Annotated in this window: 48 protein-coding genes and 1 tRNA gene (1 of these 49 running past the window's edge); 29 read left to right on the top strand and 20 right to left on the bottom strand. The window is 69.4% G+C overall.

Going from position 1 to position 56,573, the window contains the following annotated elements:
- The 6 genes from hrpA to ACFWZ3_RS13335 form a co-directional block, all read left to right on the top strand.
- Nucleotides 1–3,550, top strand: the 3' portion of a protein-coding gene (gene hrpA / locus ACFWZ3_RS13360) for an ATP-dependent RNA helicase HrpA (RefSeq protein WP_439708207.1). 563 nt of this gene lie to the left of the window's left edge; only the last 3,550 of its 4,113 coding nucleotides appear in the window; the start codon falls outside the window, past its left edge; its stop codon occupies nt 3,548–3,550.
- 255 nt (nt 3,551–3,805) lie between these two features.
- Nucleotides 3,806–5,920, top strand: coding sequence for a RelA/SpoT family protein (locus ACFWZ3_RS13355; protein WP_439708206.1), 2,115 nt, complete (start codon nt 3,806–3,808; stop codon nt 5,918–5,920).
- 75 nt (nt 5,921–5,995) lie between these two features.
- Nucleotides 5,996–7,750 carry a hypothetical protein gene (locus ACFWZ3_RS13350; protein ID WP_439708205.1) on the top strand — a complete coding sequence of 585 codons (1,755 nt, stop codon included), beginning with the start codon at nt 5,996–5,998 and terminating at the stop codon, nt 7,748–7,750.
- 11 nt (nt 7,751–7,761) lie between these two features.
- A complete protein-coding gene (locus tag ACFWZ3_RS13345) occupies nt 7,762–8,589 on the top strand; it encodes an NAD-dependent epimerase/dehydratase family protein (protein ID WP_439708204.1) in 828 nt (275 codons plus the stop codon).
- 523 nt (nt 8,590–9,112) lie between these two features.
- Nucleotides 9,113–11,416: a penicillin-binding protein 1B gene (gene mrcB, locus ACFWZ3_RS13340; protein WP_439708233.1), complete on the top strand. Its 2,304-nt coding sequence runs from the start codon at nt 9,113–9,115 to the stop codon at nt 11,414–11,416.
- A gap of 9 nt (nt 11,417–11,425) precedes the next feature.
- On the top strand, nt 11,426–11,947 hold the full coding sequence (locus tag ACFWZ3_RS13335; protein ID WP_439708203.1) for a tetratricopeptide repeat protein: 522 nt from the start codon (nt 11,426–11,428) through the stop codon (nt 11,945–11,947).
- Between the two features lie 68 nt (nt 11,948–12,015).
- Here the strand turns inward: ACFWZ3_RS13335 and ACFWZ3_RS13330 are convergent, their stop codons facing one another.
- Entirely contained in the window at nt 12,016–12,582 is a 567-nt protein-coding gene (locus ACFWZ3_RS13330) for a DUF4166 domain-containing protein (RefSeq protein WP_439708202.1), read from the bottom strand.
- Complete coding sequence (locus tag ACFWZ3_RS13325; RefSeq protein ID WP_439708201.1) at nt 12,579–12,971, bottom strand: MAPEG family protein; 393 nt, start codon at nt 12,969–12,971, stop codon at nt 12,579–12,581. Before ACFWZ3_RS13325 ends, ACFWZ3_RS13330 begins: the two co-directional genes overlap by 4 nt.
- A 92-nt stretch (nt 12,972–13,063) precedes the next feature.
- Between ACFWZ3_RS13325 and ACFWZ3_RS13320 the strand changes: the two genes are divergently transcribed.
- Nucleotides 13,064–14,989 carry an ATP-dependent DNA helicase gene (locus tag ACFWZ3_RS13320; protein ID WP_439708200.1) on the top strand — a complete coding sequence of 642 codons (1,926 nt, stop codon included), beginning with the start codon at nt 13,064–13,066 and terminating at the stop codon, nt 14,987–14,989.
- A gap of 120 nt (nt 14,990–15,109) precedes the next feature.
- Nucleotides 15,110–15,478, top strand: a complete 369-nt coding sequence (locus tag ACFWZ3_RS13315) for a VOC family protein (protein ID WP_209616806.1) — start codon at nt 15,110–15,112, stop codon at nt 15,476–15,478.
- Here the strand turns inward: ACFWZ3_RS13315 and ACFWZ3_RS13310 are convergent.
- Entirely contained in the window at nt 15,475–16,323 is an 849-nt protein-coding gene (locus ACFWZ3_RS13310; RefSeq protein WP_439708199.1) for a helix-turn-helix domain-containing protein, read from the bottom strand. The two genes, ACFWZ3_RS13315 and ACFWZ3_RS13310, sit on opposite strands and share 4 nt — an antisense overlap.
- Nucleotides 16,324–16,468: 145 nt before the next feature.
- On the opposite strand from ACFWZ3_RS13310, the gene ACFWZ3_RS13305 reads away from it, so the two are divergent.
- The 9 genes from ACFWZ3_RS13305 (at nt 16,469) to ACFWZ3_RS13265 (ending at nt 24,479) form a co-directional block, all read left to right on the top strand.
- Complete coding sequence (locus tag ACFWZ3_RS13305; protein WP_439708198.1) at nt 16,469–16,621, top strand: hypothetical protein; 153 nt, start codon at nt 16,469–16,471, stop codon at nt 16,619–16,621.
- A 47-nt stretch (nt 16,622–16,668) separates the two neighbouring features.
- A complete protein-coding gene (locus ACFWZ3_RS13300) occupies nt 16,669–17,295 on the top strand; it encodes an HAD hydrolase-like protein (protein WP_439708197.1) in 627 nt (208 codons plus the stop codon).
- A gap of 310 nt (nt 17,296–17,605) precedes the next feature.
- Nucleotides 17,606–18,733: a DmsE family decaheme c-type cytochrome gene (locus ACFWZ3_RS13295; protein ID WP_439708196.1), complete on the top strand. Its 1,128-nt coding sequence runs from the start codon at nt 17,606–17,608 to the stop codon at nt 18,731–18,733.
- Nucleotides 18,734–18,759: 26 nt separating this feature from the next.
- Nucleotides 18,760–21,351 (top strand): MtrB/PioB family outer membrane beta-barrel protein, encoded by a 2,592-nt coding sequence (locus tag ACFWZ3_RS13290; RefSeq protein ID WP_439708195.1) that lies wholly within the window; start codon nt 18,760–18,762, stop codon nt 21,349–21,351.
- A 10-nt stretch (nt 21,352–21,361) separates the two neighbouring features.
- Nucleotides 21,362–22,090: a c-type cytochrome gene (locus ACFWZ3_RS13285; protein WP_439708194.1), complete on the top strand. Its 729-nt coding sequence runs from the start codon at nt 21,362–21,364 to the stop codon at nt 22,088–22,090.
- Nucleotides 22,091–22,152: 62 nt separating this feature from the next.
- On the top strand, nt 22,153–22,326 hold the full coding sequence (locus tag ACFWZ3_RS13280) for a hypothetical protein (RefSeq protein ID WP_439708193.1): 174 nt from the start codon (nt 22,153–22,155) through the stop codon (nt 22,324–22,326).
- Nucleotides 22,327–22,445: 119 nt separating this feature from the next.
- A complete protein-coding gene (locus ACFWZ3_RS13275; RefSeq protein ID WP_439708192.1) occupies nt 22,446–23,276 on the top strand; it encodes a helix-turn-helix domain-containing protein in 831 nt (276 codons plus the stop codon).
- A 171-nt stretch (nt 23,277–23,447) separates the two neighbouring features.
- Nucleotides 23,448–23,603 (top strand): hypothetical protein, encoded by a 156-nt coding sequence (locus tag ACFWZ3_RS13270; RefSeq protein ID WP_231323874.1) that lies wholly within the window; start codon nt 23,448–23,450, stop codon nt 23,601–23,603.
- A gap of 108 nt (nt 23,604–23,711) precedes the next feature.
- Nucleotides 23,712–24,479 (top strand): isocitrate lyase/PEP mutase family protein, encoded by a 768-nt coding sequence (locus tag ACFWZ3_RS13265; RefSeq protein ID WP_439708191.1) that lies wholly within the window; start codon nt 23,712–23,714, stop codon nt 24,477–24,479.
- A gap of 63 nt (nt 24,480–24,542) precedes the next feature.
- Here ACFWZ3_RS13265 and ACFWZ3_RS13260 read toward each other — a convergent pair whose 3' ends face one another.
- The 4 genes from ACFWZ3_RS13260 to ACFWZ3_RS13245 all read right to left on the bottom strand — a co-directional run bounded on the left by ACFWZ3_RS13260 (nt 24,543) and on the right by ACFWZ3_RS13245 (nt 28,730).
- Entirely contained in the window at nt 24,543–25,955 is a 1,413-nt protein-coding gene (locus tag ACFWZ3_RS13260; RefSeq protein ID WP_439708190.1) for an FAD/NAD(P)-binding protein, read from the bottom strand.
- Between the two features lie 324 nt (nt 25,956–26,279).
- Nucleotides 26,280–27,077 (bottom strand): helix-turn-helix domain-containing protein, encoded by a 798-nt coding sequence (locus ACFWZ3_RS13255; protein ID WP_439708189.1) that lies wholly within the window; start codon nt 27,075–27,077, stop codon nt 26,280–26,282.
- Nucleotides 27,078–27,472: 395 nt separating this feature from the next.
- Nucleotides 27,473–28,309, bottom strand: a complete 837-nt coding sequence (locus tag ACFWZ3_RS13250) for an alpha/beta fold hydrolase (RefSeq protein ID WP_439708188.1) — start codon at nt 28,307–28,309, stop codon at nt 27,473–27,475.
- 52 nt (nt 28,310–28,361) lie between these two features.
- A complete protein-coding gene (locus ACFWZ3_RS13245; protein WP_439708187.1) occupies nt 28,362–28,730 on the bottom strand; it encodes a nuclear transport factor 2 family protein in 369 nt (122 codons plus the stop codon).
- A 148-nt stretch (nt 28,731–28,878) separates the two neighbouring features.
- On the opposite strand from ACFWZ3_RS13245, the gene ACFWZ3_RS13240 reads away from it, so the two are divergent.
- Both ACFWZ3_RS13240 and tsaB read left to right on the top strand, forming a co-directional pair.
- Nucleotides 28,879–29,196 carry a hypothetical protein gene (locus tag ACFWZ3_RS13240; RefSeq protein ID WP_439708186.1) on the top strand — a complete coding sequence of 106 codons (318 nt, stop codon included), beginning with the start codon at nt 28,879–28,881 and terminating at the stop codon, nt 29,194–29,196.
- 170 nt (nt 29,197–29,366) lie between these two features.
- On the top strand, nt 29,367–30,062 hold the full coding sequence (tsaB, locus tag ACFWZ3_RS13235; protein WP_439708185.1) for a tRNA (adenosine(37)-N6)-threonylcarbamoyltransferase complex dimerization subunit type 1 TsaB: 696 nt from the start codon (nt 29,367–29,369) through the stop codon (nt 30,060–30,062).
- A gap of 67 nt (nt 30,063–30,129) precedes the next feature.
- On the opposite strand, the gene ACFWZ3_RS13230 is transcribed toward tsaB, so the two are convergent.
- Nucleotides 30,130–31,149: a YeiH family protein gene (locus tag ACFWZ3_RS13230; protein ID WP_439708184.1), complete on the bottom strand. Its 1,020-nt coding sequence runs from the start codon at nt 31,147–31,149 to the stop codon at nt 30,130–30,132.
- A 92-nt stretch (nt 31,150–31,241) separates the two neighbouring features.
- Between ACFWZ3_RS13230 and ACFWZ3_RS13225 the strand changes: the two genes are divergently transcribed.
- Together ACFWZ3_RS13225 and ACFWZ3_RS13220 are read left to right on the top strand one after the other, a co-directional pair.
- The gene (locus ACFWZ3_RS13225) at nt 31,242–32,120 is read left to right on the top strand and encodes a LysR substrate-binding domain-containing protein (RefSeq protein WP_439708183.1); all 879 of its coding nucleotides are present in this window, start codon (nt 31,242–31,244) and stop codon (nt 32,118–32,120) included.
- 459 nt (nt 32,121–32,579) lie between these two features.
- The gene (locus tag ACFWZ3_RS13220) at nt 32,580–33,242 is read left to right on the top strand and encodes a UdgX family uracil-DNA binding protein (protein ID WP_439708182.1); all 663 of its coding nucleotides are present in this window, start codon (nt 32,580–32,582) and stop codon (nt 33,240–33,242) included.
- Nucleotides 33,243–33,434: 192 nt separating this feature from the next.
- Here ACFWZ3_RS13220 and ACFWZ3_RS13215 read toward each other — a convergent pair whose 3' ends face one another.
- The 4 genes from ACFWZ3_RS13215 to lexA all read right to left on the bottom strand — a co-directional run bounded on the left by ACFWZ3_RS13215 (nt 33,435) and on the right by lexA (nt 40,040).
- Entirely contained in the window at nt 33,435–36,524 is a 3,090-nt protein-coding gene (locus ACFWZ3_RS13215; RefSeq protein WP_439708181.1) for an error-prone DNA polymerase, read from the bottom strand.
- A 523-nt stretch (nt 36,525–37,047) separates the two neighbouring features.
- Nucleotides 37,048–38,451 (bottom strand): Y-family DNA polymerase, encoded by a 1,404-nt coding sequence (locus ACFWZ3_RS13210; protein WP_439708180.1) that lies wholly within the window; start codon nt 38,449–38,451, stop codon nt 37,048–37,050.
- A 10-nt stretch (nt 38,452–38,461) separates the two neighbouring features.
- Nucleotides 38,462–39,133 (bottom strand): translesion DNA synthesis-associated protein ImuA, encoded by a 672-nt coding sequence (gene imuA / locus ACFWZ3_RS13205; protein ID WP_439708179.1) that lies wholly within the window; start codon nt 39,131–39,133, stop codon nt 38,462–38,464.
- A 301-nt stretch (nt 39,134–39,434) separates the two neighbouring features.
- On the bottom strand, nt 39,435–40,040 hold the full coding sequence (gene lexA / locus ACFWZ3_RS13200; protein WP_439708178.1) for a transcriptional repressor LexA: 606 nt from the start codon (nt 40,038–40,040) through the stop codon (nt 39,435–39,437).
- 154 nt (nt 40,041–40,194) lie between these two features.
- On the opposite strand from lexA, the gene ACFWZ3_RS13195 reads away from it, so the two are divergent.
- Nucleotides 40,195–43,779, top strand: coding sequence for an ATP-binding protein (locus tag ACFWZ3_RS13195; RefSeq protein WP_439708177.1), 3,585 nt, complete (start codon nt 40,195–40,197; stop codon nt 43,777–43,779).
- Nucleotides 43,780–43,810: 31 nt separating this feature from the next.
- On the opposite strand, the gene ACFWZ3_RS13190 is transcribed toward ACFWZ3_RS13195, so the two are convergent.
- From ACFWZ3_RS13190 to ftsY, 8 genes are all read right to left on the bottom strand, one after another.
- A complete protein-coding gene (locus tag ACFWZ3_RS13190) occupies nt 43,811–44,059 on the bottom strand; it encodes a hypothetical protein (RefSeq protein ID WP_439708176.1) in 249 nt (82 codons plus the stop codon).
- Nucleotides 44,060–44,601: 542 nt separating this feature from the next.
- Complete coding sequence (locus ACFWZ3_RS13185) at nt 44,602–45,300, bottom strand: SGNH/GDSL hydrolase family protein (RefSeq protein ID WP_439708175.1); 699 nt, start codon at nt 45,298–45,300, stop codon at nt 44,602–44,604.
- Nucleotides 45,301–45,504: 204 nt separating this feature from the next.
- On the bottom strand, nt 45,505–45,882 hold the full coding sequence (locus ACFWZ3_RS13180) for a GIY-YIG nuclease family protein (RefSeq protein ID WP_439708174.1): 378 nt from the start codon (nt 45,880–45,882) through the stop codon (nt 45,505–45,507).
- Nucleotides 45,883–46,079: 197 nt separating this feature from the next.
- Nucleotides 46,080–46,155, bottom strand: a tRNA-Phe gene (locus ACFWZ3_RS13175).
- 69 nt (nt 46,156–46,224) lie between these two features.
- A complete protein-coding gene (locus ACFWZ3_RS13170) occupies nt 46,225–46,503 on the bottom strand; it encodes an oxidative damage protection protein (protein WP_439708173.1) in 279 nt (92 codons plus the stop codon).
- A 96-nt stretch (nt 46,504–46,599) separates the two neighbouring features.
- Nucleotides 46,600–47,691 carry an A/G-specific adenine glycosylase gene (gene mutY / locus ACFWZ3_RS13165; protein WP_439708172.1) on the bottom strand — a complete coding sequence of 364 codons (1,092 nt, stop codon included), beginning with the start codon at nt 47,689–47,691 and terminating at the stop codon, nt 46,600–46,602.
- Nucleotides 47,688–48,740: an AsmA family protein gene (locus ACFWZ3_RS13160; protein WP_439708171.1), complete on the bottom strand. Its 1,053-nt coding sequence runs from the start codon at nt 48,738–48,740 to the stop codon at nt 47,688–47,690. Before ACFWZ3_RS13160 ends, mutY begins: the two co-directional genes overlap by 4 nt.
- A gap of 6 nt (nt 48,741–48,746) precedes the next feature.
- Nucleotides 48,747–49,880, bottom strand: coding sequence for a signal recognition particle-docking protein FtsY (ftsY, locus tag ACFWZ3_RS13155; protein WP_439708170.1), 1,134 nt, complete (start codon nt 49,878–49,880; stop codon nt 48,747–48,749).
- Nucleotides 49,881–49,965: 85 nt separating this feature from the next.
- Between ftsY and rsmD the strand changes: the two genes are divergently transcribed.
- From rsmD to ACFWZ3_RS13120, 7 genes are all read left to right on the top strand, one after another.
- Nucleotides 49,966–50,604 (top strand): 16S rRNA (guanine(966)-N(2))-methyltransferase RsmD, encoded by a 639-nt coding sequence (gene rsmD / locus ACFWZ3_RS13150; RefSeq protein ID WP_439708169.1) that lies wholly within the window; start codon nt 49,966–49,968, stop codon nt 50,602–50,604.
- A gap of 27 nt (nt 50,605–50,631) precedes the next feature.
- Nucleotides 50,632–51,165, top strand: a complete 534-nt coding sequence (coaD, locus tag ACFWZ3_RS13145; protein ID WP_439708168.1) for a pantetheine-phosphate adenylyltransferase — start codon at nt 50,632–50,634, stop codon at nt 51,163–51,165.
- Complete coding sequence (locus tag ACFWZ3_RS13140) at nt 51,158–51,655, top strand: hypothetical protein (RefSeq protein ID WP_439708167.1); 498 nt, start codon at nt 51,158–51,160, stop codon at nt 51,653–51,655. Before coaD ends, ACFWZ3_RS13140 begins: the two co-directional genes overlap by 8 nt.
- Nucleotides 51,656–51,849: 194 nt before the next feature.
- Entirely contained in the window at nt 51,850–52,110 is a 261-nt protein-coding gene (locus ACFWZ3_RS13135) for a YfhL family 4Fe-4S dicluster ferredoxin (RefSeq protein ID WP_209615844.1), read from the top strand.
- Nucleotides 52,107–53,831: a gamma-glutamyltransferase gene (gene ggt / locus ACFWZ3_RS13130; protein WP_439708166.1), complete on the top strand. Its 1,725-nt coding sequence runs from the start codon at nt 52,107–52,109 to the stop codon at nt 53,829–53,831. The genes ACFWZ3_RS13135 and ggt overlap by 4 nt, the downstream gene beginning before the upstream one ends.
- Nucleotides 53,832–54,495: 664 nt before the next feature.
- A complete protein-coding gene (locus tag ACFWZ3_RS13125) occupies nt 54,496–55,359 on the top strand; it encodes an MBL fold metallo-hydrolase (RefSeq protein ID WP_439708165.1) in 864 nt (287 codons plus the stop codon).
- Nucleotides 55,356–56,405, top strand: a complete 1,050-nt coding sequence (locus ACFWZ3_RS13120; protein ID WP_439708164.1) for a TMEM43 family protein — start codon at nt 55,356–55,358, stop codon at nt 56,403–56,405. Before ACFWZ3_RS13125 ends, ACFWZ3_RS13120 begins: the two co-directional genes overlap by 4 nt.
- Nucleotides 56,406–56,573: the final 168 nt, after the last annotated feature.

The raw sequence follows: 56,573 nt of genomic DNA, 5'->3' as shown, positions 1-56,573 counted from the left end.
GTTGTCGAGCTACGACACGGTGATCATCGACGAGGCGCACGAGCGCAGCCTCAACATCGACTTCCTGCTCGGTTACCTCAAGCGGCTCGCCGCGAAGCGGCCGGAGCTGAAGATCATCGTTACCTCGGCGACAATCGACACGGCGCGTTTCGCCGAACACTTCAACGATGCGCCGGTGGTCTCGGTCGAAGGGCGCGCCTATCCGGTCGAGGTTCGCTGGCGTCCGGCGGACGCCGTCGGGACGCACTCCGCGCGCGACCGCGGCCCGCACGCCCGCGACACGTCCGACCGCGTCCAGCAGGGCAGTGCCGAACATCTCGGCCTGGTCCTCGACGAGATCATGGCCGATCGCAGCCTGGGCGGCGGCCCGGGTGACGTGCTGGTGTTCCTCCCCGGCGAGCGGGAGATCCGCGATGCGCACCTGCTGCTCTCGCGCCGCCAGTATCGCGAGACCGAGGTGCTGCCGCTGTACGCGCGGCTGTCGGCCGCGGACCAGGATCGCGTGTTCAAGCCCGGCCCGAAGCGGCGCATCGTGCTGGCCACCAACGTGGCCGAGACCTCGCTGACCGTGCCGCGCATCCGCTACGTGGTCGACAACGGCAGCGCGCGGGTGATGCGCTACAGCCAGCGCAGCCAGCTCGAACGCCTGCATGTGGAGCCCGTGTCGCAGGCCGCCGCGGACCAGCGCAAGGGCCGCTGCGGACGTATTGGCCCGGGCATCTGCTATCGGCTCTACGGCGAGGCGGATTTCGAAAGCCGGCCGCGTTACACCGATCCGGAACTGTTGCGCTCCTCGCTCGCCAACGTGATCCTGCGCATGCTCTCGCTGAAGCTGGGCGAGGTGGAGGACTTCCCGTTCCTCGAAGCGCCCGATCCGCGCATGGTCGCCGATGGTTACCGCCGGCTGGCGGAAATCTCCGCCATCGACGAGCGCCGCCACCTGACCGCGATCGGCCGCCAGCTGGCGCGGCTGCCGATCGACGTCCAGCTGGCGCGGATGCTGGTCGAGGCGCACGAACGCCATGCCCTGCGCGAGCTGCTGGTGGTGGTGGCGTTCCTGTCCATCCAGGACCCGCGCGAACGGCCGGCCGATGCGCGGCAGCAGGCCGATGCCGCGCATGCGGCGTTTGCCGATCCGAAGTCCGATTTCGTCGGCGTGCTCAATCTCTGGCGCGAGTACACCAAGGCGCACGAGGAACTCACGCAATCGAAGCTGCGCGACTGGTGTGGGCGGCATTTCCTGTCGTTCCTGCGCATGCGCGAGTGGCGCGAACTGCATCGGCAGTTGTTGCTGGTGGTGGCCGAGTTGGGCTGGAAGCTCGACGGATCTGCTCCCTCTCCCCCCCGGGGAGAGGGCCGGGGTGAGGGGACACCCTCGCGGAAGGTTTCGGGAGAGCGGGAGGAAGCACGTGCTTCGCGCAGCGAAGCGCAGGGCTTCCGTCGCTCAAGGAAAGCTCCGGGCGAGCCCCGGCCCCTCACCCCAGCCCTCTCCCCGGAGGGGAGAGGGAGCGAGGCTGAAGCGAGTCCCGAGCAATACGAAGCCATTCACCGTTCGCTGCTCGTCGGCCTGCCGACCCAGGTCGGCCACAGGGACGAAAAGGGCGTCTACCGCTCCACCCGCGAGCGCCGCTTCCAGGTGTTCCCCGGCTCGGCGCTGGCCAAGGCGCCGCCGGCATGGATTTTCGCCGCGCAGATCCTGGACGTCGGCGGCCGCGTGTGGGGCATGAGCTGCGCCCGCGTCGAGCCGGCCTGGATCGAGCAGCAGGCCGCGCACCTGGTCAAGGCCAGCTGCCGCGATGCGCACTGGTCGCGCAAGCGCGGCACGGTGGTCGCGTACGAGCAGGTCAGCCTGTTCGGGTTGACCCTCGTCGAGCGCCGCGCGGTCACCTTCCAGAAGCAGGACCCGGCGCTCGCCCACGCGATCTTCCTGCGCGAGGCGCTGGCGCGCGGCGACCTCGATGCGCGCGCCGATTTCGTGCGCGCCAACCAGCGCGTGCTGGCGCAGGCGCACGAGATCGAAGCCAAGCAACGGCGCGAAGGCCTGCTGCGCAGCGAGGAAGAGCTGGCGTGGTTCTTCGAGGGCAAGCTGCCCGAGGACATCGCCAGCACGCGCGCGCTCGACGCCTGGTACAGCCGGGCGCGTCCCGCCGAGCAGGCCGCATTGCGCTGGTCACTGGACGAGGTGATGGCCGGCGGCAGGGGGCTGGATCCGAAGGCCTTTCCCGCCACGCTCGACCTCGCGCCGCAGCGATACAAGCTCGAATACCGCTTCGTCCCCGGCGACGAGGCCGACGGCGTCACGCTCCAACTGCCGCTGGCGATGCTCAACGCGCTGCCCGCCGCCCGCTGCGAGTGGCTGGTGCCGGGCCTGCTCGCGGACAAGGTGGCCGAGCTGATCCGCGGCTTGCCCAAGGCGCTGCGGCGCAACTTCGTGCCCGCGCCGGACTTCGCGCGCGCCTTTGTCGAAGCCGAAGCGCCGCGCGACCAGCCGCTGGTCGACGCCCTGGCCGCGTTCCTCAAGCGCGCCACCGGCGCCGACGCACCCGCCGCCGAATTCGCGACAGTGGAGCTTCCGCCGCATCTGAACATGCGCTTCCGCCTGCACGACGAGCGCGGCAAGACACTCGCCACCGGCCGCGACCTCGCCGACTTGCGCGCGCAATGGGAAACGCAGGCGCGCGAAGCCTTCTCTCGCAAGACCGACGTGGAACTGACCCGCGAGGACGTCACCCGCTGGGATTTCGAGGAGATCCCCGCGCAGGTGCGCTCGGAGGGCGGCCTCACTGCGTTCCCGGCGCTGGTCGACCTGGGCGAGGCGGTCGCGCTGCGCGTGTTCGAACGCCGCGACGAGGCACGTGCCGCGCACCTCAAAGGCGTCGAGCGGCTGCTGCGCAACGCGCTGGCGAGCGAGATGAAGCAGGCTCGCCGGCGCCTGCCGATCGCCAATCCGCTGTCGCTGAAATACGCCCCGCTGGGCAGCGTCGACTCGCTGCGCGAGGACCTGGTTGAGGGCGGCTTCGCCGACCTGCTGGCGACGCATGATCTGGACGCGCGCACGGCCGGCGATTTCGAGGCCCTGCGTACCGCGCTCGCGCGCGAAGTTTTCGCCGCGGCGGTCGAGCGGCTGAAGCTGGTCGAACCGGTCATTGAAGCGCAGGCCGAGCTCAAACCCTGGCTGGAACCGCCGCTGATCGGCTTCGCCCGCGCCAGCTACGACGACCTGCGCGAACAACTCGACGCGTTGCTCGCGCCGGGCTTCTCGCGCGAACTGCCCAATGCTCGCCTGGCTCATTACCCGCGTTACCTGAAGGCCATGCGCCTGCGTGCCGAACGCCTGCGCCAGGACCCGGCCAAGGACCAGCAACGCATGCTGCAGGTGCTGCCGTACTGGCGCGAGTACCTCAGGCACCAGGCCGGCGGCAGGGCGGACCTCGACGAGCTGCGTTGGTTGATCGAGGAATGGCGCGTGTCGCTGTTCGCGCAGGAACTGAAGACCGCCGAACCGGTCTCGGCGAAGCGCCTGGCGCGGGCGCTGGAAGCCTTGGGGTGATTGGGCTGGGGTGATCGAGTTGGGGTGATCGGTTCGCGAGCGGGGTGAAGAGCGCGCTCCGTGCTTCCCCCATCCGCCCTCCGGGCACCTTCCCCCGCAAGCGGGGGAAGGAACAATGGCCGCCCATCTCACCCTTTGCCGGAATCCTTCCCCCGCCACGCGGGGGAAGGTGCCCGAACGGCGGATGGGGAAGTCTTGCGGAAGACCTCCCCTCCGCGACCCCGGCGCAGGCCTTCTTCTAGAATGCCCCTTCCCATGTCCCAGCCCGCCCAACCCGCCTCGACCCGCCTGGCCCAATGGCAGGCACGCGCGTCCGCGTCGCCCCTGCTGACGGCCGCGCTGGAAGTCTGCACGCCCTCGAGCGGGGCCGAATGCGCCGACGTGCTCGACTTGCTGGCGATGCTCGGCTGCGACGCGCAGACCCAGGCCGCGGCGGTGTGGTTCGAGCTGGCGCAGCGCGATCTGCCGGCGTGGCAGTCCCATGCCCCCGCGCTGCCGTTGGAAGTGCAGCGCCTGGTCGAGGGACAGCTCGCCGCGGAGAAGGTCTGGGCCCTGCACGCGCAGCGCGAGGCCACCACCTATGAAGGCCTGCGCCGGCTGCTGCTGGCGATCATCCGCGACCTGCGCGTGGTGTTCGTGCTGCTGGCGCGCCAGCTGGCCAAGATGCGCGGCGCGATGACGCTGCCCGAAGCCGAGCGCGTGGCGCTGGCGAAGCTCACCCGCGACATCCACGCGCCGCTCGCCAACCGGCTGGGTATCTGGCAACTCAAGTGGGAACTGGAGGACCTCGCCTTCCGTTACCTGCAGCCGGACACCTACAAGCGCATCGCGCGCCTGCTGGACGAGCGCCGCGCCGACCGCGAGGCGTTCATCGCCCAGGTATTGGCCGAGCTCGGTGCGGCGCTGCAGGCGGCCGAGATCAAGGCCGATCTCGCCGGCCGTCCGAAGCACATCTATTCCATCTGGAAGAAGATGCATCGCAAGGGGCTGGATTTTTCCGACCTGTACGACATCCGCGCCGTGCGCATCCTGGTCGACAGCGTGGCCGACTGCTATGCCGCGCTGGGCGTGGTGCACGCGCAGTGGCAGCACCTGCCGCGCGAGTTCGACGACTACCTGGCCCGCCCCAAGGGCAACGGCTACCGCTCGCTGCACACCGCGGTGATCGGGCCGCAGGGCAAGACGCTGGAAGTGCAGATCCGCACCCACGCCATGCACCGCGACAACGAGCTGGGCGTCGCCGCGCACTGGCGCTACAAGGAAGGTGGCGGCGCCGATGCCGAGTTCGAGGCGAAGATCGCCTGGATGCGCAAGCTGCTCGAACCGCGCGCGGACGAGGAAGTCGCCGCGGAGCTGCGCACCGAGCTGTTGGAAGACCGCGTCTACCTGCTGACGCCCAAGGGCGAGGTGTTCGACCTGCCGCACGGTGCCACCGTGCTCGACTTCGCCTACTACGTGCACACCGAGGTCGGCCACCGCTGCCGCGGCGCCAAGGTGAACGGGCGCATCGTGCCGCTCACCCACCAGCCGCGCAGTGGCGATCGTGTCGAGATCGTCACTGCGAAGAATGCCGAGCCGAGCCGCGACTGGCTCTCGCCGCACCATGGCTATCTCAACACCAGCCGTGCGCGCGAGAAGGCCCGCTCGTGGTTCCGCCGCATCGCCTTCGACGCCAACCTCGCCGCCGGCCGCACGCTGCTCGAGCGCGAGCTGAAGCGCCTCGCGCTGCCCAATGCCGATCTCTCGAAGCTGCCGGCGCAGTTCCACCTGAAGACTCACGAGGAACTGCTGGTCGCGCTCGCGCTGGGCGAGGTCAGCGGCGGCCAGATCGCCCGCGTGCTGCAGGAGGCCGCCCACCCGGTCGAGCCCGCGCCGCCGCCGGCGCCGCCGGTCGCGCGCCATGCCACACCGGACCACGGCGCGCTGCGCATCGAAGGCGTGGGCAACCTGCTTACGGTGCTTGCGCGCTGCTGCCAGCCGCTGCCGGGCGATCCGGTGCGTGGCTTCATCACCAAGGGGCGCGGCGTGTCCGTGCATCGCGCCGATTGCGCCAGCCTGGCGCGGCTGGCCCGGCGTGATCCGGATCGAGTGATCGATGTCGAATGGGGACGTGCAACTGCTCAGTCCTACCAGGTCGACATCGAACTGCACGGCTTCGACCGCAAGGGCCTGCAGAAGGACGTGCTGAACCTGATCAGCAACGTCGGCACGCCGATCGTTGCCTCCTCGAGCCGGCTGGAAGGCCGCACCGGCGAGGTGGAGATGCGCTTCACCCTGCGCGTAAAAGATTTCGAGCAGCTGTCCTCGCTGCTCGGCAAGCTGGTGGCGCTGCCCAACGTGGTCGAAGCGCGGCGCGTCAGTGCAAGCTGAATGCACGGACTTCACCGTCGGGCGCGTGAAGTGGGCGATGCTAAGCTGAATGCGTTGCCAGGACAGCGATCGAGCATGAGCGGACGCAGAGACCAAAACGGCCGCGACGGGCGCGCCGAACCCACGCTGGGCGATCTGGGCGACCTGGATTCGCCGCGCCCGCGCGCGGACGATCCGGACGATCGCCTGCCGCCGATTTCCTTCCACACGCCGCGCAGCACGCCGCCGGCGCGTCACCGGCGCGTGCGCCTGCGCACCTGGCACGTCGTCGCGCTGGTGGTTGTGCTGATCCTGGGCGCCGGCGTGTGGGCGATGCGCGAATACCAGAACAGCCTGCGCGACATGGTGCCGCGCACGGAACTCAACGACGTCCTGAGCCGCGCCGACAAGGCGCTGCAGGACGGTCACCTGGACGGCACCGACGGCACCAGCGCGCGCGAGCTGTACCAGGGCGCGCGCGCGCTCGAACCGGATAACGACCGCGCCCGCGACGGCCTGCACCAGGTCGGCATGGCGGAGCTCTCGCGTGCCGACACCGCGTTCCGCGCCGGCCACCTGGACGAAGCGCAGCAAGACCTCACCGTCGCCCGCGAACTGCTCGGCGGCGGCAGCGACGTCGACCGGCTCGACCGCATGATCAAGCAGGCGCGCGGCGCCGCGCAGCCGGCCGACGACCTGGTCGAGCGCGCGCAGCAGGCGCTCAATGCCGGCAAGCTCACCGGCAAGGACGGCGCCGGCGCGCTGTACCAGCAGATGCTCGCCGCCGACCGCGACAACGCCGTTGCGCAGCACGGCCTGGACCAGGTGGGCGCAGGCCTGGCCGCACAGGCGCGCGCCGCGCTGGCCCATGGCGACGCGACGACCGCCGCCTCCACCATCGACCAACTGGCCGCGCTGCTGCCCAGCTACGGCGACCTCCCGGCGCTGCGCGCCGCGCTCGCGCAGGCACAGCATCAAGACGACGGCGCGCTGCTGGAGGCCATCTCGCAGGGCCAGCAGGCGCTGCGCGACGGCCGCATCGCGGGCGCGGGCGACGACACCGCGCTGGCGCACTTCCAGGCCGCGCTCAAGCTGGACCCCAACAACGTGCAGGCGCGCGCCGGCCTGGGCCAGGTCGCCCAGGCGCTGGTGGTGCAGGCCAACGCGGCGCTCGATGCCGACGACACCGAGCAGGCCTCGCGCCTGCTCGACCAGGCCGAGGCGCTGGCGCCCAAATCCGCCGACCTCGCCGCCGCGCGGGCGCGCCTGAACACCAAGGTCCCGCAAGCCAACCCGCCTGCATCCACGCAAGCCGCGGCCACACCACCGGCGCCGAGCGCCGCGGCACCCCCGCAGCCTGCGCCCGAAACCGCCGAGCCCCCGCCGCCCCCGCCGCCGGAGCTGACCGCCGACCAGATCGAGCAGGTTGCCGAACTGGTGCGCCGCGCCCGCACCGCGGCCACGCAAGGCCAGATCATGCTGCCGCCGGGCGAGAGTGCGTACGACCTCTACCGCAACGCACTGGCCATCGACGGCAACAACCAGGCTGCGCTGCAGGGGCTGGAGGACCTGCCCAACCTGGTGGTGCAGCTGTTCAACCAGTCCCTTGCCAGCGGTGACCTGGACAAGGCCGGCGAGATGCTCGGTGCACTGGGCGACCTGTCGCCTGGCGATTCCAATGAAAGCGTGCTGCGCGAGCGACTGGTCGATGCCTGGCTGGACCAGGCCGAGCAGCAGCTCGGCCGCGGCGATCGGGCCAACGCGGCGCAGTCGATCGAACAGGCGCGCCGCCTCGCGCCCTACCTGCCGCGCGTGAGCGAGCTCTCGCGCCGCCTGCAATCCGGCCGCTGACCGGAGCGCGCATGACCGTCGTGGTGTTCGGGGCCAGCGGCCAGATCGGCCATTTCCTTTTGCCGCGCCTGCGCGGGCGCGGCGAACAAGTGATCGCGGTGAGCCGCGAGCCGCATGCCGACAGCGAGGGCGTGCGCTGGATGCGCGGTGGCCTGCCCGATGCGGTGCCGGCGCTGCCGCCTGTTTCCGCCGTCGTCAGCTACGGTCCGCTGCAACCGTTCGCGCGCTGGCTCGCCGCGGCGGCGCCGGCCGGTGCGCCGCGCGTCGTCGCCACCAGTTCGATGAGCGCGCAAAGCAAAGTCGAGTCTGAGGTGCCGGCCGAGCGCGATATCGCGCGCCAGCTCAAGCAAGGCGAGGAGGCGCTGATCGCCGCCTGCGCGTCACTGGGCTGCGAGTGGACGGTGTTGCGACCCACGCTGATCTACGGGGCGGGGCGCGACAAGAGCCTGACACCGCTCGCCCATCGCGCCATCCGTACGCGGATCTTTCCGCGCCCCACCGGGGGTGGCCTGCGCCAGCCGGTGCATGGTGACGACATCGCGCTGGCCACGCTGGCGGCGATCGACCGTCCCGCCAACCGCGTACTGATGCTCGGCGGTGGTGAGCGGTTGCCGGTCGGCGAGATGTTCGCCCGCGTGCAGCGCAGCCTGCCGGTGGCGACCCTGCCGCTGCCCGTACCGGCGTGGCTGCTGCGCCAGGCGCGCCATGTGATCCCGGGCCTGCGCGGGCCGCTGGCGCGGCTGGCCTCGGATCTGGTCGCCGACAACACCGAGCTGGAATGCCTGCTCGGCGTGCACCCACGGCCGTTCCGGCCGGATGCCCGGTGCTGGCGGCGCTGAGGCTCCCTCGCAGAGGCGCCGCACAGAGCGCCTGAGCCTACCCGGCTGCGCGAGAGGGGTGCCGATGGGCGGATGGGGAGAGCCTTGTAAAAAGCCCAGTCATGCATCCGGCCCAAAAGCGCCCCCATCCGCCTGTCGGCACCTTCCCCCGCCTTCGCGGGGGAAGGCTCGGGAACGGGCGCTGCGACGTTGGTCCTTCCCTCGCCGTGCGGGGGGAAGGCTTGGGAACGGGGGCTGCGACTTTGGTCCTTTCCTCGCTGTGCGGGGGAAGGCTCGGGAACGGGCGCTGCGACTTTGGTCCTTCCCCCGCCGCGCGGGGGAAGATGCCCGAAGGGCGGATGGGGGAAGTCTTGCCGATAACTCCCCTCCCTGCGCGCAACCATCGCACGCCACCTCGCAGCCATAACCGCGCCATCGGCCTGCCACGTATCGCCCTTGACGTTCAGATGCGCGCGGGGTGGCACGCCCTATCATCGGAGCCCACCTTGGATCCTGGTTCCCGACCTTGGCACTGACTTCTCGCATGGGCGTGTTCGCGCGCCACAGCTGGCGCTGGCTGCGCATCCCGTTCTGGGTCGCGCTCGGCGTGGGGCTGGGCTTCGTGCTGCCGTACACGCTGATCCTCAACAAGCGCGTGCAGGACCGCTTCAACGACCTCGTATTCGCCGTGCCCACGCGCGTGTACGCGCGTCCGCTCACGCTGGCTCCCAGCGTGCCGATGTCGCCCTCCGCGCTGGAGCTGGAGCTGACCTTCGCCGGCTACAGCCACGATGGCGCGGGCAAGGTGCCTGGCACCTGGACGCGCAGCGGCAGCCGCTACGTCATCTCCTCACGCGGCTACGCCGGCCCGGATGGTGGTGAGCTGCCCAAGCGCATCCGCGTGACGCTCGGCCATGGCCAGGTCGAGTCGCTCGCCGAAGCGGCCAGCGGCGAGCCGATCAAGCTCGCCCATCTTGACCCGGCGCGCATCGCCACCGTCTACGGCGCGCAGCAGGAGGAGCGCCGCATCGTGCGCCTGGCCGACGTGCCGCCGCTGCTGGTCAGCGGCCTGCAGGCGGTCGAGGACCGCGACTTCAAGCACCACATCGGGCTGGACTTCAGCGCGATCCTGCGCGCCGCCTTCGCCAACCTGCGTGCCGGCCACACGGTGCAGGGCGGCTCCACGCTGACCCAGCAGCTGGTGCGCAACCTTTTCCTGGACCGCAGCCAGAACCTGGTGCGCAAGTTCAACGAGGCGCTGCTCTCGCTGCTGATCGAGGCGCATTACTCCAAGGACCGCATCCTGGAGGCCTATATCAACGAGGTGTTCCTCGGCCAGCAGGGCAACCAGGCGGTACACGGCTTCGCCGCGGGCGCGGAGTTCTACTTCGGTCGCCGGTTGGAGGACCTGCGACCGCAGGAGATCGCGCTGCTGGTCGGCATGGTCAAGGGCCCGAGCTACTACGACCCGCGCCGGTATCCCAAGCGCGCACTGTCGCGGCGCAACCTGGTGCTGAAGGAGTTCTTCGACACCGGCCTGCTTGATGCCGGCCAGGTCAACGCCGCGCAGGCGGCGCCGCTGGACATCGCCCCGAACGCACAACTGCCGCACAACCGCTTCCCGGCCTTCATGCAGCTGGTGCGCGCGCAGATCACCAACGATTTCGACGACGAGACGCTGCGCAAGGGCAACCTGTCGATCTTCACCACGCTCGATCCGGCCGCACAGCTCTACGCCGAACAGGCGATCACCACCGCCATCAAGAACATGGGCAAGCGCGGCGACAAGGTGCAGGCGGCCGGCGTGGTCACCGACACCGACACCGGCAGCGTGCTGGCGGTGGTCGGCAGCAAGACGCCGGGGGATCCGGGCTTCAACCGCGCGCTGGACGCGCGCCGGCCGATCGGTTCGCTGGTCAAGCCGTTCGTCTACCTGGTCGCGCTGACCGACCCGGCGCAATGGAACCTGGGCACGCCGCTGGACGATTCGCCGATCATGCTGCGCCAGCCCAACGGCAAGACCTGGATGCCGCAAAACGACGACAATCAGTCGCACGGCTTCGTGCCGATGGTCGACGCGCTGGCGCACTCGTGGAACCTGGCGACCATCCATCTGGGCCTCGCCGTCGGCGTGCAGCGGGTCAAGGCGTTCCTGGAGTCGTTCGGCTTCACCGACATCAATCCCAGCCCGTCGATGCTGATTGGTGCGGTGGACATGTCGCCGCTCCAGGTCGCCCAGCTTTACGAATACCTGGCCGCCGACGGCCATGCGCTGCCGCTGCTGGCGGTACGCGGCGTGGTCGATGGCAGCGGTCATACCGTCAAGCGCTACGAGGTCGAGGGCGGCAAGGGCGAGTACCAGGAAGCGGTGCGGTTGGTCACCTGGGCGATGCAGCAGGTGGCCGAGTACGGCACCGCGCACAGCCTGGGCGATTCCTCGCTGGCCTGGCTCAACGCCGCCGGCAAGACCGGCACCAGCAACGACATGCGCGACAGCTGGTTCGCCGGCTTTACCGCCGACCGCCTGGCGGTGTTCTGGATGGGCCGCGACGATAACAAGCCGACCGGCCTGTTCGGCGCGACCGGTGGCTTGCGCGCCTGGCAGGACTTGTTCCGCCACCTGCCGACGCGTCCGCTTTCGGCGCAGCCAGGCGAGGGCCTGGAAATGGCCTGGATCAATCCCGCCAACGGCAAGCCGACGCAGCCCGAATGCGAAGGGGCGCGCCAGTTCCCGGTCGTCGCAGGCTCGTTGCCGGCCGACACCGAAGGCTGCTTCTGGCAGCGCATCGGCGACTTCTTCGGCAGCGACGGCAGCACGCCGGCGCCGGCCGCTTCCACGCTTCAATAGAGACCTTCGATGTTCCTCGTTTCAAGTTTTCGCCTGGGTTCCGCCGCCTTCGCCACCCTGCTGCTTGCCGGTTGCTTCAGCGTTCCGCCCCAGCAAGAAAAGCCGGTCGTCCCCGCCCATGACATGATCGCGGCGATCCGCGCCGCCGGCGCGCGCGAGCAGTCGGTCATCGACGTGGCGCCACTGCGCGACCCGGGCGTCACGGCCTGGCAGGATGCCGCCCAGGCGGACGAACGCGCCGGCCATTACGCCGACGCGGCGGCCAAGCTCGACCAGGCGCTCAAGCTCAATCCGGACTCGCCCGACCTGCTGCAGGACCGCGCCGAAGTCGCCATCCGCCTGCACGATTACGCCACCGCCGAGCGGCTCGCGCGTCGTTCCTGGTCGTTGGGCCCGCAATTGGGACCGCTATGCGCGCGTAACTGGCAGACGATCGTGGAGATGCGCCTGCAGGCCGGTGACCAGGCCGGCGTGGCGGCGGCCCGCAAGGGCGTGCAGGACTGTCACAAGGAAGGCGTGCCCCGATACTGACGGCGTCGTGGCGCAGGGCTCGGCGCGTACGGCGGCGCAGATCTGGCGCCCATCGCGAGCTGCCGACGTCAGGCCAGGTCCAGCAGGCCGCCATACGCCAGCACGTCCCCGAACAGCGGCAGCGCGAAGCTCACGCCGAACCGGTAGCGTCCGTCCTCGATCCGCTTGTAGGCCTGGCTGCGTGGCACCAACCAACGAGGCAAGCGCAGCCCGCCGCGTCGCGCGCCTACGCAGCGCCAATACCAGCCGCCGTCGATCACATCCACCTGGAGCAGCAGGGCGATCACCGCGGTGTCCTCGATCCAGCCGCCCTCGGGCCAGCGTCCGTAGGGCCTGAAGACCGATGCGAACACCCGTCCATCGTCGAATCGGCGCGTCCAGTGCAGTGCGCCGTCGTGATGGGCGATGGCTACTTCGAGCGCGTGTTCGCCCCCGTCGCCCGGGATGCCCAATTTGCGCGCCAGGCGCCGCCCGACCATGCCCGCCGGCCCGCGCCCGAAGCGAATCGCCACTGGCCCGCGCAGGCGCCCGCCCCGCCGGTGCAATGCCTGCAGCAGCGGGTGCAGGCGTCCGAACGCCGGGCCAAACCACTGGCTGACGACCGTTTCGTCGGTGGCTGGCGTGGCGACGTTCATGCGCACACAGCCACCAGCAGCACCACGATGCCGACGATGCTCACCGCCCACACCAGCGTGCGCAGATAGGGAATCCCCGCGGCATACACCGGCACGTAGACCAGCCGCGCCCAGAAATACAGCTGCGCGCCAAGCGCCGTGGTCGCATCCTGCCTGCCCATCGCGATCACCGCGAGCACCAGCGCGGCGAAGAACGCGAACGTCTCCAGGAAATTCCCGCGCGCCCGGTCCAGCCGTCCCGCCACGCCGGTGAGCGGCGCGCCCGGTTTGTCGCGCGCACTGGCCGCCCAGGCCGGGCTGCGCTGGGCCATCGAGCCCATCGCCGCGAGCGCGATCTGCACCAGGCCGAGGATCACGCTCCATACCAGCATCTTCAGTTCGACGCCCATCAAACCGCTCCCGGGTTGAAATGCCGCCATCGTGCGCCGGCGAAAGGGCGCTCGCCAGTGCGTCCGCATGGCGGCTCGGCGATACTTGCGCGATGACCGATCCCGACGACATCGGCGCGCTGCTCGGCGCCGACGGCCCGTTTGCCCGCGAGCTGCCCAACTTCGCCCCGCGCCTGGCACAGCAGGCAATGGCGCGTTCGGTCGCCGACGCCATCGCAAACCGCGACACGCTCATCGCCGAGGCCGGCACCGGCACCGGCAAGACCTACGCCTACCTGGTGCCCGCGCTGCTCTCGGGCGAGCGCGTGATCGTCTCCACCGGCACCAAGGCGCTGCAGGACCAGCTCTATTTCCGCGACCTGCCCAAGGTACGCGCGGTGCTCGGCACGCGCGGCAAGGCGGCGTTGCTCAAGGGCCGCGCGAACTACCTGTGCCTGTACCGGCTCGACCAGACGGTACGCGAGGGCAGCACCTTCGAGCGCACGGAAGCCTCACAGCTGGCGGCGATCCGCGCCTGGTCGGCGCGCACCCGCGCGGGCGACCGCATGGAACTGGCCGAGGTGCCGGAGGAATCGCCGCTGTGGCCGCGGGTGACCTCCACGCCCGAGAACTGCCTCGGCGTCGAGTGCCCGTTCTTCGACGACTGCCATGTGGTGAAGGCGCGCCGCGAAGCATTGGAGGCGGACCTGGTGGTGGTCAACCACCACCTGCTGTTCGCCGACCTGGCGCTCAAGCAGGAAGGCTTCGGCGAGATCCTGCCCGGCGCCAGCGCCTTCATCCTGGACGAGGCGCACCAGGTGCCGGAGCTCGCCGGCCAGTTCTTCTCGCAGAGCGTGAGCGCGCGCCAGCTCGCCGACCTGGCCGCCGACGCCCTGCGCGAATGCACCGGCGTCACCGGCGCGATCGGCCTGCTGCTGGAACCGGCCGAAGCCCTGCAGGGCTCGCTGCGCCGCCTGCGCCTGGCGATGGACGCGCTGCCCACGCGCGGCCCGTTCCAGCAACTGGATGCGCTGGCCACCGTGCACGAAGGCCTGCAGGATCTGGGCGAACTGCTCGCCGCCTTTACCGACCTGCTCGCCTCGCAGGCGGAACGCTCGCGCGGCCTGGCCAACGTGCACGAGCGCGCCGCCGCGCTGACGGAGCGACTCGACCGCATCGTCGAAGGCGGCGGCGCCGAGGACGTGCGCTGGTACGAACTGTTCCCGCGCGGCTTTGCCCTGCACGCCACGCCGCTGGATCTGGCCGCGCCGTTGCGCGCCATGCGCGCGCGCACCGGCGCGGCATGGATCCACACCTCCGCGACGCTCTCGGTCGCCGGCAGCTTCGACCACTTCGCGCGCCAGCTCGGCCTGGACGACCCCCAGGCACTGCACCTGGACAGCCCGTTCGACTACGCCAGCCAGGCGCTGTGCTATCTCCCCGCGGGCCTGCCCGATCCCAACGCACGCGACCACACCGAACGGGTGATCGACGCCGCGCTGCCCGTGCTCGAGGCCTCGCACGGCCGCGCCTTCCTGCTGTTCACCTCGCACCGTGCCCTGCGCCGCGCCGCCGAACTGCTCGCCGACCGCGTGCCGTGGCCGCTGTTCGTGCAGGGCAGCGCGCCGCGTCACCAGTTGCTGGAGGACTTCCGCGCCAGCGGCCACGGCGTGCTGCTGGGCGCGGCCAGTTTCTGGGAAGGCGTCGACGTCGCCGGCGAAGCGTTGAGCGTGGTAGTGATCGACAAGCTGCCCTTCGCCGCGCCCGACGATCCGGTGCTGCAGGCACGCCTGGACGCGCTGGAGCAATCGGGCATCAACCCGTTCATGGGCTGGCAGGTGCCCGCCGCCGCAATTGCCCTGAAGCAGGGCGCCGGCCGCCTGATCCGCGACGTGCACGACCGCGGCGTGCTGATGCTGTGCGACCCGCGCCTGACCACCAAAGGCTACGGCCGCCTGTTCCTCGCCAGCCTGCCGCCGATGCCGCGCACGCGCGAGCTGGCGCACGTGCAGGCGTTCTTCCGCGACGCGACCGGCTAACTGTGACGTCGCCCCCCAGTAGGAGCGCGCAGCGGCTGGCCGGGGCGCATGACTGTGGCGCACTATTCTCCGACGCCTGGAACGGCCGCACCCGCGGCCGTCGGCGGACGGGGAGTTGACATGGCCAAGGTCATCGGACTGGGTGGGATCTTCTTCAAGTCGCGCGATCCGGCCGCGCTGACCGCGTGGTACGCGCGGCACCTGGGCATGGAACCGGAGGCGTGGGGCGGTGTGCGTTTCCAGGAGGACGCCTCGCGACCGGGCTACCTGCTGTGGACGCCGTTTCCCGCCGACACCACCTACTTCCAGCCGAGCCAGCAGGCCTACATGGTCAACTTCCGCGTCGATGACCTCGCCGGTTTGCTGGAGCGGCTGCGCGCCGAGGGCGTCGAGGTGGACGAGCGTGTGGACCAGAGCGAGTTCGGCGCGTTCGGCTGGATCATGGACCCCGAAGGCAACCGCATCGAACTCTGGCAACCGCCCGCCTAGGCCGGGTCCGCCGCGGCGACGGGTTTGCGCGGGCGGCCTGCGGCGTCTTCGGGGACCAGCATCGTCGGCGCCAGGCCGAACATGCGTCGGCAGGTGCGGCTCAAATGGGCCGAATCGGCGAAGCCGGCCTGCTGCGCGGCATCGGTCCACGAGCCGCCGCCCAGGCCGCGCGCCACCGCGAAACCCACCCGTGCCCACAGCAGGTAGGCGCGGAAGGAGATCCCGGTCTGCGCCACGAACAGGTGCCGGAAGCGGCTCGGCGACAGATGCGCCAGCGCGGCTGCCTGCGCGAGCGTGAGTTCGGCACCGGGCTGGTCGCGCACGCGGTCCAGCACGACCGCGATGCGCCGGTCGACGGCTTGCGGGCCCGCGGGCGTGGCTGCCAGGTGCTCGACCACCCGCTGCGCGGCCTCGATCAGCGCCTGGTCGGTCCCGCGCGCCTCGAACACGGCGTGCAACGCGGCGGCGAGGGCGGCCAGGGCGTCGTCGTCGGACAGCAGGCTGACGTCGTGTCCGCCATGGCGCGCGAGCAAGGCGCGGCCGGCCTTCGTCTCCGGTTCGACGAACACCATCGCCACCGGCTGGCCGCAACCATCGAAGACGTGCCCGCGATCGGGCATCACGATGGCTGCCAGGGTTTCGCGCCACGCCGCTTCGCCCGCGCCGCGGATGCGGATCGGTTGCGCCGCGGCGAGCGTGATCTGGATGGCATGGTGGCTGTGCGGCTGCACCTGGCCGGTGTCGCGACCGACCCAGACGCTCGTGCCCTTCCACAGCAACACCCGGCCGACGCCTCCTGCGGCACGGCCGGATACGGCCTGGCTGGCTGCCATGGCAGGGGACATTGCGGCCTCCGCGTCGTTATCCGGGAACCTGCGAAGGTTAGCCCTTCGGTTCAAGCCGGCGGTAGGGGTGCTGCGGACAATGGCGCCACGGATCGAGCATCCGTACCCCTACCCACGTACCTTCTACCCAATGAGGACACCACCCATGAACACCACCGGCACCTTCGCCTGCCGCTGCGCCAACTGCGCCGGCGCCACCTGCACCTGCGGTTGCCAGGCCGCCCCGGCCAGCCAGACCGGTTGCGGTTGCGGCTGCGGCATCGGCCAGCCCTGCCGCTGCGGCGAGCCGAACGCCTGACCCTCCCATCGGCGGCGTGCCCGCGCACGCCGCCCACGGTGGCAGCCATGACTTACGACCTGATCATCTTCGACCTGGACGGCACGCTGGCCGACTCCTTCCCGTTCTTCGTGAGCGTCCACAACCACCTGGCCGATCGCCACGGCTTCCGCCGCATCCAGCCGGCGGAAATCGAGCCGCTGCGCACGCTGTCCGCACGTGAGGTGATGCGGCACGTGGGCCTGCCGCGCTGGAAGCTCCCGCTGGTGGCGCGCAGCTTCGTGCGACTGATGCGCGAGGCGGACGTGCGGCTGTTCGATGGCGTGGGCGATGCCCTGGACAGCCTGCATCGGCGGGGCGCGGCGATCGCGCTGGTTTCCTCCAACGCCAGCGACAACTGCCGCCGGATCCTCGGCGACGATCACTGGCGACGGCTGGCGCACGTCGAATGCGGCGCCTCGATCTTCGGCAAGCGCCGGCGCATAGCGCGCGTGCTCGGAAAGACCGGCATCCCGCCGCGGCGCGCCATCTACATTGGCGACCAGATCACCGATGCCGAGGCGGCGCGCGCCGCTGGCGTGGCGTTCGGCGCGGTCGCCTGGGGATACGGAACACCGCAATCGATGCAGCGGCTGCAGCCCGAACATCTGTTCCACCACACCGACGATCTGGCCATGCTGGCGCCGCCCTTGTAGGAGCCCGCTTGCGGGCGATGCTCTTCCGGGGACCCCGCCAAAAGGCATCGCCCGCAAGCGGGCTCCTACAAGGGCAGGTGCACGACCCGCGTCCCATGCAACCCCGGCGCCGTCAACGCGCACTTACCGTGGGTTCCGCCGGCAGGCGCCCGCGTCGGCCGCCGGAACTGTCCGACCCGCTTGCATCCACGCTTCACGCCTGAGGGGCTATTGGCCTCCGGCGGCGGTTGCAGGCGCCGCCGTGCCGGGCTCCCGTCGGGGGGTAGGGGCCCGCGTCGCAGGTTCTCGCCAGCCATCGGGGATGCCAGCCATGCGTGCCATACCGGTTTCGTTCGCGGCCGTGCTGTCCGTCGCAGTGGCGTTCGGCGGCGTGCTCTGGTCGGCAGCCGAAGCGCAATCGACGCCGCAGGCCGCGCCGGCACCGGCCGCAAGCCAGCCCTCCAGTGCGCTGACCCCGTCCGACATCGCGCGCATGCTGCCGGCCACCGACATGGGCGCCGGCGATTTCCGCAGGGACAACCCGCACCTGCGCCAGGTCGAGACGGGCCCCGCCACCCCATTCGACGCCGCGCCCATTCCAGGCAACCCGCTCGCGCCCGAGGCCGATCCGGTCGGTGCGAAAACTTGCATCGCCTGCCATTCGCTCGAGGCCATGCACGCCGCGCACTCGCTGCACGTCCAGGCGTTCAATGCCGGCGCCGCCCGCAGCGGTCCGCAGGCGGCGTGCGAAAGCTGTCACGGCCCCGGTTCCGAGCACGCGAAAAACCCGACCGAACCCGGCGCGATCATCGCCTTCACCCACGACGCCAAGACCGACGTGCACACCCAGACCACGGTCTGCCTGGGCTGCCACGCCGGCGGCGCGCGCCAGCACTGGCTCGGTTCGGTGCATGAGTCGCGCGGGCTCTCCTGCGCCGACTGCCACAACCCGATGGCACGCCTCTCGCCCGAGGGCGTGCTGGCCAAGCCCTCGATCAACGAGGTCTGCGCCACCTGCCACAAGGACATCATGGCCAAGTTCAATCGGCGCTCGCACATGCCGCTGCCGGAAGGGCAGATGGCCTGCACCGACTGCCACAATCCGCACGGCACGCTGACCCGCCCGCTGCTCAAGACCGACACGGTCAACGAGACCTGCTACGGCTGCCACGCCGAGAAGCGCGGCCCGTTCCTGTTCGAGCACGCGCCGGTGCGCGAGAGCTGCCTCAACTGCCACGACCCGCACGGCTCCAACCAGCAGACCCTGCTGGTCGCGCCCGTGCCGATGCTGTGCCAGCAGTGCCACACCATGACCCGCCATCCGAACGACCTGCAGGTGCCGACCAACCTCGGCCGCGGGCCGAACCCGGATGAGCGCCTGATGGGCCGCGCCTGCCTCACCTGCCACACCAACATCCACGGCTCGAACAACCCCTCGGGCTCGCGTTTCCACAAATAGGACGACCACGGGGGAGGAGCCACGCCATGTGCACCGTCCATCCGATGTCCCGCGCCATCCTCCTCGCGCTGCTGGCTGGCGCGCCACTGGCGCACGCCAGCGACAGCAGCGACACCATGCGCGTGGGCGACATGCAGTACGGCAACGGGCTCGACCCGCGCGGCTGGTCGCCGCTGATGACGCCCGATCCGGACGGCATGTCGTGGCTGCATCCGGACATGCTGCGCACGCCCAGCGGCGCGCTCTATCCGTACCCGTACGACCTCGCCGGCAAGCCGCTGGGGCAGAGTGGCGACTGGACCTATTGGGGCCTGCTGCAACTGGGCTACATCCACCTCGGCGGCGACCGCGACGCGGAGTTCTTCCGCCAGTACACCGACTGGAAGAACGGCGCCGCGCTGGGTCTGCTCGCGCTGGGCTTCGACAATCCGAAGACCGGCAGCTACGTGGAATTCCGCGGCAGCCGGATCAGTAGCAACGACCAGTACTACCGGCTGCGCGCCGGCCGCTACGGGCACTACAAGTTCCAGGCGTTCTACCGCGACATTCCGCATACGGTGTCGACCAGCGCCTTCCCGATCTGGGAGGGCATCGGCAGCAGCAATCTCACCCTGGTCCCCGGCCTCACGCCGGGCGGCAGCACCATCGCGGCCGTGCAGCAGGCCTCTGCCAGCGCGCCCCGACGCACCATCGCGCTGACCCGCACGCGCACCGGGCTGAGCCTGGAGGGCGAGCTCTACCGCGACTGGACCGGCTTCGCCTCGATCACCAGCGAGAAACGCGACGGTACGCGGCTGTGGGGCGGTCCGATGTTCTTCAATTTCCCGTTCTTCGACACGGGGGGATCCGCTTTCGGCGGCGACGGCGGCATCATGGAAACGGTCCGGCCGATCGACTTCACCACCACCGACATCAACATCGGCCTGCGCCGCGTCGGCAAGCTGTGGCACTTCAACGCGCTCTACAGCGGCTCGTTCTTCCGCGACCACAAGAGCTACCTGGACTACCAGAACCCGTTCCTGATCACCAACGTGATCGGCGTACCCAACGTCGCGCCGGTGATCAACGGCGAGTACTCGCTCGAACCGGACAACGACTACCACAACCTGCGCCTTGAAATCTCGCGCGAACTGAAGTGGCGCGGCGAACTTTCGCTGGCCGCCGCCTACGGCACCATGCGCCAGGACGACGCCCTGCTGCCGCCGGTCAACTGCACCGGCACGCTGGGCTTCGCCGCCGGGCCGCTGCAGCAACTGATTCCGTGCGACCTGTGGAACACGCCCGCGGCGCTCTCGCGCACGCATGCCAACGCGCGCATCGACACGCAGTTGTTCGATGCCAAGCTCACCTTCCACCCCGGTCGCAACTTCGGCTGGCACGCGGAGCTGCGCTACTACGACGAGGACAACAAGACCCGCTACCTCGCCTACAACCCGCTCACCGGGCAGTACGGCTACATCTCCGAGAACGGCGCGCAGGGCAGCGTGGTGCCGGGCGAGACGGGCATCTTCGACAACGGCTACTACGCGACCTCCAACGTGCAGATCGCCAGCGTGCCGTTCGGCTACCGCGACACGCTGCTGGAGCTCGGTGCCGACTGGAACGTCGGGGAGTCCGACTCGCTCAGCCTGGTCTACACCTTCGACCACAACCAGCCACGCCACCGCGAACGCACGCGGCTGGACGAGCAGCGCATCAAGCTCTCCTGGGTCAGTCGCTCGCTGGGCGATGCCACGCTGCGGGCGAGTTTCGAGTACGGCGACCGCAGCGGCGGCAGGTACAACTACGACCCGTACGAGGCCTACTACTCGAAGTCCCTGCCGGGCTTCGTCAACGCCGGAGGCATCCCGCCGCCCGCGTTCACCGTCGACGCCATGCGCAAGTACGACATAAGCGACCGCAAGGAAACCAAGGCGCGGGTGATCCTGATCTACCCGCTGGGCGACACCAGCACCGTCTCGGCGACCTTCTACGGCAGCCGCGACCAGTACGACGCGCTGGTCGGGCGGCAGGACACGCGCAGCACCGGCTTCACCGGCGAGTGGGACTGGCAGCCGGGGCCGAACACCAACGCCAGCGTCTACGTCGGCGCCGAAACCACGAAGCTCAAGCTCGCCAACGTGGCCGACAACGAATCGGTCGTGGGCGGCGTCGGCCGCGACGATCCCACTTTCGGCGGACCGCTCTATCCACTGGAAAACTACTGGCACGACCTGGACCGCGAACGCGACTACAACGCCGGCATCACCTTCGCGCACGACTTCGGGCGGGTGAAGCTGGACCTGGCCTGGAACTACACCCAGTCGCTCTCGCAGCTCGACTACGACCTCGCCTCGCCCGGCGCGCTGACGTTTCCCGACGCCGCGCCGCTGCTCACCGGCGCCTTCCCCGACAACCACTACCGCTCGAGCACCTTCGACGCGGGCCTGAGCTTCCCGGTGACGCAGAACGTCGGCGTGCGACTGTTCGGCCGCTACCAGAGCGGCAGCTTCCTCGACTGGCACTACCTGGGCTTCGACGACACGCTGGTCTACGACCACCGCGTCTACACCGACCGCGGCCCGCAGCTGCATTACCGCGTCACGCTGGTCGGCGCCATGCTCAGCATCAAGCTGTGAGGGCATCCGCATGAACCATCCACTGCTCCCGCTGCTTTCTATCTTGGCGCTCGTCAGCCTTTCGCTTTCCGCGCACGCCCAGGCCCAGGCCCAGGCCGAAGCGGCGCCGGCCGCCGCGCCCGCCGCTGCGTCGTCGGCGTTCCTCGACCTGCGTGGACAAACGCCCATTCAGGGCGACGCGAGCGCCGGCGCCACCAAGGCGACCGTGTGCGCGGCCTGCCACGGCCTGCAGGGCATCGCCATCGCGCCCAACTTTCCCAACCTCGCCGGGCAGTCGGCGACCTACCTGTACGTGCAACTGAAGGCGTTCCACCAGGGCCAGCGTAGCGACCCCATCATGAGCGGGCAGGCCGCGCCGCTCGGCGACACCGACATGCGCGATCTCGCCAGCCACTTCGCCTCGCTCGCGCCCAAGCCCGCCGGCGCGGCCGACCACAGCGCACGGGGCGCGCAGTTGTTCCTGACCGGCGACCCGGACCGCGGCATCCCGCCGTGCCAGGGCTGCCACGGCAGCGACGCGCTCGGACCCCGCGTGCAGCCGGTCCGCTCGCCGCACCCGCCCTGGTCGACCATTCCGCGCCTGCGCGGGCAGTCGGCGATCTACCTCACCAAGCGGCTGAGCGACTTCCGCAACGGCATCCAGCCCGGCACCAGCAACACACGGATCATGGAAGGCGTGGCCCGCACACTGGACGACGACGACGTGCAGGCGCTGGCGGCCTACCTTTCCAGTCTCTAGGGCCATGGCTGTGCAGCCGGCGGCGTCATGGCACTCTCATGCGCCATGACCCGGCGCGTGCCATGAGAACGATCGAACTCACGGAGAAGGAATCCGCTTATCTGCTCGTCGCGTTGAAGCAGTACGAAACCCGGTTGCTGTCTGTCGGCGAGGGCGAGATGGCCGATCGAGCGGGCGACCTGATCTTCGTCCAGGCACTACAGCGGAAAATCAAGAAAGCCGGGTCGGAACGTTGAGGTGCGGCGCGGGCCTTGCGGTGGTGCGGGTGACCGTGGGTCGTGGCTGATCCGGGCCGTTGTCGCGAAGCACTGGAAGGGCGCGGTAATCTGCGGACCTTCCCGCCGCGGCGCGCGCCATGCCGGATTTCCAGATTCACAGCCTGCTCTCGACCCCGCTGGTCGACGTGCGCGACGTGATCTGTGCGGGCACCTGCAGGCACAGGGGCGAGGTCGAGCGCACCAGCCGCACGCACCTGGTCTTTCCCTATCGCGGCACCTACGTGCGGCATGTCGGCAGCGACGATGCGGTGGCCGATGCCAGCCAGGTGCTGTTCTTCAACGCGGGCGAGGACTACCAGGTCAGCCATCCGAATCCGGGCGGGGATGCCAGCCTGTCGATGACGCTGGACGAGGGGCTGCTGCGCGAGATCGCGCCGGCCGAGCTGGTGTATCCGGACGAGCCGCTGCGCTTTCGCCAATCGCGCTTGCGCATCGATCCGCGGGCGCAGGCGCTGGTGGCGCTGCTGCGCCACTCGCTGCGCGAGGGCGTCGCCGAGCCGTTGGAGGGCGAGAGCCTGACGCTGACCCTGGTGCACCGCGCCCTCGCGCCGCGCACCACCCACGCGGCCGCCTCCAGCCACGGCCGCCAGCGGCTGGTCGACCGCGCCAAGCTGGTGCTTTCGAGCGACCTGGCGCGGCGCTGGACGCTGGCCGAGGTGGCGGCGGAAGTCGGCGTGTCGGCGGTCTACCTCACCCAGAGCTTCCGCCAGGTCGAGGGCGTGCCGTTGTACCGTTACCAGTTGCGCCTGCGCCTGGCGCGCGCGCTGGACCTGTTGCGCGACTACGACGACCTCGCCGCGCTGGGCGTGGATCTGGGTTTCTCCAGTCACAGCCACTTCAGCGCTGCCTTCCAGAAGATGTACGGGCGCACGCCCAGCGAGTTCCGGCAGATCGCGATGCATCGCTGATCGCTAAAGTTTTCGACAGCCGCCGCAGCGCGCCCGGGGTCTACTGATCACTCCCAGCCCGGGCGACACCCGGCCTTCGTTGCGCGCAATCCCTCACCGTGGTCCCGAGCGCGTTGTGGTTACCCGAAAACGAATGGACGGGCCCTTCGACAATAGCTAGGAGGATCTGACATGAGCGAGCGAACCTGCGCCGCGTGCGATTACCCGCTGGACGAAAACGCCATCCAGGTGCGGATCGGCGGACAGACCGTTGAGGTCTGTTGCGACGACTGCGCCGTCAAGCTGAAGGAGGCGCACGCCTCCGCCATGGCGTCGAAGCCGGCGTGATGCCGGCCCTGGACCGCGCCGCCGGACCCGGCGGTGCGGCTCCCCTCCCCACGCATGCGCGGCTTCCCATCCAATGCACGCCGCGTGCGACCCTCGATGGAGTGACAAATGACTTCGCAGAACGACAAGGCCCGGCTGTTCCATTCCCTACACGTGAAAGGCCAGCCGCTGGTGCTGTTCAACGCCTGGGACGCTGGCAGCGCGCGCGTAGTCGCCCAGGCCGGCGCCGCGGCGATCGCCACCGGCAGCTGGTCGGTCGCGGGCGCGAATGGTTTCGAGGATGGCGAACACATGCCGTTCCCGCTCGCCCTGGATAACCTGCGCCGCATCGTCGGCGCGGTCACGCAGCCGGTGACGATCGACCTGGAAAGCGGGTACGGCGAAGCGCCCGACGAAGTCGGCGCCGCCGTCGCCGCGGCGCTGCGCGGCGGTGCGGTCGGTTGCAACCTGGAAGACAGTTTTCCCGCCAACGGCCACCTGCGCGATACCGCCGCGCAAGTCCAGCGTCTCGCCGCCGCGCGCACGGCGGCAGACGAGTGCGGCGTGGCGATGTTCATCAACGCGCGCACGGACGTGTTCTTCCAGAAACCCGCCGCCGAGCACGACATGGCGATGGTCGAGGATGCACTGAAGCGCGCCCGTGCCTACGCTGACGCTGGCGCGAGCGGGCTGTTCGTCCCCGGCGTGGTTGCCGAACACCTGATTGCCCGCCTGGCCGAAGCCTCGCCACTGCCGGTCAACGTCATGGTCACGCCCGGTGTACCCGCTCGGGCGCGCCTTGCCGACCTCGGCGTGGCGCGCATCAGCCACGGCCCCGGGCCCTGGCGTGGTGCGATGCAGTGGCTGGCCGAGGCGGCCAGGGCCGCCATGGTGTGACGCTCCGAGGGTGGGCTTCAGCCCACGGCTCTCAGTCCGAACATCGGTGGGCTGAAGCCCACCCTACGGGGCTATGGCGGGGCGCGCAGCCATGGCACTTTCGCGTGATGGCTGCGCATCCGCCGCCGCCAGCCGGCGAGCCAGTTGCTGCGCAGCCACGCGGATCTCGGCCATTGCGCTGCACTCCCACAGGTTCCCGCGCAGCAACGCGCCGATCGCGTACAGCCCTACCTGCAACTCGCCACGGGCGTTGAGCAATTGGCCGTCCGGATGCGCGGCCACGCCCAGCTGCAGCGGATCGGGCGTGGCCAGCCCATCGCGCAGCAATCGCGAAAGTAGCGTGTGCTCGGTGAACGCGACGGCGGTGTCCAGCCCGGTGGCCTGGATCACCAGGTCCGCGCGCAACGTGTCCAACTGCTGCGTGGCGCGGTGGCGCACACTGACCTGCAGCGGCCCGTGCCCGTCGACGCCCAGCACGCGCGCCGCGTGTACCTGTAGTCGACCTTGTTCACGCATCGCGTCCAGCGCCCTGGCGGAGGCTGGCGCGACGCGATGGCGTGCCGCTTCCCACAGCCAGCGCAGGTGGCGCAGGAACTGCCGCCGTTGCTTCCCATCCAGCCGCCGCCACAGGCGCGCATTGATCGGTCGCATGCCGTCGAGCAGGCTGCGCCAGTCGGTGTGTGGCGTCGCTTCGATGGCGGCGTGCACCTGCCTGAGCATGGCCAGCGGGCTGTCGCAGGCAAGCAGCGCGGTATTGAGCGCTGACTGCCGCGCGTACGGCGCCGACGGCAGCGCGGTGTGCTCGAACGGGAATCGCCCGTGGCGCGACAGCGCCACCAATTCGGCGGCCGGCCAGCGCTCGGCAGCGGAAAGCAACGTGTCGACCGCCGTGAGGCCGGTGCCGATCACCAGCACGCGGCGCGGCGCCGGTTCCTGCCGCGCGATCCGCCAGGGATCGAGCACATAGGCGCCGCTCTGCAGCGCCTCGCGCGACACCGCCTTCAGCGGCCGCGGCGCCAGCGCACCCAGCGCCAGCACCACCGCGTCGGCCTTGATCAGCACGCCGCTGGCCAGGCGCACTGCGTAACCGCCATCGCACAGCGGTTCGAGCTGCACTGCATCCTCGCCATGGATCTGGACATGCCGGCCCTGTTGCAGCGCCTGGTCCGTGCACGCTCGCACCTGCGCCTCGATGAAGTCCCCGAACAGGCGCCGCGGCAGGAAATCGTCCGCGCCAACGCCGTCGACCTGCTGCGCGGCGAATTGCTGGAACTCCCCATCGCTGCCCGCGAACAGACCCATCGCGTGCGCACGCACGTTGAGCAGGTGCCGGTCGCTGCCGGTGGCATAGGCCACGCCCCGCCCGGCCACCGGCCGGTCGCCAGTGATCCAATGCACGCGCGTGCCGCGCCGTAGCAGTTCGCCGAAAAGCGAGGCGCCCGCGGCGCCTCCACCAATGATCGCAATGTCAGCCATACGCACTCCTGTCGGGGACAACCCGGCAGCGCCCTGCCACGGGCAGAGCGGGAACGGGGTGGGAAAGGGAGAGTGCGCGCGACCGGAGGGTCACGCGCCGCGGGCAGGGCGCTCCGTCAATGCCAAAGGCGGCACGCAACCGCGCATCGCCGCAGTGCCTGCCTGCGCATGAACTGCCGTGTGAGTCGTCGTCTGCATGAGGCTCACCCTGGACTGGTGGGTTGGAGCGTACTCGAACACAGCATTCGTTAAGGAACGGCTAGGAGCTCGCAAGGAACGGGTTGGCCGCGTCGATGACGGATCCTGGACATCGTCCAGAACGGATCACCCGGCCATTGCCCGCAGCCGTTCCGCGGTCGCCGTATCGGCAGGCACGAACGCTTCCAGTGCCAGCTCCGCCAGTGTGATGTCCACCGGCGTGCCGAACACGGTGGTGGTGCTGAGCATGGCAAGCACGTGGCCGTCGACCTCCAGTTGCATCGGCACGGCGATGGACGAGGCGACGTCGGCGTCCAGCGTACCTTCGGGCACGGGCAGCGCCTGCAGTTCGCGCAGCAAAGCGATCAGCTGCGGGTCGTGGCTGGCGTCGATCTGCTGGCGCAGGCGGTGCAGCAGGTGCGCGCGCCACTGGCCGAGATTGCGGATGCGGGGAGCGAGGCCGGCTGGGTGCAGGCTCAGGCGCAACACGTTGACCGGCGGGTGAAGCAACTCCGGTGCGACGCCGCCGAGCAGGCGCAGCGTCGCCTGGTTGCTGGCCACCAGTTGCCAGTAGCGGTCCACCGCGAGCGCGGGATAGGGCTCCAGGCCCTTGAGCAGCAGGTCGATGGTGGCGCGGGCGGTGGCGAGCGCGGGGTCGTCGAGCGCGCGCTCGCGGAAGGCCGGCGCGAAGCCGGCGGCGACCAGCAGGGCGTTGCGCTCGCGCAGCGGCACGTCCAGGTAGTCGGCCAGGTGCAGGATCATGTCGCGGCTCGGGTTGGCGCGCCCGGATTCGACAAAGCTCAGGTGGCGCGTGGAGATCTCCGCGCCGGTGGCCAGGTCCAGTTGCGAGAGCCGGCGGTGGCGGCGCCATTCGCGCAGCAGGTCGCCGATGGGGCGCTGGGTGTCGAGGGCTTGGGCGTTCATGGCATCCATGATGCTGTAGGAGCGCACCCTGTGGGCGACCGCCACGTCGGGTTGCGCGGAATGGTGAGGATGCCGGTCGCGCCCAAGGGCGCTCCTACAGGTAGGGCGTTTCGCGGCTTGCGCATGAAGGCTTTGGGAGAAGCCGTTGGCCTTGCCCGGCGAGTTGTAGGAGCGCCCTTGGCGCGACCGCCATGTTGGGTTGCGCGGGATGGTGGGGTTGCCGGTCGCGCCCAAGGGCGCTCCTACAGGGGCGGGCGTTTCGCGGTTTGCGCATGAAGACCTTGGGAGAAGGCGTTGGCGTTGCCTGGCGAGGTTGCAGGAGCGCCCTTGAGCGCGACCGCCATGCCGGGCTGCGTGGGATGGTGAGCTTGCCGCTCGCGCACCAAGGTGCGCCCCTATAAGGGGCAGGCCGGCTGTAGTTCGGTCTCGCGCAGGAACGTGCCCATGTCCTCCACCAACCGCTCGAGATGCGTGTGGTAGAGCCCGTGCGGTGCGCCGGCGTATTCGATGTAGCGGCTCTGCGGCACCCGTGCGGCGACGTCACGGCCTTGCTCCACCGGTTCGCTGACGTCGCGGTCGCCATGGATCACCAGCAGCGGCACGTCGATGGTGGCAAGTTCCGCGCGCTGGTCCACGCGCTTGGCGCGGAAGCATTCGACCAGCGCCTGCAGCGAGGCGTCGAGGATGATGTCGATGGTGTGCTGCACGAGCTGTGGCGTGGTGCCGGTCTCGGCGGGCAGGAAGAAGCCGTCGGCGCTGTCGGCCAGCCAGCGCGGCAGGTCGCCGCGGATGGCGGCGAGCACGGCCTCGGTGGTGGGCTCGTCCATGCTCCACGCCTCGCGGCTGCCTTCGGCGTAGCTGGGGGCGACCGGTGCCAGGAAGAGGGCACGTGCCACGCGGGCGCTGCCGTGGCGACTCAGGTAGCGGGTGGCTTCGCCAGTGGCCATCGAGTGCGCGACCAGCGTCGCCTCGCCCAAGTCCAGGTGTTCGAGCAGCTCGGCCACGTCGTCGGCCAGGCGATCGAGCCGGTAGCCCTGGCCCGGGTCGTCCGAGCGGCCGTGGCCGCGCCGGTCCAGCGCGATGCAGCGGTAACCGAGCGCGTTGAAGTGCAGCATGTGCCGCTGCCAGACGCGCGAATCGAGCGCCCACGAGGCGAGGAAGACGATCGGCTGGCCGTGGCCCCAGTCGCGATAGAAGAGCGTGGTGCCGTCGGTGGTGGTGAACTGGCTCATGGTGCGTCTCCGCAATGGGTAAGGGGAGCCGCCGTCCCTGGCGGCGGGGGACTCAGGCGGCCATCGGCACCTTGTCGAGGAAGCCATGCACGCGGCGGATGCGGCCCTCGTCCAGCTCGGCCACGTCGAAGCCGATCACCAGCGGCTCGTCGGCGCCGGGCGCGGCCAGGTGCCATTGGAAGCGCGCCACGTCGTGGTGGGCGTCGACCTCGCCGGCGAGGGTGAAGACGTGGCCGGGGAACATGCCCTGCACCGCGTCGATGGTCGTGTCGATGGCTTCCCAGCCGCGTGCCTGGGCCAGCGGATCGGTGTATGTGGCGTGCTCGGCGTAGACATCCTCGATCAGCGCGCGGCGGCGCAGCGGATCGGCTTCGTTCCAGGTGCGGATGTAGTTGGCGATCAGTTCGCGGGTGGCGTTCATGGCGGTGCTCCGTGGTGGGTGTGGACACAGCTTGCGGCCGCCGCCGCGGCGGGGCGATTACCTGGCAGGTAATGGAACGTTCCAGGCTTCTCGCCACCGCGACGCCGTGCGCCGGATGCTGGCCACCCGTGCAAAGGGAGCGAAGGCCATGAGCAGACAACGCAGCCCCGACGAATCCGAACGACGCGACGCGCGTCCACACGATGACGGCGCAGGCGCCGACCACCCCGCCGGCGAACCGGCACGGCCGGCCGGCACGGGTGGCGACGTCCGGCGTGACCGCCTGGACACCATCGAGTGGGCGGACGATCGCACGCGCGCGCTCGATCCCCATCATGGCGGCCTGGATGAAGCGCCCATGGAGGACCTGCTGGACGGTGGCGAAACGGACGCGGCCTATCGCAAGGAAGCCAGGCAGGTCACGCCGACGATCGATCCGGCGAGCGAGCGCGACGACGAGCGCTAGCACGGTGCCGTTGCGTCGTCCCGCCGACATCGCCGCTGCGCATGCCCTGAGGTGAAAACGCATCCGGTGGCCTGATTGCGCGCATCGTGCCCGGCCGGGCACGTGGCCTATCCCCAGCGGCGGGCGCGCTGGCGCGGCCCCTGCCGGCAGGGCGTGCGAGAATCTCTCGCATGAACCTGCTCGCCATCGAAACCAGCACCGAAAGCTGTTCCGTCGCGCTCGTGCACGGACAGGAAGTGATCGCCCGCAGCGAACTGGCGCCGCGCCGCCACGCCGAACTGGCGCTGCCGATGGCCGACGCACTGCTGGCCGAAGCCGGGCTGGGCCGGCACGCGCTGGATGCGATCGCCGTCGGTCGCGGGCCGGGCGCGTTCACCGGCGTGCGGCTGGGCGTGGCGTTGGCGCAGGGCATGGCGCTGGCGCTGGACCGGCCGGTGGTGCCGGTGTCCTCGCTGGCCGCGCTGGCGCTGGAGGCGCCGGAGGACGAGGCGACGATCCTTGCCGTGATCGACGCGCGCATGGGCGAGATCTATGCCGCCTGCTATCGCCGCGATGGCGAGGGCGGGCTGGTGGCGCTGGATGACGAGCGCGTCTGCCCGCCCGATGCGCTGGTGCTGCCGCAGGCCAAGGCGTGGAACGTGGTCGGCAGTGGTTGGGCCACGTACGCGCAGGCGCTTCGCGGTCATCTCACCGGTGAGTTGAAGCTGGCCGACGGTGAGTGCTACCCGCAGGCTCGCCACGTGGCCGAGCTGGCCGTGCGCGAATACCAGGCCGGCCGTGCCGTAGCGCCGGAGCAGGCCCTGCCGGTGTACCTGCGCGACAAGGTGGCGCTGACGCTGGCAGAACAGGGACGCGTCACGCCCTAGCTGCCGCGAACCCCGGCCAGCTCCGCGCTCACCGACCGAATGTCCTCGCCAGCCGGGCTTACGGCCCTCAAAGCTGCCCGATCGCCAACTGCACCAGCAGGCTGCTCACCGCCACCGCGACCCACACGCCGAACCCCAGCAGGATCGGCCGCGGGCCGCTGGAAATCATCCTGCGCAGGTTCGCCGACAGCCCGATCGCCGTCAGCGCCATGATGATCAGGAACTCCGCCAACTGGTGGATCAATGGCTGCACCGCCTCCGGCACCAGCCCCGCCGTGCGCACCGCCGAGGCGACCAGGAACCACAGGATGAACCAGGGAAAGATGCGCTTGAGGCTGAAGTCGGCGGCACCTTTCTTTTTTTCGCGCATCGCCACCATCACCGCCAGCGTGATGCACACCGGGATGATCAGCGTGGCGCGGGTGAGCTTGACGATGGTGGCGTAGTCGCCCGCCGCATGGCTGTAGCTGTAGCCGGCGGCGACGACCGACGAGGTGTCGTTGATCGCCGTGCCGGCCCACAGCCCGAAGCCGAGGTCCGACAGGTGCATCAGGTGCCCCAGCAACGGGAACAGCAGCACGGCCACCACGTTGAACAGGAAGATGGTGGAGATCGCGAACGCGGTGTCGTGTTCGTCGGGCTTGATGATCGGCGTCACCGCCGCGATCGCCGAGCCGCCGCAGATCGCCGTGCCCACGCCGATCAACACCTTCAACTGGTCATGCACGCCGAGCACCCGCCCCAGCCCCCACGCCGCGACGAAGGCCGCGCTCATGGTGATCAGCGTGACCGACAGCGATTCGAGGCCGGTCTTGGCCACCTGGTCGAGGCTGAGCCCGAAACCCAGCGCGATGATCGACCATTGCAACACCTGCTTGCCGGCGAACTGGATACCGGGCGTGAAACGCGCGCCGGGCGACACGGTGTTGCGCACCAGGATGCCGAACACGATGCCGATCACCGGCCCGCCGATCAGCGGCGCCAGATGGCCCAGCCACAACGCCACCAGCGCAATGACGAACGTGAGGCCCAGGCCGGGCAAGCGGGCGGACAGGGTGGGTGCGGGCGTGGCAGCGACGGTGGTCATGAAAGGCTCGGCTGGCGAAGTGCGCCCATTGTCGCTGTGCAATGCCATCAGCAAAACTTTGCATGTTTGATGATCGGTATAAGCTTGGTTGAATGCTCAACATCACACCCCGCCAGCTCGACGTGTTCGTGCAGACCGCCCTGCACGGCAGCCTGCGCGCCGCCGCCGAGCGCGTGCACCTGACCCAGCCGGCCGCCAGCATGGCGCTGGCGGAACTGGAGCGGCAGCTCGGCGCACCGCTGTTCGACCGCGAGCGGGGGCGGCTGCGCCTCAACCCACGCGGGCGTGAACTGCTGCCGCGCGCGCAGGAGCTGCTCGAGCGCCACGCGGAATTGGCCCGCTTCGGGCAGGGCGATGCGCAGGCGTTGGCGGGCGAGCTGCGCATCGGCGCCAGCAACACCGTCGGCAACTACCTGGTCGGCGAACTGCTGGGCGGCTTCGTGCGCGCGCAGCCACAGGTGGCGATCCGCCTGCGGGTGGCCAATACCGACACCATCGCCTCGCAGCTGCTCGACCATGCGCTGGACGTCGGCTGCGTCGAGGGCCCGGTTGCGCATCCGCAACTGGAACTTCGGCCCTGGCGCGAAGACCGGCTGCGCGTGTGTGCGGCGCCTGAGCACCCGCTGGCCCGCAAGCGTGCACTGAAGCCGGCGGACTTCGCCGGCGCGCGCTGGGTGCTGCGCGAACCGGGTTCGGCCACGCGCGCCACCACCGAGCGTGTGCTGGCACAGTTGCCGCCAGGCGAGACCGTGCTCGAGCTGGACCAGATCGAGGCAATCAAGCAGGCCGTCGCCGCCGGCCTCGGCATCGCCTGCCTGCCCGAGGTGGCGCTGGTCGACGCACTGGCGACCGGGCGGCTGGTCGCGCTGAAGACACCGTTCCTCGACCTCGGGCGTACGCTCTCGCTGTTGCTGCATCGCCAGAAATACCGCGGCGCGTTGCTGGAAGCCTTTCTGCAAACGGTCCGCTGACAAGGCAATCCTGCCCGCGCAGTCGCGGGGGCAAGGGTTCGGTTGTGCGGGTCGGCGTTGCTGCTGGACAGAAATGCCGCGGCGCGCTCCTGGAAGCCTTCCTGCCAACCGTCCGCTGACAAGTGAATCCTTCCCCCGCGCGCGGGGGAAGGTGCCCGAAGGGCGGATGGGGGAAGCCTTGCGAAAGACTTCCCCCGTCGATCCGGCCCAAGAGCGCCCCCATCCGCCTGTCGGCACCTTCCCCCGCGGTCGCGGGGGAAGGATTCGGGCGTGTGGGTCGAGGTCCTGCGAATAACGCGGCGCACCGCCGAGTGCTTTCCCGCCAACCGTCCGCTGACAAGTGAATCTTCCCTCGCAGTCGCGGGGGAAGGATTCGATTGTGTGTGTCGAGTCGCCTTTTGTAGGTACACGGCCTCTTTGCCGGTGGATTCACTCGATCGACGCTAGCGTCCGCTGGCCATGCCATCGCGTCCAGTCAGCAACCCCTTCGGCGTCCCGCTTGCCAAACCGGTGGACGAGGTGCCTGCGGGCGCGCTCACCACGTTGCGGCGCAAGGCGCGCGATTGCCAGGCGTGTCCGCTGTGGCGCTATGGCACGCAGACGGTGTTCGGGCAGGGGCCGGCCTCGGCGCGGGTCATGCTGATCGGCGAGCAGCCGGGGCTGCAGGAGGACCGTGAGGGCGTGCCTTTCGTCGGCCCGGCCGGGCAACTGCTCGACCGTGCGTTGGGCGAGGCGGGACTGGATCGCTCGGCTTTGTACCTGACCAACACCGTCAAGCATTTCAAGTACGAGACCCGCGGCACCGCCAAGCTGCACAAGCGCGCCAATGCCGCCGAGCAGGCGGCCTGCCGCATGTGGCTGGCGGCGGAACTGTTGCGGGTGCAGCCGAAACTGGTGGTCGGCCTGGGCGCAATGGCGGCGCAGACCATGTTCGGCAACGCCTTCCGCATCACCCGCGAGCGCGGTGTGTGGCGGCCGCTCGGCGAAGGCACGCAGGGGCTGGCGACCTGGCATCCGTCGGCGGTGCTGCGGATGCCGGAGGAGGAAAAGCGGCATCAGGCGTTCGCGGAGTTGGTGGCGGACTTGCGATCGGTGGCCGGCGCGCTCGGGAAGCTCGCGTAGGTGCCTGACGACAGGTCGCCTCGCAGCCGCTCCCTCCCCTTCAGGGGGAAGGCTTGGGGTGGGGATGGGTTTCCCCAGGGAGGTTCGAATGGCCGTTTTGTAGGAGCGCCCTTGGGCGCGACCGCCATGCATAAGCGTGCACCGCGGTCGCGCCCAAGGGAGCTCCCACGGAAGAGCAGCTCCGGAGTGCCTTCAATGGAAATCCCGCGAGCGCACGTCCAGTTCGCCGAGCATCGGTGTCAGGTCTTCCAGCGTGTGCGCGATCAGGTGTTGCACGCCATGTTCGCTCTCCAGATGGCCTTCGATGGCCAATAGCCGCGACGCCAGCAGCACGCGTCGCTGGCGCAGCACCACGCGCCGCCAGATCACCACGTTGGTCAGGCCGAACTCGTCCTCGATCGTCAGGAACACGACGCCGCTGGAGGTTTGCGGCTGCTGGCGCAACGTGACGATGCCGGCCACGCGCACGGGACGACCGTTGGGCACGCCAGCCAGCTCGTTCGAGGCGCGATAGTGCCGTGCGCGCAGCCGCGGGCGAAGCAGCCGCAGTGGATGCGGGCCCAGCGTGGTGCCCGTGAGCGCGTAGTCGGCGCGCAGGTCCTCGCCGCGCGTGGGCAACGGCAGCGCGACGATTTCGGTTTCCGGCGTAGCGCCAGGGAACAGCGGTAACTGCGGTTCGACGCCGGCGATCGCCCAGCGCGCGCGATGGCGATGGCCGGCCAGCGCGCGCAGTGCGCCCGAGTCGGCGAGCAGGCCCTGGTCGCGGCGATCGAGCTGGACGCGGGCGCTGAGATCGGCCACGTCGGCAAAGGGGCGTTGGCCGCGGGCGGCCATGATGTCCCTGGCGGTCGCTTCGGAGAAACCACGGATCAGCCGCAGCCCCATACGGATCGCCGGCTGCAGTCGTGCATCGCGCTCGGGCTCCAGCGTGCAGTCCCAGTCGCTGTGGCGCACGTCGATGGGCAGCGTGCGGATGCCGTGGCGGCGTGCGTCCTGCAGCAACTGATCGGGCGAGTAGAAACCCATCGGCGCGGAGTTGATCAGCGCGCAGGCGAACGCCGCCGGCTCGTGGCATTTCAGCCAGCTGCTGACGTAGGCGAGCAGCGCGAAACTGGCCGCGTGCGATTCGGGGAAGCCGTAGCTGCCGAAGCCCTTGATCTGTTCGAACAGGTGCTCGCCAAACTCGCGGCTGTAGCCGTTTTTCAACATGCCGGCGAGCAGCTTTTCGCGGTGCGGTTCCAGCCCGCCGTGACGCTTCCAGGCCGCCATCGAGCGGCGCAGGGCATCGGCCTGGCTCCCGTTGAAGTCGGCAGCGACCATGGCGATCTGCATCACCTGTTCCTGGAACAGTGGCACACCGAGCGTGCGCTCGAGGACGCCCTTCAGTTTCTCGGAGGGGTAGTCGACCGCCTCTTCGCCATTCCGCCGGCGCAGGTACGGATGCACCATGTCGCCCTGGATGGGGCCGGGCCGCACGATCGCCACCTCGATCACCAGGTCGTAGAACTCTTTCGGCTTCAGGCGCGGCAGCATCGCCATCTGCGCACGCGATTCGATCTGGAACACGCCGATGGTGTCGGCGCGGCTGATCATCTCGTAGGTGGGTTCGTCGTCCTTGTGGTCCTTGTTGATGCCGGCGATGGTGTAGCCGCCGCGGCCGTGTTCCTTCAGCAGGTCGAAGGTCTTGCGCAGGGCGGTGAGCATGCCCAGCGCCAGGCAATCCACTTTCAGCATGCCCAGCGTGTCCAGGTCGTCCTTGTTCCACTGGATCACCGTGCGGCCGTCCATCGCGGTGTTCTCCACCGGCACCAGGGTCGAGAGCGGATGCTCGGAAATGACGAAGCCGCCGGGGTGCTGGGAGAGGTGGCGTGGAAAGCCGATCAGCTGCACGGTGAGGGCGAGGACCTGCTGGATCAGCGGCGTGTCCGGATCGAAGCCGCGTTCGCGCAGGCGGTCCAGCGGAGGAACCTCGCCGCTCCAGCGGTCCAGCGTGGCGGACAGTTCGCCGGCCAGTTCCGGCGTCATGCCCAGCGCGCGGGCCACGTCGCGGATCGCACCACGGCCGCGGTATTCGGTCGCTACCGCGGTGAGCGCGGCGCGGTCGCGGCCATAGCGGTCGAACACGTATTGCAGCACTTCCTCGCGGCGTTCGTGTTCGAAGTCGACGTCGATGTCCGGCGGCTCGTCGCGGTCGGCGGAGATGAAGCGCTCGAACAGCAGGTTGCTCGTCTCCGGATCGGCCTCGGTAATGCCGAGCACGAAGCAGACCAGCGAGTTGGCGGCCGAGCCGCGACCCTGGCAGAGGATCTCCTTCGACCGCGCGAAGTGCACGATGTCGTGCACGGTGAGGAAATAGGACTCGTATGCCTTGGTTCGGATCAGGGCGAGTTCGCTTTCGATCTGCGCGCGCCATGCGTCCTTCGCGCCGCCGGGCCAGCGCCAGCGCACGCCTTCCTCGACCAGATGACGCAGCCAGGTGACCGGGGTGTGGCCCTGCGGCACCAGTTCGTGCGGGTAGGTGTACTGGAGTTCTTCCAGCTGGAACGTGCAGCGCCGCGCGATCGCCAGGCTCTCGGCCAGCAGCTCGGGCGGATAGATGGCCGAAAGCGCGCGGCGCGTGCGCAGGTGGCGCTCGCTGTTGGGGAACAGGCGGTGGCCGGCCTGCGCCACGGTGGTGTGGTGGCGGATCGCGGTCATCACGTCCTGCAGCGGGCGGCGGGCGCGCACGTGCATGTGCGCGTCGCCGCTGGCGACCAGCGGCAACGCCAGGCGTTCGCCCAGGGCGCGCAGGTCGGCCAGGCGCGCGTCATCGTCGGGGCCGCGGTGCAGCTCGACCGCGAGCCAGCAGCGGTCCGGGAAGCGTGCTTTCAGCCAGGCCCCTTCGGCCTCGTCCGGCTCCGGGCCGGGTAGCCACAGCGCGAGCAGGCCCTCGGTATCGCCGAGGTCTTCGCGCAGCAACGCGTAGCTTCCCTTGGGTGCACGGCGGCGTGCGGTGGTGATGAGCTGGCAAAGGCGCGCGTAGCCTTGGTTGTTTTCCACCAGCAGCACGCACTTGAGACCATCGGCGAACTGGAATTCGCTGCCGACGATGAGCTTGATGCCGGCTTTGCGCGAAGCCTCAAGCCCGCGCACGATGCCGGCGAGCGTGCATTCGTCGGTGACGGCCAGCGCACTGTAGCCCTGCTGCTTCGCGCGCTCGAACAGCTCGATCGCCAGCGAGGCGCCGCGCTGGAAGCTGAAGGCGGAAAGGCAGTGGAGTTCCGCGTAATCAGGCAGGCTCATGCCGCTGCCCTCCAGCTCTGCCGGCGGAGGCCGTGGCGGCGATCAGGTGACGACTTGGTGCTTCGAACAGGGCGCCGTCCTTCCGTTTTTGTAGGTCGCACCTTGTGCGCGAGCGGTAACGCCGCACGTTGCTCAAACGTGGGGATGGCGGTCGCGCACAGATGCGCTCCTACAGGGAAGGTTTGCGTCGGGGCGAGCATGGCGAGGCGATTGCTCGTGCGGGAGCCTCCTCGCTCTTTGTAGGAGCGCACCTTGTGCGCGAGCGGTAACGCCGCACGTTGCTCAAACGTGGGGATGGCGGTCGCGCACAGGTGCGCTCCTACAGGGAAGGTTTGCGTCGGGGCGAGCATGGCGAGGCGATTGCTCTTGCGGAAGTCTCCTCGCTCTTTGTAGGAGCGCACCTGTGCGCGACCGGTAACGCCGTACGCCGCGGATGCGCGAGGATGGCGGTCGCGTACAGGGTGCGTTCCTGCAGGAAGTGTCGCGGCCAGGCAGTGACGCGCGGCAACCGCGGTCGGGAGCTTCATGCGAACCACCCGTGCAGCATGAAGCCATCGCGCTCGCCGACCGGGCAGTAGGCCCAGGCGCGTTGGCCAGCGGCGGTTTCGACCACGTAGTAGTCGCGTCGCACGTCGCCGTTCCACCAGCCGCTTTCGATGCGTTCGGGGCCGGCCAGGATGCGCGGTTCGCGCTCGCGCAGCGGGATCGGTTGCGGCAGCAGCCAGCCGGGGCGGGGCAGGGGCGGGGCGGGGTCACTGTCGCCGTGGTCGCGCCAGGCGTGTTCGGGGCGGTGGTCGGCGTGGATCGAAAGACCGTGCACGGCCTCGTCGCCCAGTCGCGCGCGCAGGCGTTCGCGCAGTTGCTCCCACGGCACCGCCTGTTGCGGGCGTACGTCGAACAGGTCGCGGCCGGCTGGCACGAACGGCGGCAGCTCGCGCGCGATCAGTTGCAGGGCCCGCATCGGCGCGGCCAGTTGCACCAGGTCGAGCCGGCCGCGGGCCAGTTCGAACAGCATGCCGGCATCGCGTTCGGGCGCGAGCAGGCCGACCGGCACTTCGGTGGCGGCGCCGCGTTCGTGTTCCAGTCGCAGCACGAAGCGCTGCACGCCGCCGTCGCGGCCGGCGAGGTAGGCGGCGAGGTCGCCGGTCATGCGGCGCAGCGGGAACAGCAACTGGCCGGTCGCGCCGACGTCGTAGTTGAACTCGATGCGCGATTCGAAATGATCCGGCGGCTGGTAGCAGTCAAGCGGCGTGGCGAGCGCGCCGGTGAGGCGGTCGAGCTGGTCGAGGGTGTCGGTGCCCACGCGCCGGCCCAGCGCCGCGCGCGGCAACGCGTAGACCTGGGCGAGCCGGCGCAGGCCCATGCGGCGCAGGCTGTCGGCCGCTTCGGGCGGCAGGCCGGCGCGTTCCACCGGAAGCTGGCCGAGGGCCTGCTTCAGCGGCGTGTCGTGGGTGACCGCCAGGCCGTCGTGCACGCCGGCCAGCGCGCGCGCGGCCCAGGGGTTGGGTGCGAGCGCGATGCGGTGGCGGAAGCCGAGCGCGACCAGGTCCTCGCGCAGCAGCGCTTCCATCCGGGGCCACTGGCCGAACAGGCGAAAGCTCGCCTCCACCTCGATCAGCAGCGAGGCCGGCATCTGCCGGCTGACCTGCGCACCGTAGCGGTAGGCCCAGGCGGCGAGGAAGTCGTGCCAGCGCGTGGTTTCGGCCGGATCGTGCTCGACCGTGGCAAAGCGCGCGCAGATCGCCTGCGCGGTGGCCAGCGGCAGGCCCGCGCGCAGGCCCTGTGCCTTCGCCGCGGCGTTGACTGCGCGCAGCACGCGCCGCTGCACGGGGCCGTCGACCAGCACCAGCGGCTCGTCCGGCATGGCATGGCGCCGGAGGACGCCGTCGAGCGCCAACTGCGGCAACAGGATGCAGGCCCACAACATGCCGTGGGCCTCAGGCGCGATCCGGAACGGCCATGACCGGACTGTCCGGGAGGGTTTCGGACGTGCCCGTCGGCAGCGGCCACAGCAGCGGTTGCGCCGGGGGGGTGCCGCCGCGGCACTTGAGTACGCGCAGGCGCGTGGGGCGGGTTTCCATGACCAGCCGCAGCGCGGCGGGTGAGGCGTGCGTCGCCGCCGAGACAGGCCGCATCGCGATACCCAGGCACTGGCCGGTTTCCGCCGCCAGCTGCAACCGGCGCAGCGTGCGGTCGTCGGCCTGATGCGGCCAGCACAGCACGGCGGCGCAGGCGGCCGAGCGCAGGCATTGCTCGGTCGCCCAAGGCACGTCGCGCGGTTCGGCGCGCACCACCTGCAGCCGGCCCAGTCGCACGCCGGCGTTGGCCCAGGCGGCAGGGAAAGGCAGGTAGGGCGGGGCGATCAGCGCGACCAGTCCGTCGGTCTGGGTCAGGCGCGCGAGCGTGGGCCACAGCAGGGTCAGTTCGCCGATGCCATCGAGTGGCAGCAGCACTTCGCTCAAGGCACCTTCGGGCCAGCCGCCGCTGGGCAATGCCGCGTCCAGCAGCGGGAAGCCGGTCGGCTGGCGCGAGGGCGGACGGGCCTGCGGCTGGCCGCGCCAGAGGCGGCGGGCGTCGAACAGGTGATCGAGGGCGACGACGTTGCTCATGCGTGTGCCCCCGTAGGGTGGGCTTCAGCCCACCATGGCCACACGAAGCGGTGAGGTGAAGCCCGCCCTGCGGGGGCTTCGTACGATCCGTCATTGCCGCAAGGCTTCCCCCATCCGCCCTTCGGGCACCTTCCCCCGTGGAGCGGGGGAAGGCTCATGCTTGCGGCAACGCGCTTTGGATCTTTCCCCCGCTTGCGGGAGAAGGGGCCCGAAGGGCGGATGGGGGCGAACGGAGCGCGGCCTTCCCTGCTGGCCGCCGCCGGGAGGCGCTGGCGCCCGCCCCGGCCTGCGTGGACGTTCATCAGCCGGGCCTCACCAGCCCCGCGAACAAACCCTCGATGGCGAAGTCGGTGGCGCGCGGGTCCACTTCGATCGGCGCGTAGGCGGGATTGCGCGGCAGCAGGCGGATATGGCCGTCCCGGCGCTCGAACCGCTTGACGGTGAACTCGCCCTCCAGCCGCGCCACCACGGTCTGGCCGTGGCGCGCCTCGGGCGTGCGGTGCACGCCGATCAGGTCGCCGGGGAGGATGCCGTCGAGCAGCATCGACTCGCCCACCACTTCCAGCAGGTAGTCCGGCTTGAGGCGGAACAGCGAAGCATCCAGCGCAACCTCGCGGCGCACTTCGGCGTCCGAGCCGATCGGCCGGCCTGCCGCCACGCGACCGAGCAGCGGCACGGTGAGCGTCGGTACCCTCTCGCGCTGGCGCAGGCGGATGCCGCGCGCCTGGCCGGGCACCAGTTCGATGTGTCCCTCGCGTGCCAGCGCCTCCAGGTGCAGCCGCGCCGAGCGGTTCTGCTTCAGGCCCAGCGCGGCGGCGATCTGCAGCTGCGAGGGCGGGTAGCCGTAGGCCGCGATGTGCTCTCGCAGGTACTCGAGCAGGGCCTGGCGGGTGGGGGTCAGAGTCATGTTACTAATATTAGTACATCGAAGAAGGTCGCGGCAGGGGGAGGCTTTTGGCATTATTTCGTTAAGGGGAATCCGGCACCTTGCCGAAAGCCTGAAGGCCCGAGGGACTGCGATGCGTCCGCGAAGGACTTCAGGCGTGTGGGGAAAACACATGATGTCCGCGTTGCTGCTGGGCGTTGGCTTGCTGCTGGGTGTGCCCGCGGCGGCCGCCAATGCGCCGGCCCCCGCTCCCGTTTCTGCCGAAGCGTCTGCGGACCGGGTCCTGCCGACCCCGCAGTTCCGCCGCTACGGCAGCGCCGACGGCCTGCCGAGCAGCCTGGTCTACACCGCCGTGCAGGCGCCGGACGGCACCATGTGGTTCGGCACCAAGAACGGCATCGCGCGTTTCGACGGTGTGGAGTTCCGCAATTTCCGCCACGTTTCCGGCGACCCCGATTCGCTTGCCGGCAACGGCATCTCCTCGCTGCTGATCGACAAGGAGGGCCGGCTGTGGGCCGCCGGGCTGGACGCCGGCCTGAACCGGCTCAATGCCGCCACCGGCAGGTTTGAGCACTGGAAACACGATGCGGCCGATCCCGGCAGCCTGGTGAGCGAAAAGGTGTGGGCGCTGGCGCAGACGGCCGACGGCCTCTGGGTGGGCACCCGCTTCGGGCTGGACCGGATGCGCGCGGACGGCAGTTTCGAGCACGTCGTCAACCCGTTGCTCGGGCCCACGCCTGCCGACTTCGGCGAAGTGGCAGCGCTCTACGTCGACCCGCGCCAGCGCCTGTGGGTCGGCAGCATCCACGGCATTTTCCGGCGCGACACCGACGGCAGCTGGCACCAGGTGCTGCCGGCCGACCCGGCGCAGACGGTCGATGCATGGCGCATCGACGGCAATGGCGATGAAGTGCGCATCGCCACCGTGCGCGGGTTGCTGGTCGTCGGGCCGGACGGCCGCGCGCACCGTTTCGCCCGCGACGTGCTGCCCGACACCAACGTGATGGTGAGCACCCGCGACCACTCTGGCCGGCTGTGGATCGGCACCCAGCGGGGCCTGTTCCTGCAGGAGCGGCCGGACGGTCCGGTCCTTCCCGTGATGAACCGCCCGGTGCTCTACGGCAATCTGCCGGGTACCTGGGTGTGGCAGCTCTACGTCGATCGCGAAGGCGGCCTGTGGGTGACCACGCTCGATGGCGGCGTGGCCTACCTGGCGCCGGGCTGGTTCAGCTTCAGTCGCTACACGCACGTGCCGGACAACTCGGCCAGCCTGCGCGATTCGGTGGCCACCACCATGGCGCGCGGCCGGGATGGCCGCCGCATCTGGGTCGGCGAGCGCGACGGGCGCGTGGATCGGCTCGACCCGTACACCGGCAAGGTCGAACACGTGCTCTCGGGCCTGCGCGGCGATGTGCTGGGCATGACCGAAGGCAATGGCGGCCGCCTGTGGGTGGCGGTGCAGGGGACGCTCTATCGCACGAAGGGGTCGCAGGCCGTCGCGGTCGATCCGGAAGGCCTGATGTTCCGCCGTCCGCTGGAAGTCGAGCCCGGCCCCGACCATCGCCTGTACGTTCGCACTTTCCGCGAGGGCCTGTTCCGCGTCGATCCGGACACGCTCCAGGTGACCCGCGTCCCGATGCACCAGGCCGACGACAAGATGCTGTGGGGCGCGCAGATGACGCTCAACGACCGCGGCACCTTCTACTACGCCAGCGAAGGCGGCCTGATGCAGCTGGACGCCACGCACAGCTTCTTCGAGCCGGTGCCCGGCGGGCCCACCGGCATCTCGGTGGAGGCTTTCAGCTTCTCCACCGACGGCCTGTGGCTGGCCACGCCCGACGGGCTGGAACAGTACCGTTACCACGGCGACGGCCTGGCGCTGGTGCGCCACGTGGACATGGCGCACGGCTGGCCCTCGGTCGGCGTGGTCGACATGCGCGTGGATGCGCGCGGGCGGGTGTGGATCTTCGGCACCGATGGCTTGTGGCGGTTCGATCCGGATACCGGCCGCTTCCGCTCGTTCGGCCTGCAGGATGGCCTGAGCAACACCGAATTCTCGCGCGGCTTCGCGCTGATGCCCGATGGCAACCTCTACGCACCCACGCTCGGCGGCGTGGTCGCTTTCAACCCCGACCGCGTGTGCGAGCAGGCTACCGTGCCGCAACTGGCGCTGACCCGTGTGCGGGTGCGCCGCCACGGCGTGCTGGTCGATCTGCCGCTGGGTCCCGGTCCGGTCGAGGTGGACTGGCGCGATCGCGAATTGGGCGTGGAGGCGCGCGTGTTCTCCTACGTCGATCCGTCGGCCAACCATTACCGCTTCCGGCTCGACGGGCTGGACAACAGTTGGGTGGACGTCGACAGCCGCGGCCAGCGCGACTTCGCCGGGCTGGGCGCGGGCGACTACACGTTGCGCGTGATGGCGGTCGGCGCCGGTGGCGCCTGGGCGCACCTGGCCGCACCGCTTCGCATCCATGTGGAGGCGCCGCCGTGGGCGCGCTGGTGGGCCTGGCTGACCTATGCCATCACCCTGGTGCTGGTCGTGTGGACCGCCCTGCGGTTCTGGCGCCGGCGCATCGCGCAGCGCCATCGCATCGCCATGTCCGAGCAGCAGCGCTGCCTGGCCGAGGAGGCCAGCGCTGCCAAGACACAGTTCCTGGCCACCCTGAGCCATGAGATCCGCACGCCGATGACCGGCGTGATGGGCATGGCCGAGCTGTTGCTGACCACGCCGCTCAAGCCCGAACAGCGCGAGTACACCCTGGCCATGCAACGCTCCGGCGGCATGCTGCTCAAGCTGCTCAACGACGCGCTGGACCTTGCGCGCATCGAGGCTGGGCGGCTCGATCTGGAGTGCGCCCCGTTCGACCCGCGCCAGCTCGTCGACGACGTGGCGCAACTGCAGCTGGGCCACGCGCAGGCCAAGCGCCTGTCGCTCACCGTGGACCTGGCCGACGACCTGCCGCCAAAGGTCGTCGGCGACGCGGTGCGCATCAAGCAGGTGTTGCTCAACCTCACCCACAACGCTCTGAAGTTCACCGAATACGGCAGCGTGAAACTGTGCGTGCAGCGTTACGCCGACGGCCTGGTCTTCAGCATCGCCGACACCGGCCCGGGCATCCCCGAATCGGCGCAGGCGCGGCTGTTCCAGCGCTTCGAGCAGGTCGACGGCCCGCAACGGCGCGCCGGCAGCGGCTTGGGGCTGGCGATCTGCCGCGAGCTGGTCGGCATGATGGGTGGCGACATCGAGCTGGAATCACGCGTGGCCCAGGGCACCACCTTCCGCGTGCGCCTGCCGCTGCAACCGCCTGCTGGCGGCGTCGGTGCGACCGTTGTGGCCTCCGCGCCGATTGGCCGCTCGTTGCATGTGCTGCTGGTCGAGGACGACGCCATCGTCGCAGCGGTGATCCGCGGCCAGCTCGAACGCCAGCGCCACCGCGTCTGCTACGTCGCCAACGGCCTGGGCGCGCTGGCCGAGCTGGATCAGTCGCGCTTCGATGCGATTCTGCTGGATCTGGACCTTCCCGGCGTCGACGGTTTCCAGGTCGCCCGGCTGATCCGCCAACGCGAGGAAGCCGGTCGGCGCACCCCGATCATCGCCGTCACCGCACGCTCCGGCGGGAACGAGGAAGCCCAGGCGTACGAGGCGGGAATGGATGCTTTCCTGCGCAAGCCGTTCAGCGGCGAGGACCTCGCCGAGCTGTTCGTGGCACTCGTGCCGGAACCGGGCATGCCCGCGGACGAGGTGGTGGACCCGGCCTGAGCGCGCGGCTGTTCCGCCGGCGCCTCCGCGCTCAGCTCAGCAGGAGCAGCCGGTGCGCGTCGTTGACCTGTTCGAGCGTCGCGTAGCAGTGCGCCATGACGCACGCGCCGGTCCATTCCGGCGCCACGCTCGTCGCCGAGGTCATCGTCATCGGGTGATAGAGCTCACCCTCGACGCTCAATGTGGGCGGAAAGGAGAGCGCAGCATCGGTGACCTTGCTGATGATCTTTCCGTGATGGCTTCCGCCGGCCAGCAGGCATTTCCACGTGCGGTGATTCACGAGCCCGATTCCTTTGCGCCAGCCGGACAAGATCGGTCTAAATCCGTGAAGAGCAGGTGAAAAGCGGCGATGGTCGCACCTGGACAACAAGGTAAAACCGGCGCTGCCTTCGAACGGGCACCGGGCGGCAACCGGATCCCGTCGCGCGGGCAGCGTATTAACGGATGGCTCAGGCGCGATCTACCGCTTTCTTCACGCCGGCGATGCAATTCATTACATCGTCCGGCGTACCGCCCCATTTCGTTGCCTCAATGGCGGTAACGCTGGAGGCCGAGCAAGTGGCGTCGTCGATCTGTCGCCAGCGATGCCCCCGACAGCAAGCGTTGCCATGCTCCAGGTGGTTAACACGGGAAGCAGCCAACTTTTCTTGGACGTCCCCGAAAGCGGTTTGGATAACACTGCCACGATCGACACTTGCACAGGCGGGCAACGTATTTTCTTGGAAATGCCAACGCCGTCTAGGGCGATGGTTTATTTCTATGCCGTCACAGCGGGTTCCGCTGCGTACATTGATGTGCGCGGATACCGCTATGGCCGGTAATTTAGCCCGTCAAGCCACGGATTATTGGCTTAAGCACCTTGTACGCATTTTGCGCCTTGATCCGATAAAGCTCATCTTTCGGGTGAGTGCAATCCGAAAGCATGTCCTGCCAATTTGGCATGGAAACAATGCTCCAGTACTGCGCCACCAACGGCGTTTGCGTGGCGTTACTCACCATGCCTATTTGCATCACGTAGTAAACCAGGCCTGCTTTCGTCGGGTGGCAAGATGGATTCGGCTCGTAAAGAACAACGATCTTCCCGTGCTTCTTCGCGATGCCAACTAGCTGAGTCAGTATTTGGTTGTAGGTTTGCGGCCCTTCATTCAGCGCATCCGGGGCGGGTACGCGGTTGTAGTAGGCGTCATTCAACGCGAAATTGAGCGTGATGATCTGTGCCTGGGACTTGGACATCAGGCTCTCCCAGTTGGCATGCACGCCATCGTTACCGGTCAGGGCATGCCATGACTCGATGCCCCCAACGCCTTCGTTACTGACCACGACGGAATCGCCAAAATCGGCACGGACGAGGCGCTGAAGGATATTCGGCTCATTTGCCGACGTCACCAAGCTTCTTCCATCCACGATTGTGTATCCCGTGGTGGTCGAATCGCCGTATTCCTCAATGAGTATCTGTCGGCTTTGGGAAGCAGAGGCGTGGCTAAACGACATGGCCAAGCAAAGTGCAATTGCGCGCTTCATCTGTATTCCCCTAGCAGCCAATCCAACTTTACCATGACCTCGAAAGAGGTCATTGCACAACTACCACAGCCAGAGCAGTACGGCTGGGTAGCCCACGCACCCGGCGCATCAGGCGGACCACGGCACAGGAATACGCCTACATCCCCGCCAACCTGTATGCGTTACTTTCACGTTGCCCCGCGAGTCAGGCCCTATCCGATCCCGTCAGGCGCGGACCGATGATCGGGGTGCTTTTTCATCAATCTGCTTCCCGATGGTGGTGTTTTCCTCGGGGAACAGCAGGGTGATGTAGGTCTTTTCCAGCTCGTCCAGGTGTTCAGCCGCGCACGGGATGAACGAGAACGAGTCGAAGCGGCGACCGCGCCTCTTGTGCTGGGCTAGGCGCTCAAACAGGCGAACGGTCTGCCCGACATAGGTGACCTGAAAGTCGCGGATCAGGAAGTAGATGCCGCATTGCTCGCCTACGGGGAACGCAGCGTCCACGAGTTCCTTGTGGCAGAAATTAGCCTTGCCCAAAGCTTCAATGAAACGGCGGGGCAGGACGGCGGCAAGCTTGTGATCCTCGACGGCCGCGCGGAGCATCGGCATACCTCAAGACGCAGCTCTTGCTGGTCTGCCCATGACTGGGCTAGAGCCTCGGTCTTGAAGGATCGGGATTGACGGCGACCGTTGACGAAAAGCTCTACTCGCCAGGACTTGCCGCGCTGTCGGATGGATGCCATGCCTTCTCCAGAAATCCGGGCAAATTCCGGGCAACTGTCAGTGTGAAGGCTTGGAATTGGTGGCCGGGGACGGAATCGAACCGCCGACACGGGGATTTTCAATCCCCTGCTCTACCAACTGAGCTACCCGGCCGGGAAGACGTCAGCACGCTTGAATGCGTGCTATGCGAGCCGCGCATTAAACAGGGTGCGGGCGCGTGCGTCAAGGCTCGTCGGGGGCGACGTAGCCGGCGGGCTGGGTCACCTCGCCGCCGCCGAAGAAGTATTTTTCCATCTCGCCAGCGAGGAACTGGCGGGTCTTCGCCTCCAGCGGATTGAGGCGGTATTCGTTGATCAGCATGGTCTGGTGGGCAAGCCATTGCTGCCAGGCCTGTTTCGATACGTGCTCGTAGACGCGCTGGCCCAGCGGGCCAGGCCAGGGGGCGAAGTCGAGGCCTTCGGCGTCGATGTCGAGCTTGGCGCAGTGGACGGTGCGGGGCATGTGGGATTCCTAGGTACCGTTCGCCTTGAGCGTAGGCCGCAGGCCGGAGTCGATGGGTCGCGATGCGGCGCTTCGACTTCGCCCGCTTGTCGCGGGCTACGCTCGGCGCGAACGGCTGGTGTGTGACGTGAGCGGTGGATGCAACGTTTCGAGCAAGGTACGCACGGGAGCGGGCAGGCCGAGGTTTGGCCACTCGTCGCCGGCGTACCAGCGCAGCGACGCATTATCGGCGATGGAGGGATGGCCTGTCGCGCCGTCGAACAACAGCGGCTCGACCTGGAGCCGGTAATGGCTGAAGACGTGGACGAAGGGCGTGAGTGGTTGCGCGTCGTCCAGTTGTGCGTGCGTCTGCGCCAGGCGCCAGGCGGTGTCGTGATCGGGCGCTTCGGGCAGGCTCCACAGCCCCGACCACACCCCGTTCGGGCCACGCCGTTCCAGCAGCACGCGGCCCTGCGCATCGCGCAGCACGAGCATCGTGGTGCCGCGCGTGGGCAGCGTCTTGCCAGGCTTCGGCGTGGGCAGCTGTGCGGTAAGCCCTTCGCGGCGCGCGACGCAGGCGTCGGCAAGCGGGCAGGCCAGGCACAGCGGGCGCGAACGCACGCAGATGGTGGCGCCCAGGTCCATGATCGCCTGGGTGTAGTCGGCTACGCGCTCGTGCGGCGTGTGCACGCCGGCCCGTTCCCACAATTGTTTTTCGACCGCGCTCAGGCCCGGGTGGCCTTCGATGCCGTGGTAGCGGGTGAGCACGCGCTTGACGTTGCCGTCGAGGATCGGCAAGCGCAGGCCGTGTGCCTGGGCGAGGATCGCGCCGGCGGTCGAGCGGCCGATGCCGGGCAGCGCGGCGAGTGCGTCGAAGTCACGCGGCAGTTCGCCGCCGTGGCGCTCCACGCACAACTGCGCGGCGCGATGCAGGAAGCGCGCGCGGCGGTAGTAGCCCAGGCCGGACCACAGCGCGAGCACGCGGTCCTCGTCGGCCGCGGCGAGGTCGCGCAGCGTCGGCAGCGCGCCGGTGAAACGCTGGAAATAGGGGATGACCGTGACGACCTGCGTCTGCTGCAGCATCACTTCGGACAGCCACACGCGGTAGGCGTCGCGTCGCCCGTCCGGCGTGGCAGCCTGCCAGGGGAGGTCGTGGCGCCCGTGGCGGTCGAACCAGGGCAGCAGGTCGGCGGCGAGGGTGGAACTCATCGGCCGTCGCTGGCCGTTGTGGCGGGTGTGCTGGCACTGGACGCAGGCGCGGGCGTCAATGTCATCTGCAGGCCTTCGACGTGCACGCCGGCCACGTCCAGGGTCGCCGCATCCACGCTTCCCCTGCCGGGCGGCACGCCCAGCCGCGGACCTTCCTCGTCGCTGATGTGCGACCACCAGCGCGCCACGCTCAGTGGCGGCAGGCGCAGGTCCAGGTGATTGCCGGGTCCGTCGAGCTTGAGCGCGAGCAGCAGTGGATCGCTCTGGTTGGCCGGGGTGAGCTGCAGCGAGATGTCGTAGCGGCCGGCGTCGGCGTGGTCCAGCGAACCGGCGAGCGTGGCGGCCGCATCGGCGGCGCCATGCCAGTGCGCCTCGCCGGTCAGGCCCATGGCCAGCGCAGCGCCGCGGGTGAAGTTGAGATCGATATCGTTGAGCTGCAGCGCGTTGCCCTGGATACGTGGCGTGGCGGTCAGGCGCAGTTGCATCGGCGTGCCGCCGGCGTCCTTGGCCGAGATCACCAGCGGGAACGGCTGGCCGGAAAGCAGATTGCCGGCATCGAGCGAGAAATCGCGCAACAGCAGCTTGTTGCCGCTGACGATGGTCCCGCGCGCGATGCGCACGCCGGTGTCGATGCGCGGGATGTTGGGCGCACCGTTGCCGCCCGAAGGCAGGCTGGAAAGCCAGGCCTGCAGGGCGTCAAGGTCCACGCGCGGCGCATCGATCTCCAGTCGGGAGATAACCGTCGGACCGCCGAACAGCGTGCTCCAGGGCAGCGCCAGGCGACCGTTGGCGGCCAGCAGGATCGGCATGGTCGCGCCCTGCGCGGTGAGCGTGAGCCCTTCGAGTTCCAGCGCCGGGCGCGGGAACAGGGTGGGACTGGCAGGACTGGCCAGGCTGAGCTCGAGGCCGGCCTGGCGCGCCTGCTCCTGCAGCATCGCGGTGAAGCGCTCCGGCTGAAGCAGCAGATAGACGGTGACCAGCAATGCGACCAGCCCGGCGACAAGGACGCCAGCCAGGCCCAGCAGCGCGATGCGCAGCCGCCGCGACATCGCAGCTCAGGCCCGCGCCAGCGTGGCCGGCAGCAGGCCGTCGACGAAGGCGCGCGCGTCGAACTCGCGCAGATCGGTGGCGCTTTCGCCCAGGCCGACAAAGCGGATCGGCAGGCCGAACTCGCGCGCCAGCGCGAACACCACGCCGCCCTTGGCGGTGCCGTCGAGCTTGGTCACCACCAGGCCGGTCACGCCCACGATCTGCTGGAACTGGCGCAACTGACTGATCGCGTTCTGGCCGGTGGTGCCGTCGATCACCATCAGCACTTCGTGCGGTGCATCGGGGTCGATCTTCTTGAGCACGCGGGCGATCTTGGACAGCTCGTCCATCAAGCCGCCCTGCGTGTGCAGGCGGCCGGCGGTGTCGGCCACCAGCACGTCGGCATTGCGCGAGCGGGCGGCCTGCAGTGCATCGAAGATCACGCTAGCCGAGTCGGCGTCCTGGCCCTGCGCGATCACCGGCACGTTGTTGCGCTCGCCCCAGGTCTTCAACTGCGCCACCGCAGCGGCACGGAAGGTGTCGCCGGCGGCGAGCAGCACCTGACGGCCCTCGTCGCGCCAGCGGCGCGCGAGCTTGCCGATCGTGGTGGTCTTGCCCACGCCGTTGATGCCCACGGTGAGCACCACGAAAGGCTTGCGGCCGCCGATGTCCAGCGGCTGCTGCACCGGCACCAGCATCGCCACCAGCGCTTCGCGCAGCGCGGCCAGCAGCGCGTCGGCATCGGCGAATTCGCGCTTGTGCATGCGCTTGCGCAGGCCCTCGACCAGGGTGGTGCTGGCCTCCACGCCGACGTCGGCAGTGATAAGCAGGGTTTCGAGTTCGTCGAGCAGGTCGTCGTCGAGCTTGGGGTGGCGCACGAACAGCGAGCTTAGGCCCTTGGCGAAGCCGCTGCCGGCGAGGCGTTCGCGCCAGCTGCGCTTGGCGGGGGCGGGGTCGGCCTCGGTCGCGGGGGGCGGCGGCTCGTCGACGACGGCGGGCTCCTCGGGGGCAAGCTCGGCGCGGGCTTCGTCCAGCACCGGGCTGGCGTTGTCCAGGGCGGTCGCGTCGGCGGCGTGCGCATCGCCAGGCGATGTCTGGCCCTGTTCGGCCGGCTGCTCCGAAGTCGTTTCGGTGGGTTTCTTCTTCCAGAATTTGAGCATTGCGGCGGCGCTTCGAAGACAATGCGCGGATGCTATCACCCGCTACCAGACTGGCCGCTGAGGGCCGTTCGTGCCTGCGCCTTCCATGGGAACGACCGATGCCGGCTTGCACAACCATGGCGGTCGCGCACAGGGTGCGCTCCGACAAGAGGGCATCGGCGTGACCGGCCGGATCCGCATCATCGGGGGCAGCCTTCGGAATTCGCGGCTGGACGTGCCCGACCTGCCGGGGCTGCGGCCGACGCCGGAGCGTGTGCGCGAGACGCTGTTCAACTGGCTGTCGCCGGTGATCGCCGGCGTGCAGGCGCTGGACCTGTGTGCCGGGACCGGCGCGCTGGGCATCGAGGCGCTGTCGCGTGGTGCTGGCGCGGTGCGCTTCGTCGAGCGCGACGCACGCGCGGCCAGGGCGTTGCGTGACAACCTCGCACGGCTGAAGGTCGAGGGCGCGGTGACCGCCGCCGATGCGGTGGCATTCCTGGACGGCGCGGCGACGCCTTTCGGGTTGGTGTTCCTGGATCCGCCCTTCGCCGCGGACCTGTGGCCGGTGCTCGCGCAGCGGCTGGAGCAGCGCGGCTGGCTCACGCCGCAGGCCTGGGTCTATGTCGAGTCGCCGCGCGACCAGGTGCCGGCACTGCCGGCGAACTGGTCACTGCATCGCGAGGGGAAGGCGGGCGAGGTGCGCCATACGCTCTATCGCCGCTGCACGGAGCTTCCGTTAAGCTAGCCGCCACTTTCGCGCTGCAGCCTCCACGTGAACAAAGCCTCGGTGAACAAGCGCCTGGCCGTGTATCCCGGCACCTTCGACCCGATCACCAACGGCCATGCCGATCTGGTATCGCGCGCCGCGCCGCTGTTCGAGCGCGTGGTGGTGGCGGTAGCCGAGAGTTCCAGCAAGGGGCCGGGTTTCAGCCTGCACGAGCGCATCACGCTGGCGCGGCTGGCCCTGGCCGACCTCCCCAACGTGGAAGTGCGCGGCTTCAACAGCCTGCTGGCCGACTTCGTCACCGACATGGGCGCGGGCGTGATCATCCGTGGACTGCGCGCTGTGTCGGACTTCGAATACGAGTTCCAGCTGGCGAGCATGAACCGCCACCTGATCCCGCAGGCGGAGACGCTGTTCCTTACGCCTGCCGAGCAGTACAGCTTCATTTCCTCGTCGCTGGTGCGCGAGATCGGCCGCCTCGGCGGCGATATTTCCAGTTTCGTGCATCCGGCAGTGCAACAGGCCATGCGGCAGCGCTGGCGACAAACCCACACTCACTCACAGGGAGACACCCATGCGTAAGTTCCTGATCGCCGCAACCTTCGCCCTGGCCGGCAGCCTGGCGCTGTCCGCCTGCAACAAACAGGACGACAGCCAGCAGACTACCCAGCAGGCCGCCGCGCCCAAGCCGACCAACCCGAACGATGCGCAGGCCTGGAACGCCTACCTGGGCCAGATCGTGCAGAACAACATGCAGGGCATGACCGCCGAGCGCCCGTACGCCTACCTGGTGCCGGCCGGCGACGACGACGATGCCAAGGCCAAGTACGACCGCCAGCTGACCAACGTGCAGGACGTCATCGCCCGTGGCGTGCTGCCGGGCAACCTGCTGGCCTTCGCCGGCCCGAACTCGGCCAAGACCGCCGACTTCGTGACCGCCGCCTTCGCGGGCGCCAAGCCGGGCTCGTTCAAGGACGTGATCGTGCTGTTCATCGGCGACGAGGCCGACAAGGACCGCGTGATGACCGCGCTGCAGCCGACCGGCGCGACCGTGCGCTTCGTGGCGATGTAAGCCGCGCGACAACGCGCTTGATGCGCCCGCGATGCCGCAAGGTGTCGCGGGCGTTTTCGTTTGAGGACCACGTAAGGTGGGCTTCAGCCCACCCCGCGCCGCGGTGTAACCCCGGTGGACTGAAGCCCGCCCTGCGCGTGCCGTGGAATGGACCGCCCGCGTAAGGATGGCCGCGCCGCTGTACCATTGACGCCATGTCCCTGAAGATCCTCGACACCTGCGTCAACTGCGACGTCTGCGAGCCCGCGTGCCCCAACAAGGCCATTTCCATGGGCGAGGACTATTACGTCATCGATCCGGCCCTGTGCACCGAATGCGTGGGCCACCATGACGAACCGCAGTGCATGGTCGTCTGCCCGGTCGAGTGCATCATCCTCGATCCCGGCCATGCCGAGACGCGCGAGCAACTCGAACTGAAATACCGCCAGTTGATGGCCAAGGAGACCACGGCATGAGTCTGTCCCTGCGTTGGCGAGCCCTGTTGCTGAGCCTGTTGCTGACCAGTACCGCCGCCTTCGCAACGGACCCGCCGGTCCAGGCGAAACCCGCCGCTCCCGCCACCACGGCAGCTCCAAAACCCGGTCATGCGGCGATCGCCAGCGCCAACTTCCTGGCCACCAACGCCGGCCTGGACGTGCTGGCCAGGGGTGGCAACGCATTCGACGCGGCAGTGGCGGTAGCGTCCACGCTGTCGGTGGTCGAGCCGGAGAGTTCGGGACTGGGCGGCGGTTTCATGGCCGTGCTGCGGCGCGCCTCGGACGGGCGCGAGGTGTTCATCGACGCGCGCGAAGTGGCGCCGGCGGCGGTGGATGCGAAGGATTACCTCAATCCCGATGGCTCGCCCAACCGCGACGCGGCGTTGAACGGTCCGCTTTCGGCCGGCATTCCGGGCGAGCCGGCGGGCCTGGCCTGGCTCTCCCGGCACTACGGCAAGCTCCCGCTGTCGGCCTCGCTGGCGCCGGCGATCCGCACCGCACGCGACGGCTTCAAGCCGGACAGCCGCCTGCGCAACGCGATCGCCGAGCGTGCCGACGACCTGAAGCGCTGGCCCGCTTCCGAGGCCAAGTATTTCGTCGACGGCAATCCGCCCGTCGAAGGCAGGCTCTGGCGCGACCCGGACCAGGCACGCACGCTCGAGATCCTCGCCAAAGAGGGCCGCGACGGCTTCTACCAGGGTGAAGTGGCCAGGAAGCTGGTGGCTGCCGTGCGCGCGGCCGGCGGCAACTGGACCGCGGCGGACCTGGCCGGCTACCAGGTCAAGGAACGGGCACCGATCAGCGTGGACTACCGCGGCTACCGCATCGTCACCGCGCCGCCGCCGTCCTCCGGCGGCGTGGCGATCGCCGAGATCCTTAACATCCTGCGCGGCGTGGACATGGACAAGCTCGACCGCGCCCATCGCGTGCACTACGTGGTCGAGGCGATGCGCCGCGCCTTCCGCGACCACAACGATTACCTCGGCGATCCGGATTTCGTGAAGATGCCGCTGGACATGCTGCTGTCGCCGTTCTACGCCGACGGCCTGCGCCAGAGCATCCTGCCGGACAGGGCCACGCCCTCCTCGATGCTGCCGCACACCGGCGCTTCCGACCCCGGCCCGCACACCACGCATTTCTCGATCATCGACAAGGACGGCAACATGATCGCCGTCACTTCGACGGTGAACTACACGCTCGGTTCCACCTTCGTCGCCGCCGGCACCGGCGTGCTGCTCAACGACGAGATGGACGACTTCGCGCTGGTGCCGGGCAAGCCCAACGTCTACGGCCTGCTCGGCAGCAAGGCCAACGCGCCGGTGGGTGGCAAGCGCATGCTTTCCTCGATGTCGCCCAGCCTGGTGATCGGTCAGGACCGCACCGCGGTGATCGGCTCGCCCGGCGGCTCGACCATCATCACCCAGGTGCTCGAAGGCATCCTCGCCTTCATCGATGGCAAGGACGCCAGCGCCATCGTTGCCCAGAAGCGCTACCACCATCAGTTCCTGCCCGACCGCGTGGACGTGGAGCAGGGCGTGTTCGACCCGGCCACCACGAAAGAGCTCGAGCGCATGGGCTACACCCTGCACCCGCGTGATCCCTGGGGCTTCATGAACGTGGTCACCTGGGACCACCGCAGCAACACGCTCCAGGCGGCCAGCGATCCGCGGCGGCCCTCGGGCCTGGGCAAGGTGCAGTAGGTCGCACTTCCCCGCAAGGCTTCCCCCATCCGCCTGTCGGCACCTTCCCCCGTGGAACGGGGGAAGGCTCGATGGCATCCCTCCCGCGGGGGCGAAACCTTCATCCTGGATCCTTCCCCCGTTCAACGGGGGAAGGTGCCCGAAGGGCGAATGGGAGCGCCATTGCCCCACGCCCCAAAGCCTGCCCTCCTGAAAGGGGAAGGCTCGGCGGCATCCATCCGTCTACGTTCCGCCCGCAACCAGATCCTTCCGCCGTTCCACGGGGGGAGGTGCCCGAAGGGCGAATGGGAGCGCCATTGCCCCATGCCCCAAAGCCTGCCCTCCTGAAAGGGGAAGGCTCGGCGGCATCCATCCGTCTACGTTCCGCCCGCAACCAGATCCTTCCCCCGTTCCACGGGGGAAGGTGCCCGAAGGGCGGATGGGGGCGTCCTTGCCTCACGCCCCAAGGCCTGCGCTCCTGAAAGGGAAAGGCTCGGCGGCATCCATCCCGCCACGCTCCGCACCGCAACCAGATCCTCCCCCGTTCCACGGGGGAAGGTGCCCGAAGGGCGGATGGGGCGTCCTTGCCTCACGCTCCGAGGCCTACGGCCAACCCGCCACCGGCAGACAGCAGTGCCCCCCCTGCGTAGAATCCGGGGAAGCATCCTTGGACAGGGGACGTGTCATGCAGCTGTGGTCCCTTGAGGGCAACACCCAGAAACTCGACGGCGGGGCGATGTTCGGCAACGCACCGCGGGCCATGTGGGCGCGCTGGATCGAGCCGGATGCGGAGAACCGCATCCCGCTGGCCTGCCGCTGCCTGCTGGTGAAGGACCTGGACGGCCGCAACGTGCTGTTCGAGACCGGCATCGGGGCCTTCTTCGAGCCGAAGCTACGCGAGCGCTACGGCGTGGTCGAGGACCGCCACGTGCTGCTCGAATCGCTGGCCGAAGCCGGCCTCTCGCACGAGGATATCGATGCGGTGGTCCTCTCCCATCTGCACTTCGACCACGCTGGCGGCCTGCTGGCGCCGTGGGCGGAAGGGCAGCAGCCGCGGCTGCTGTTCCCCAACGCCACTTTCCTGGTCGGCGCCGAGCACTGGCGCCGCGCGCAGTCGCCGCACCCGCGCGACCGCGCCTCGTTCATTCCCGAACTGGCCGGGCTGCTGGAAGCCAGCGGCCGGCTGGAGCTGGTCGAAGGACCGCACTCGAAGGCGCTCGGCGAATCGGTGCGTTTCCACTTTTCCGACGGCCACACGCCCGGGCTGATGCTGTCCGAGGTCGGCGGCGTGGTGTTCTGCGCCGACCTGATCCCGGGCCGGCCCTGGGTGCACCTGCCGATCACCATGGGTTACGACCGCGCGCCGGAAACCCTGATCGACGAGAAACGCGGCTTCCTCGAAGACAAGCTCGCGCGTGGCGTGCGGCTGTTCTTCACCCATGACCACGCCTGCGCCCTGGCCAAGGTGACCTGCGACGACCGCGGCCGCTTCGGCACGACCGACGAACAGGCGAGCCTGCATGGCCAGCCCGCCGGGGCGATGGGGTGAGGCGCCACCTGCGGGTCGGCACGCGGGCCCTGCTGCTGCGCGGCATCGGTGCCGTGCTGCTGATTGCGGGCCTGGGACTGGCGGCGGTCACCGAACGCGGCCTGCTGCTGCATCACCTGGCCGCGGCGCGCCACGGCGGCGACGTGGTCCAGGCCGGTTCGCGCGGGCCGCAACCGGGCCAGCATGGGAGCATGGTGCTGGTCTCGGGTACGCCCGAGGTGACCGAGGCGCCGCACGACCCGGACTTCAACCTGACCGTGTCCACGCCGGTACTGAGCCGACGCGTGGAAATGTTCCAGTGGCGCGAGGTACACGTCGGCGGCGACGTGCACTACGAGCTTGACTGGTCCGACGAGCTGCAGGACACGAGCCGGTTCGAGCAGCCGCGCGGGCACGCCAATCCGAAGGAACTGCCGCTCAAGGGGCAACGCATCATGGCCGGCAAGGTCCGAGTCGGCGGCTTTGCGCTGGGGCCGTTGCTGGTGCGCGCGCTGCCCGGCTCGGAGACGGTGGCGCCGGATCCGTCGCACCTGCCGGCGAACCTGGCCGCGAGCTTCAGTCTCTATCACGACTACCTGACCACCAGCGTCGATCCCGGCTCACCGCGGTTGGGCGACGTGCGGGTGAGCTGGCAGGCGGTGCCGGTGCAGCCGGTGACCGTCTTCGCCCAACTGGACGGCGACCGGCTGGTGCGCGCCAGCCAGGCGGACGACCAGGGTTACCAGGTGCAGGTGGGCGATCGCTCGCTCAGCGACGTGCTGCCCGACGTGCCCGATCCGCCGGAGTTCACCGTGGGTCGCCGCCTCGGTGCGATCCTGCTGGCCGCGCTCGGTGCGTTCCTGTTGCTGTGGGAGCGTCGCCAGCGCGTCGGCGACGTGGCGCTGGCGCTGGCCGTGGGCGTGACGGCGATCGGTGCGGTGTCGTGCGCGTCCTGGCTTGGCGGCGACTGGCCGCCCGTGTTGAGCTGGCTCGCGCTGACGGCCGCCGGCGTGCTGGTGGTGGTCCTGCTGCACCGGCGGATGGGGCGGCAGGACAGGGCGCACTGATCGGGTGCTCCAGCTCCGGCAAACGCAGCGCCACATCCTGACATCCTTTCCCCGTTCACGGGGGAAGGTGCCCGCAGGGCGGATGGGGGAGACCTTGCGAAAGGCTCACCCAGGCGCCCCGCTCAAGAGCGCCCCCATCCGCCTGTCGGCACCTTCCCCCGCGTTCGC

This window comes from Frateuria sp. GZRR35, from assembly GCF_051900415.1.
Classification (GTDB): Bacteria; Pseudomonadota; Gammaproteobacteria; order Xanthomonadales; family Rhodanobacteraceae; genus Frateuria_A.
Note: the sequence above shows the minus strand (reverse complement) of the source record. Positions and strands in the feature narration are given on the sequence as shown.

Excerpts from the sequence above, each read along its gene's own strand:
- ACFWZ3_RS13345 (WP_439708204.1), top strand. The coding sequence starts at position 7,762 with ATGACCGTCGTGGTGTTCGGGGCCAGCGGCCAGATCGGCCATTTCCTT.
- ACFWZ3_RS13335 (WP_439708203.1), top strand. The coding sequence starts at position 11,426 with ATGTTCCTCGTTTCAAGTTTTCGCCTGGGTTCCGCCGCCTTCGCCACC.
- ACFWZ3_RS13180 (WP_439708174.1), bottom strand. The coding sequence starts at position 45,882 with ATGCTCCGCGCGGCCGTCGAGGATCACAAGCTTGCCGCCGTCCTGCCC.
- ACFWZ3_RS13125 (WP_439708165.1), top strand. The coding sequence starts at position 54,496 with ATGCAGCTGTGGTCCCTTGAGGGCAACACCCAGAAACTCGACGGCGGG.
- ACFWZ3_RS13220 (WP_439708182.1), top strand. The coding sequence starts at position 32,580 with ATGCCATCGCGTCCAGTCAGCAACCCCTTCGGCGTCCCGCTTGCCAAA.
- mrcB (WP_439708233.1), top strand. The coding sequence starts at position 9,113 with ATGGGCGTGTTCGCGCGCCACAGCTGGCGCTGGCTGCGCATCCCGTTC.
- ACFWZ3_RS13330 (WP_439708202.1), bottom strand. The coding sequence starts at position 12,582 with ATGAACGTCGCCACGCCAGCCACCGACGAAACGGTCGTCAGCCAGTGG.
- ACFWZ3_RS13320 (WP_439708200.1), top strand. The coding sequence starts at position 13,064 with ATGACCGATCCCGACGACATCGGCGCGCTGCTCGGCGCCGACGGCCCG.
- rsmD (WP_439708169.1), top strand. The coding sequence starts at position 49,966 with ATGGGAACGACCGATGCCGGCTTGCACAACCATGGCGGTCGCGCACAG.
- ACFWZ3_RS13260 (WP_439708190.1), bottom strand. The coding sequence starts at position 25,955 with ATGGCTGACATTGCGATCATTGGTGGAGGCGCCGCGGGCGCCTCGCTT.
- ftsY (WP_439708170.1), bottom strand. The coding sequence starts at position 49,880 with ATGCTCAAATTCTGGAAGAAGAAACCCACCGAAACGACTTCGGAGCAG.
- ACFWZ3_RS13170 (WP_439708173.1), bottom strand. The coding sequence starts at position 46,503 with ATGCCCCGCACCGTCCACTGCGCCAAGCTCGACATCGACGCCGAAGGC.
- imuA (WP_439708179.1), bottom strand. The coding sequence starts at position 39,133 with ATGAGCAACGTCGTCGCCCTCGATCACCTGTTCGACGCCCGCCGCCTC.
- ACFWZ3_RS13300 (WP_439708197.1), top strand. The coding sequence starts at position 16,669 with ATGACTTACGACCTGATCATCTTCGACCTGGACGGCACGCTGGCCGAC.
- ggt (WP_439708166.1), top strand. The coding sequence starts at position 52,107 with ATGAGTCTGTCCCTGCGTTGGCGAGCCCTGTTGCTGAGCCTGTTGCTG.
- ACFWZ3_RS13135 (WP_209615844.1), top strand. The coding sequence starts at position 51,850 with ATGTCCCTGAAGATCCTCGACACCTGCGTCAACTGCGACGTCTGCGAG.
- ACFWZ3_RS13350 (WP_439708205.1), top strand. The coding sequence starts at position 5,996 with ATGAGCGGACGCAGAGACCAAAACGGCCGCGACGGGCGCGCCGAACCC.
- ACFWZ3_RS13355 (WP_439708206.1), top strand. The coding sequence starts at position 3,806 with ATGTCCCAGCCCGCCCAACCCGCCTCGACCCGCCTGGCCCAATGGCAG.
- ACFWZ3_RS13305 (WP_439708198.1), top strand. The coding sequence starts at position 16,469 with ATGAACACCACCGGCACCTTCGCCTGCCGCTGCGCCAACTGCGCCGGC.
- ACFWZ3_RS13225 (WP_439708183.1), top strand. The coding sequence starts at position 31,242 with ATGCTCAACATCACACCCCGCCAGCTCGACGTGTTCGTGCAGACCGCC.
- ACFWZ3_RS13215 (WP_439708181.1), bottom strand. The coding sequence starts at position 36,524 with ATGAGCCTGCCTGATTACGCGGAACTCCACTGCCTTTCCGCCTTCAGC.
- ACFWZ3_RS13160 (WP_439708171.1), bottom strand. The coding sequence starts at position 48,740 with ATGTCGCGGCGGCTGCGCATCGCGCTGCTGGGCCTGGCTGGCGTCCTT.
- ACFWZ3_RS13255 (WP_439708189.1), bottom strand. The coding sequence starts at position 27,077 with ATGAACGCCCAAGCCCTCGACACCCAGCGCCCCATCGGCGACCTGCTG.
- lexA (WP_439708178.1), bottom strand. The coding sequence starts at position 40,040 with ATGACTCTGACCCCCACCCGCCAGGCCCTGCTCGAGTACCTGCGAGAG.
- ACFWZ3_RS13275 (WP_439708192.1), top strand. The coding sequence starts at position 22,446 with ATGCCGGATTTCCAGATTCACAGCCTGCTCTCGACCCCGCTGGTCGAC.
- ACFWZ3_RS13310 (WP_439708199.1), bottom strand. The coding sequence starts at position 16,323 with ATGTCCCCTGCCATGGCAGCCAGCCAGGCCGTATCCGGCCGTGCCGCA.
- ACFWZ3_RS13210 (WP_439708180.1), bottom strand. The coding sequence starts at position 38,451 with ATGTTGTGGGCCTGCATCCTGTTGCCGCAGTTGGCGCTCGACGGCGTC.
- ACFWZ3_RS13285 (WP_439708194.1), top strand. The coding sequence starts at position 21,362 with ATGAACCATCCACTGCTCCCGCTGCTTTCTATCTTGGCGCTCGTCAGC.
- ACFWZ3_RS13240 (WP_439708186.1), top strand. The coding sequence starts at position 28,879 with ATGAGCAGACAACGCAGCCCCGACGAATCCGAACGACGCGACGCGCGT.
- ACFWZ3_RS13250 (WP_439708188.1), bottom strand. The coding sequence starts at position 28,309 with ATGAGCCAGTTCACCACCACCGACGGCACCACGCTCTTCTATCGCGAC.
- ACFWZ3_RS13270 (WP_231323874.1), top strand. The coding sequence starts at position 23,448 with ATGAGCGAGCGAACCTGCGCCGCGTGCGATTACCCGCTGGACGAAAAC.
- ACFWZ3_RS13280 (WP_439708193.1), top strand. The coding sequence starts at position 22,153 with ATGAGAACGATCGAACTCACGGAGAAGGAATCCGCTTATCTGCTCGTC.
- ACFWZ3_RS13140 (WP_439708167.1), top strand. The coding sequence starts at position 51,158 with ATGCGTAAGTTCCTGATCGCCGCAACCTTCGCCCTGGCCGGCAGCCTG.
- ACFWZ3_RS13315 (WP_209616806.1), top strand. The coding sequence starts at position 15,110 with ATGGCCAAGGTCATCGGACTGGGTGGGATCTTCTTCAAGTCGCGCGAT.
- ACFWZ3_RS13295 (WP_439708196.1), top strand. The coding sequence starts at position 17,606 with ATGCGTGCCATACCGGTTTCGTTCGCGGCCGTGCTGTCCGTCGCAGTG.
- ACFWZ3_RS13325 (WP_439708201.1), bottom strand. The coding sequence starts at position 12,971 with ATGGGCGTCGAACTGAAGATGCTGGTATGGAGCGTGATCCTCGGCCTG.
- mutY (WP_439708172.1), bottom strand. The coding sequence starts at position 47,691 with ATGAGTTCCACCCTCGCCGCCGACCTGCTGCCCTGGTTCGACCGCCAC.
- ACFWZ3_RS13265 (WP_439708191.1), top strand. The coding sequence starts at position 23,712 with ATGACTTCGCAGAACGACAAGGCCCGGCTGTTCCATTCCCTACACGTG.
- ACFWZ3_RS13195 (WP_439708177.1), top strand. The coding sequence starts at position 40,195 with ATGTCCGCGTTGCTGCTGGGCGTTGGCTTGCTGCTGGGTGTGCCCGCG.
- ACFWZ3_RS13230 (WP_439708184.1), bottom strand. The coding sequence starts at position 31,149 with ATGACCACCGTCGCTGCCACGCCCGCACCCACCCTGTCCGCCCGCTTG.
- ACFWZ3_RS13185 (WP_439708175.1), bottom strand. The coding sequence starts at position 45,300 with ATGAAGCGCGCAATTGCACTTTGCTTGGCCATGTCGTTTAGCCACGCC.
- ACFWZ3_RS13290 (WP_439708195.1), top strand. The coding sequence starts at position 18,760 with ATGTGCACCGTCCATCCGATGTCCCGCGCCATCCTCCTCGCGCTGCTG.
- ACFWZ3_RS13245 (WP_439708187.1), bottom strand. The coding sequence starts at position 28,730 with ATGAACGCCACCCGCGAACTGATCGCCAACTACATCCGCACCTGGAAC.
- tsaB (WP_439708185.1), top strand. The coding sequence starts at position 29,367 with ATGAACCTGCTCGCCATCGAAACCAGCACCGAAAGCTGTTCCGTCGCG.